This window comes from Limosilactobacillus difficilis (assembly GCF_947387495.1).
GTDB lineage: Bacteria > Bacillota > Bacilli > Lactobacillales > Lactobacillaceae > Limosilactobacillus > Limosilactobacillus difficilis.
The window spans coordinates 1-44,560 of record NZ_CANDNU010000013.1 but is presented as its reverse complement, the minus strand read 5'-3'; the positions used below and the strand labels follow the sequence as shown (position 1 = coordinate 44,560).

The following is a 44,560-nucleotide window of genomic DNA, read 5'->3' as shown; positions in this document are numbered from 1 at the left end:
AAGCTTAGTGTTTATGCTAATTTTAGTCATAAAAAAATACCCCCAAAGTCGATTTCCAACTTTGGGGGTACGCATCATATTCCATCATCAATTTATTTTAGAATATTCATTTTGCCACGTTAAGACCGGAATATTGTTTAAAAATATGTTAGCGCTTATTTTTAGTGTCATAATAGTTATATATTATTGGAATATTGAGGTGCTAAAAGAATGAATGAAGTCAAAAACAACAAACGAATCATTAGCCACCTGGAAAGACTGGCTGTTCCTGTCGTCCGCCGGCTCCACGACCTGGGTTTGCATAACGGGGTAAAAGTGCGTGTTGTCCGGCAGTTTCCCCTCCACGGACCTGTCGTGATCGAGTATCAGCGACAACGCATCGGACTGCGTTACCCCCTTTTCGCTTCGATTACGGTAAGCGATCATGAATAAGACCGTCGCTTTTATTGGCAATCCCAACACTGGCAAAACCACTATCTTTAACGCTATCAGCGACCAGTATGCCTACGTCGGCAATTGGACAGGTGTAACCGTCGAAAAAAAAGTCGGACACTTAAAAGGATCTGCAACCCAACTGGTCGACCTGCCCGGCATCTACTCTTTGAGTCCACTGACCAAAGACGAAGCCGTCGTCACCAACTATCTTCTCAACAATCAACCAGATCTGGTTCTCAACGTCATCAATGCCAACCAGCTCCAGCGTAATCTATTATTGACAATCGAATTGATCGAACGCGGCTGCCCAATGATTGTTGATCTTAACATGATTGATGATCTACACCGTAGCGGCTACGATGTCGACACAGAAAAATTGGCTCGCTTGCTGGGTTGCCAGGTAATCACCACTAACGCCCGTAACCACGAAGGGGTCAAAAAACTTCGTAACGAAATCACTGCTGATTCTTTCAAATGGCAAGCCTTGCAGCTCGCCTACCCCGAAGAAGTAGGCGCCACCATCACTAAAGTTCAAGCCGAATTAGTCAAACATTCGGGATTGGATGCTGGCTTTGCCCGTTGGCTGACTATCGAAGCCTTCAACCAAAACTCAGCGGTCCGTCATTTTGCTCGTAAGCAAGGTTTTACTTCTCTGATTACAATGAGCAAGGTAGCCGACAAGGAACACTTTAGCAAAAAAATCTACGAAACACGACTTCAGTTTATTCAGCAGATTTTGCGGGAGTGCCTCATCGTCAACTTATCAAAGCAACGACCGTCATTAACTGCCAAAATCGACCGAGTCGCAACTCAGCCATTTTTGGGTCTTCTAGTCTTTGTTGGCATTTTCTGGCTGATTTTCAAAATTAGCTTTGACTGGGTCGGCACCCCCTTGTCCGATCTACTCGACTCGTGGATTTCGGGGCCTTTTTCAACAACCGTCAGTCACTTTTTGACATCCATCGGGGCCCTTCCTGTTCTGCGTTCCTTAATCGTCAACGGGATCATCACCGGGGTCGGTGGCGTGCTGGTCTTCATCCCGCAAATCTTCGTTCTCTTCGCTTGCATCACGATTCTGGAGGATTCGGGCTACATGGCCCGGGCCGCCCTGGTAACTGACCGTTTGATGGAGTCAATCGGCTTGAGTGGTCAGTCATTTATCCCTTTAATCATTGGCTTTGGTTGCAACGTCACTGGAATCATGGCTGCCCGCACCATTCAACAGCCAAAGGAACGATTGGTAACGACTTTAATCGAACCATTTATGTCCTGTTCCGCCCGTTTGCCAATCTATAGCCTTTTTGTAGCTGCTTTCTTCCCGCACCATCAGGCGATCATCGTTCTATCATTATATTTCTTGGGAATTGTCGTCGCTCTCCTGGTCGCCAAGCTATACCAGCTTATCTTTGACCTGCGCCATGAATCCTTGCTTGCCATTGAGCTGCCAGAATATCATCTGCCACGTCTTGAAATCATCCTGCACGGTACCTGGGATAAGGGCAAGGGATTCGTCCACAAGGCCGGGACGGTGATCTTTGCCGGGACCGTCCTGATTTGGTTCCTAACAAATTTTTCAAGCCACGGCTTCACAACCCACGCGGATGCTAGTTTTGCGGCCACCATTGGTCATGCACTGTTGCCGCTCTTCCACCCACTTGGTGTCACCACTTGGCAACCGGTCAGCGCCTTAATCATCGGTGTCCTGGCCAAAGAAGTGATCACTTCGAGCATGATGGTGATGTTTCATACTTCCAGTCAGGCCTCCCTCATTGCCTCGATCGGCCACTTCTTCAACCCAATTGCGGCTTACGCCTTGTTAGTCTTCATTCTTCTTTACACGCCTTGTTTTGCCACCATCGGAACAATCAAGGCCGAAACTGGTTCCTACAAATGGCCGGCAATTTCTGTAGCCTCCAGTTTAGTGATCGCCTACTTGGTGGCCACGCTGATTTTTCAACTTGCTAGTTTAGTGATTTGAGGTGTTCCTCATGAAATTATTTATTAATCTCGTCATCGTCATTTTCATTGTCGCCCTGGCTGTCTGGCAGCTGGTCAAAAGTCTTAGACGCGCAAAAAAAGGCAAGTGTGCCGCTTGCGACTATCACTGCCCGATCAAACAACAGATGACAACCAGAAAAATGCGAACAATCAAACATTAGTCGCCTTTTTAGGCTGTACAAATTTTTAAATTATAGTATGCTAGAAGTTATGAGGTGATCGTCACAATAAACCGTTCGACCACTCAATCTTATTTCCACTGAGGAGGTTTTACGATGCTCCAAACAATTAACTTGAAGAAGGGCATGGTATTTAAGCAAGGCACCAAGTTATTCCAAGTGATGGAGATCAACCACCACAAGCCTGGTAAAGGCAATACCTTGATGCAGATGCGGATCAAGAACGTGCGCAACGGTGCGATCGTTCAAACGACAATGCGGCCATCTGAAAAGGTTGAAGACGTTACTATCGACAAGAAGGATGCTCAATTCCTTTACAACGAAGAAGACAATTACGTTTTCATGGATCTCGAAACTTATGACCAGTACAACATCGACAAGGCCCAAATTGCTTCCGATGTTCCTTACCTCGTTCCAAACATGAACTTGACTTTGGAATTTGTTGGTTCTGAATTGGTTGGCGTTGAACTGCCAGCAACGGTAACTCTGAAAGTTGCCAAGACTGAACCAATGATCAAGGGAGCTACCATCGACGGCGGTGGCAAACCTGCTACCATGGAAGGCGGTCTGGTTGTTAACGTCCCAGCCTTTGTTAAGAATGGTGACGAGATCATTGTTAACACCACTGATGGTTCATACAAGTCACGTGCTTAATCCAAACTAAATCTACAAAAAAAGCTTGTCGGTTTAATCGCCGGCAAGCTTTTTTTGCGTTATTTACGTATTAGAAGATATTATTAGCTTTCAGTTTAGTCCTCACTATCGCGAACAGCCTTCAAGGATGAACCAAAGATCTGTTCAATCGTTACTGGATCACGGTGGTCAAAGAACTGACTCTCCTTCTTGTCCAGACTATTCATAAGTTTCATCTCATCTGCGCTGAGCTCAAAGTCGAAGACATCGATGTTTTCAACCATCCGGTTCTGGTGAACTGACTTCGGAATAACCGTGATACCGCGTTGCAACAGCCAGCGAAGAATTACTTGGCCGTTGCTCTTGTCGTGAGCCGCAGCAATCTTAGCAATCGTCTCATCAGTGAAGATGTGGTGCTTACCTTCAGCAAAGGGTGCCCAAGCCTCAACCCGAACGCCTTCGTCTTGGTTAAACTTTACTTCCTGACTCTGTTGGTACCACGGGTTGACTTCAATTTGGTTGACGGCAGGTTTGACTGGCATTGTCAATTCCAAATTCTTCAGCTGGTCAGCGTAGAAATTTGAAACCCCGATTGCCCGAATCTTACCTGCTTTCTGCGCCTCTTCCAGAGCCCGCCATGCGCCCAGCGTGTCGCCATAAGGTTGGTGCAACAGGTAGAGGTCCATATAGTCAAGGCCTAATTTCTGCAGCGAAGCGTCAATTCCCGCTTTGGCTCGCTTGTAAGAAAAGTCAGAAACCCAGAGCTTGGAAGTAACGAAGATTTGGTCACGCGGCACGCTGCTCTTCTTAATCGCCTGACCCACGGCTTCTTCATTTTGGTAAGCAGCAGCCGTATCGATCAGACGGTAGCCAGTGTTAAGCGCATCTGTTACGGCTTGTTCAGCCTGGCTCAAGTCCGGCACTTGGAAAACACCAAAGCCCAGCGTTGGCATCTCAACTCCGTTGTTCAATTTAACTGTTGGTACATTAATATCTGACATATTCAATCTCCCTTTCTTGTCATAGATCATTAGCTGATGACTATATAGTAAGGCCAACAAAGCCAAAAGAAAATTACAAAAACAACATAGCAGGATACGTTCGAAGTATACTAATTGCTATACAACCGAGCTATGACAAAGCAGTCAAGATCGGCATTTCAACTCAATTTTCCCAGCATTTATAATGTAAGCAAAGGAGTAACTAACATGAAATATGATACGCTCGGCACAACTGACATCAAGGTATCGAAGCTCTGTGTCGGTTGCATGAGTTTCGGCCAAGCCGGGACAATGCACGACTGGACCCTCGATTCTGCTGACACAGAAAAAGTCGTCAAACACGCCCTGGATTTAGGGAGTAACTTTTTTGATACCGCCAATGTCTATTCCAAAGGCACCAGTGAGGAGTACCTCGGCAAGGCCCTCAAGAAAAACGTTAGTCGGGACAAGGTCGTCATCGCTTCCAAGGTTTACTTCAATCCCGGCCGGCTCTCCAAAACGGCAATCCACCGCGAAATCGACGGTACTCTCAAACGTTTGGGGACCGACTACCTCGACTTATACATTATCCATCGTTTCGATTACGACACCCCGATCGAAGAAACAATGAAAGCACTAAATGATCTGGTCAAAACCGGCAAGGTCCGGGCTATTGGGGCTTCGGCAATGTACGGCTACCAACTCTATAACATGCAATTAGCTGCGCGGGATCACGGTTGGGCCCAATTCCAAACAATGGAAAACCACTACAACCTGCTCTACCGTGAAGACGAACGGGAACTAATCCCGATCTGCAAACAAATGCACATGTCCTTAATGCCATATAGTCCCCTAGCAGGCGGTCATCTAACTCGGCCAAGCTGGAATGCGGAAACGCTTCACAGCAAGACTGACCGTGTTATCAAAGGTAAGTACGACGGGATGGAGAAGTATGATATCCACATCATCGAACATCTGCATAAAATCGCTGAAAAGTACGAGGTGCCGATGTCAGAAGTGGCCATTGCCTGGCAGTGGCACAAGGGTGTCACCGCACCGATCATTGGAGCCACCAAGGCCCACCACTTTGACTCCGCTGTCAACGCCCTCAAGCTCAAACTCAGCGACGAAGACATTGCCTACCTGGAAGAACCATACGTACCACATCCCATTATCGGGGCAATTGATCATAACCCCGCAGCGGGAGTAACTCTTCTCGATAAAAAATAACTAGCATAAAAAGATTGCCAGTAGTGAAACATCTCTCACCGCTGGCAATCTTTTTTAATTGAATTTCCGTTTATTAATGACGCCGACGCCGTAATTTCCGCAGTTTTTTGTATTTACGCTGCTGATTCTTCTTGATACTTCGCGACATCCGGTTCATCGCCATCTGGCCCATCTTACCGCCAGGCATCTGGCCGCCAAACATATTGGACAGACCACCCATGTTGCCGTTGGACACCTGTTTCATCATTTTACGCATTTGATTGAACTGCTTGATCATCCGATTGACTTCAACGATCGGTCGACCGGATCCAGCAGCAATCCGCCGGCGCCGACTAGGACTCATTAAGTCTGGGTTGGCCCGCTCCTCCTTGGTCATCGACATCACAATGGCCTTCAAATGATCCATTTCCTTCGGTGGCATGTTGACGTTCTTCAAGGCCGGATTATTGGCCATTCCCGGAATCATCTTCATGATGTTTTCAAGAGAGCCCATTTTGTGAAGCTGGTCCAATTGCTCAACGAAATCGTTGTAGTCAAAGGTGTTAGACCGCATCTTATCCATCGTTTCCTGGGCTTGTTCTTCATCATAGTTCTTCTGGGCCTTCTCGATCAGGGTCATCATGTCACCCATTCCGAGAATCCGGGAAGCCATTCGATCAGGATGAAAGACGTCCAGATCGGTCATCTTTTCCCCTTCACCGACGAACTTGATTGGCTTGCCAGTGACGGAACGAATCGACATAGCTGCCCCGCCCCGGGTATCACCATCCAGTTTGGTGAGGACGACCCCGGTGATATCAAGCTTGTCATCAAAGCCCTGAGCCGTGTTAACAGCGTTTTGCCCCGTCATGGCGTCGACCACCAGCAGAATTTCGTCCGGATGGGCTACTTCCTTGATATTGGCCAATTCATCCATCAACTTTTCATCGATTTGCAACCGTCCGGCCGTATCGATGATCACATAGTCGTTGTGTTGTTCTTTGGCCTGGGCCAAACCATCCTCAACGATCTTGACCGGATTGACATCAGTCCCTTCATCAAAGACCGGAACATCAATAGAAGCAGCAACCTGCTTTAATTGAGTAATAGCCGCGGGCCGGTAAACATCAGCCGCAATGAACAGTGGACGCGCTTTTTGTTCATCCTTCAATCGCAGGGCTAGTTTGCCGGCTGTTGTCGTTTTCCCGGCACCTTGCAAACCGACCATCATGATAATCGTCGGGATGTGTTTAGCCTTGTTCAACGGCACGGCCTCTTCACCCATCAGTTTCGTCAATTGCTCATTAACAATCTTGACGATTTGCTGGGCAGGATTGAGCCCCTTAAGGACTTCCGCCCCGGCCGCTTCCTGGCGAACCGTTTTCACGAATTTCTTAACAACGCCGAAGTTAACATCCGCTTCAAGCAATGCCAAGCGAATTTCGCGCATCGTGTCACGTAGATCGGTCTCCGTGACTTTTGGTTTGCGGCGCAGTTTTTCCATCGCCTTCTGGAGACGTTCAGTTAATCCTTCAAATGCCATTATTGCCAACTCCTGATTTAAGATTCACACTAAAAATTGCTTAATCGATTATATCACAGCCAAACACTTGCTCTGCCGGTTCATTCTGCTTCCAAGTGGTCTAATTGACCGATGAGCCGCTGCAGTTTGGTATCGCCCGCATAGTGCTGCTGAGCGTAACGGCTGAGCTGATCAAGCTTATCGTTGCGGAGATCGAATTCCAATGCCAGGTGGAGCTTGGCTTCATAAGCCATTAATATTTTTTCAGTGCGTCGAATATTATCGTAAACGGCCTGCCGGCTCACCTGAAAATTTTCCGCAATCTCGCCAAGTGAATAATCATCACCATAATACAGCTGCATGTATTCTTGCTGTTTTTTAGTCAAAAGTGGGGAGTAGAACTCCAATAAGTCATTGATTCGCTCATTTTTTTCAAGTTCCATCCCAACGACCTCCTACTTTGTTGTGACCAAACCCTTGAACAGTCCGTAAACAAACTCTTCGGCATTAAACGGCTGCAAGTCGTCAACCTTTTCGCCCAAACCAACATACTTAACTGGCAAATGGAGTTCATTTCTGATAGCCAAAACAATCCCTCCGCGGGCAGTTCCGTCCAACTTCGTGAGGATAATCCCGGTGACATCAGTATTCTGCTTGAAGAGCTTGGCCTGACTCAAGGCATTCTGCCCCGTCGTTGCGTCCACCACCAGCAAGACTTCGTGCGGTGCAGCAGGAATTTCCCGCGTAAGAACCCGCTTCATCTTAGCCAATTCCTTCATCAAATTGATCTTATTTTGAAGTCGACCAGCCGTGTCCACTAACAAGATATCGTAGTTTTCCGACTGAGCCTTCTTAACTGCATCATAAACGACGGCCGCCGGATCGCCATTTTCTGGGCCGGTGACAATATCGACTCCGTCTCGCTTAGCCCAAACATCCAGTTGTTCGGTTGCCCCGGCCCGGAAAGTATCGGCAGCGGCTAGGATGACTTTTTTGCCTTGATGCTTGTACATAGCCGCCATTTTTCCGATCGTCGTTGTCTTACCGGCACCATTAACCCCGACAAACATAATGACGGTCGGTCCTTCTTTAGCAAAATTGATAGCAGCGTTTTCGCCCTTGCCGGCTGCTTCGTACAAGTCCACCATCTTTTCAATGATAACGTTTGAAACGTCCTGCTTGGTCTTAGCGTTTTGCAACTTGACTTCATCGCGCAATTCATCCGACAGCTTGGTTGTCATGTCAACGCCGACATCCGACTCAATCAACAAATCCTCTAAATCGTCAAAAAAGTCTTCATCGACGTGACGGAAGTTAGCCAAGAAGCGATTCAGTCGCGCCCCAAAACCATGCCGCGATTTGGCAAGACCGTTATCGTATTTCTTCTCAACGGTCTGGTGGTCGGTGCCAGCGGTATCGGCTTCCTTTTCCGCCGCAACCGGCTGCTGATCACTATTGTTGACCAGTGAGCGTATCTCATTGCTAGCCACCGATTCGCTGGAATTGGCGACCGAAGATGATCCAGCAACAGATTCAGTTGCGGAAGTCAACAGGCTATCACTAGATGAAACTGACATAGACGTCGTAGACTGGCTTAGACTGTGGCTAACCGATTCTTGTGTGCTGGATACAGCCTGGCGTAGGCTGAGTGAATGGCTAGTTGACGGACTACTGCTGATTGAACCAGTCAAAGATTCGCTAATCGCACTGAGCGACTCGCTTTTGGTTTGGTTTGGTTGGATTTGCTCCTTTTTTTTGTGACGACGAAAAATATCAAATAATCCCATTGTTTCATTCCTTCCTTACTCGGCGTCGTTGGTTTCTGCAGCGGAAAGGGCGTCGGCAACGTCAACGGAAACCATTTTGGAAACACCGGATTCTTGCATCGTAACCCCGTATAAAACATCGGCATTCATCATCGTACCTTTCCGGTGCGTAATGACAATGAACTGAGGGCCCTCATTTCCGAAACGTTCCAAGTAGTGGGCAAAACGATCAACATTGACCGCATCCAGGGCCGCCTCGGGTTCGTCCAAAATCGCAAACGGTACCGGCCGCACTTTCAAAATAGCAAAGAGCAGGGCGATCGCCGTCAATGCTTGCTCACCACCGGACAGCAATGATAACTGTTGGTTACGTTTGCCTGGCGGCTGGGCGACAATGTCCACCCCCGTCTCCAGCAAGTCGTTCGGTTCTGTCAGAACCAGCTTAGCCCGACCGCCGGCAAAAATATCGGTAAAGGTTTGGGCAAAAGCCACTGAAACTTGTTGGAAAGTCGCAAGGAAACGATCCTTGACCTGGGAATCAATGTTGTTCATCGTTTGCTGCAATTGATCCTTGGCGTTCAGCAAATCCTGCCGCTGGCTGGTCAAAAAGTCGTACCGTTCTTTGACTTGATGGTACTGATCAATTGCCCCAACATTAACCGTACCTAATTCACTGAGCCCGCGCCGCAATAATTTCAATTTCGTGGCGACGGTCTGGTCGTCAGCATCGGAAATCTTGGTCCGAGCTTCGGCAAGCGTCATTTGGTAATGATCGCTGAGTCGGTTAAGTCCATTATCAATAAGCGCTGCTAGCTTAGCGTGTTGGCCGTTCAAGCGACTCAAATCATCGCTACTTGCACTTTGCAAAGCTCGCAAGCGACTCAAACTCTGATTAGCTCTATCAATTTGGCTGGCAATTTGTTCTAAACGCGCATCGTTTGCCTGTTGATTTTGCCGCGCTGCCTGAAGTTCTTTTTGGCAATGCGCAAGACTGGCCGCGGAAGTTTCCTGATCATCGTCATTAGAACGATCTGCATCCTGTAACTGCGTCTGCTCTTCTTGATTCTTTTGGCAGGCCAGCTGGTTTTGGGCCAGTGACGACTGTAAGGCCTTCAGATCACGCTGTGATTGGGCCGCTCGCTCACGTGCCACTGCCAGCCATTGTTCCTGCTGATGAATCTGGTCCCCATTATGCGACAGACTAGCATTCAATTCTTCTTGATGCTGCTGTTCGCCAGCAACCTGTTTCTTGACTCCTTCCAGCTGTGCTTCAATAGCCGCTAGCTGTTTCTTCATTCTCTTTTGTTCTTGCAGATACTGGCTGTGGTCCTCTTCCTGATTGGCACTTTCGTATTGCATCGCATTAAGCTGACGCTTCAGGGCCTTTAACTGATTGGCAGTTACTTTCAGGTTGGTCTGTCCATCATTGTACCGCTTTTGCAAAGCGACAATCTGATCTCCTAATTGACTGACCTGCAGCTGAAGTGTTTGCCGCTGATCATCCAGTTTCTTCACAGCTTTTTCGGCTTGCTCAGCCTGTTGACGTGTCTGGGCGAGAGCCTGATTCAGCTCTGCTGCCTGCCGTTTTTGCGATAAGAGACCGACCCGTCGTTGCCGATTCGCTCCCCCGGTCATTGATCCACTAGCGTTGATGACTTGACCGTCCAAAGTAACTACTCGAGCCTGGTGATGAGCTGCCCGACCAATGCTTGCCGCATGATCGAGGTTGTCAGCAATCACGGTCGTCGCCAGCAGATGATCGATTACTACTTTAATCTCTGGGGAATAATCAATCAACTGACTAGCCATACCGATAAAGCCGGGCAGCTGACTGATTGCACCAGGCTGATATGTCCGGTGACGGCTCAAAGTGTCCAGTGGAAGCAAGGTTGCCCGACCGGCCCGGTGCAGCACAAGGAAATGAATAATATCCTTGGCGGTTTGCTGATCACGGACAACCAATTGTTGTAGCTGACTGCCAAGTGCTGTTTCGACAGCGGTCGTCAACTTGGCAGGCACCGTGATCAACTCGCTCACGGAGCCTAGTAGATTAGGAAATGTCCGGCGCTCTTTCAGCACTGCCGCAACCCCATAATAATAACCAGCATAATCGGCCCGCATTGATTGATAAGTCTTAATCCGTTTCTCAGCTGCATTGACTTCCCCGAGGAGCTGATACCAGTGTCGTTGAGATTCTTCATAGTTTTGCTGAAGCTGCTGCAATTGTTGCTGCCGTTTTGTTAGCTCTTGCTGCTTAGTTGCCAGTTGTTGACTTTCAGCCTTGACAGTTTGTTCAATTTCCTGACTGTGCTGCTGCAACAACGCCTGACGTTGCCGGCTAGCCTGCAGCTGAGTGTTATTGGCGGACGCCTGTCGAGACGAACGGTCGTGACTTTGTTTCGCAAATAAAATTTTGTTGTGCACTTCAGCCGATTGTTGCATCAGGTCAATTTGCTGATTGCGCAGCTGCTCGATCTTCGCCTTAACCTGGTCGACCTGTGAAGCGGAGCCTTGCGAACGCAAGTCCTCTAAAGTGGCACGGTGCTCCTTAATAGCCGCTTGCTGTTGGTGAAGGCTGGTCTGCCGCTGGTCAATTTGTGCCGCCACCTCTTGACCCTGCTTCCTTAGTTGTTGCAGCTGTTCTTGAAGTTGACTATAGCGCTTTTGACGTTCTTCGTGATGAATTTGAGCTAACGACTGTTGGTTGTTAAGCTTGGCAATCATCTGAGTTGCATTCAAAATCTGACTGGCAAAGCGGTCTTTTTGCTGGGACCAGCGGCGTTGTTGAGCCTGAAGCTGCTTTAATTTCTCTGCAGAAGTAGCAATCTTCTCCTTGTAATCTTGATCCTGGGCTTTAACTCGACTCAGTTGGGTGCCCAGTTTGTTAAGTCCTGCCTGCTGATGATCAATCTGACGGACCGTTTGCGTCCGGTCATAGAGATCAAACTGCTCTTTTTGCTCGAGATAATCCTGCGCAATTCCAGCTGCCTCTTCGAGAGGGTCGAGCTGCTCCTTGAGCTCAGCCACAATATCATTAACCCGGTTTAGGTTTTCGTCGGTCTCGGCCAAGCGTTTCTGTGCCGTGGTCTTGTTATGCTTATATTTGGCGACCCCGGCCACGCTTTCAATAATCTGCCGCCGATCCGTCGGCTTACCGTTAAAAATAGCAGCAATCCGCCCTTGAGAGATTACCGAAAATGACTCCCGGCCAAGTCCAGAATCGATAAAGAGATCATTGATGTCTCGTAGACGCACCGGCGAACCGTTGATTAGGTATTCGCTGTCACCATTGCGGTACAGTTTACGCGTCACTTCCACCTCGGAATAATCAGTCTGCAAGTAGTGGTCAGTATTATCAAACTTAACCGATACCATTGCCCGATTGAGAGGTTTGCGATCGGCGGAGCCGCTGAAAATCACGTCCGCCATCTTGTCACCACGCAGATTTTTTGCCGACTGCTCCCCTAGAACCCAGCGGATTGCCTCGATGAGGTTGCTTTTCCCACTGCCGTTGGGGCCGACAATACCAGTGATCCCTGGCTCGAATTTGATAGTGGTTTTGTCCGCAAATGATTTAAAACCGTTCAGCTCTAACGACAATAATTGCATAATTAACTAAAATTCGCCCCTAATTTTTTTGACGTAGACGATCCAACGCTGCCTTGGCTGCAGCCATTTCGGCATGCTTTTTTGAGCTTCCTTGGCCCTCACCGATTTCCTGGCCGTTCGCAGTAACATTGACTTTAAAGACTGGCTTATTTTCTGAGCCACGCTCCGCTAGCAAATGATATTCGATGTCGACGTCGCCATGTCGTTGCAGAAATTCCTGCAAACTGGTCTTGGAGTCAACTGCGTGGTCAAACCACCCCATGTCCAACTTCGGGAAAATAACTCGGTGAATGAATTTTTCAACTGCATCTCGGCCCTGATCAAGGTAAAGGGCCCCGATAAAGGACTCAAAAATGTCACAAAGCAGTCCTGGACGTTTGCGAGCTCCGGCCTTTTCTTCGCCTTTGCCAAGACGGATATATTGATCAAAGTGACATTCCTTGGCAAACTTTGAAAAACTGTCCTCACACACCATCGCTGCCCGTAAACGGGTCAATTTTCCCTGGGGAAGCTGTGGGTAACGCTGGTAGATGTACTCGGAAACAAATAATTGCAACACCGCATCCCCTAAAAATTCAATCCGCTCGTAAAATTTCAAACCTTGATGAGGGTGTTCGTTGACGTAGGAAGCCTGGGTAAAGGCCTCTGCCAATAAATCCCGGTTATTAAACTGAATCCCGAATTCATCAGCTAAATAGTGTGAAAGTGCAGTGATATCATCCAATCGAAATACCTCCCTTGCCGAAAAAGGACCACGGGTAAAATCAGCCGTGGTCCATCTGCTATTAGTTCTCGTTCTGGTGAGCGGCAATGTAATCAACCACTTCGCCGATGGTGCTAAGCTTTTCAGCTTCCTCATCTTCAATTTGTTGGCCAAAGGTGTCTTCCAATTCCAACATAAACTCGACGAAGTCAATTGAATCGGCGTTCAAATCAGTTCGTAAGTTCAAATCTTCAGTAATTTTTGCCCGATCAACATCGAAATGATCGGCCACAATGGATGAGACCTTATCGAAAATTTCCTTTTTTTCCATTTTATTGAACCTCACATTTGATTAAACAATACAATGCCTATTTTATTAGTTTTATCTTGGATTGTCTACGGTTTTTAACTGCTTTTGTTGACCGAAAAACTCCACCGTCTGTTCAATCATCTTCGTTTCAATCATCCGGTGAATTTGGCCAATCGTACTAGCCACTGCAACAGCATCAGAGGCACCGTGAGTTTTGACAACCGGGGCTTTCAGGCCCAGCAGGACCGCACCCCCATAGGTGGAAGAGTTCATTGAGTGACCAATCTGATGCAAAACCGGGCGCAACAAAAGGTAGGCTAACTTAGCACGGAGACCACCATTTTCAATACCATGACGAATTAGGTTCATCAGCACCTTGGCCGTGCCTTCAGTAGCCTTGAGCGCTGCGTTAGCCGTCCAGCCATCACTGACCAATACATCCACTTTGCCGTTCAAGAGATCGCCACTCTCAACGTTACCGACAAAGTTCAAATCGGCTTCGTTATGCAGGTCCTGCCAGACAGCCTTGTGGAGAGTGTCTCCCTTATCTTCTTCCGCACCATTATTCAAAAGCCCAATCCGGGGGTTCTTGACGTTAAACATCCGTTCAGCATAAAAACGACCCAGATAAGCAAAGTCAACTAAGTTTTTCTCCTTACTCTCGGCATTTGCCCCAGAATCCAAATAAACCATTTGCTTGCTGGTCGCGTCAGGGTTGGCAACTGGCAAGACACTGGTCAAACCTGGGCGACTGATCCCTTTAATCCGGCCAACAATAAAAATTCCCGCCGCCAAAACAGCTCCGGTATTACCAGCCGAAAAGAAAGCATCCGCCTCTCCATCCTTGACAGCTTGCGCTGCTCGGACAATCGATGAGTCTTTCTTATGACGAATTGCCTTCACCGGTTCTTCACCCATCAAAATCTCTTGGGTTGTCTTAATCACTTTAAGACGCGTCGAGTCCTTGATCAAAGGTTGTACTCTTGCCGGGTCCCCATAGAGGTCAAATTCGATATCAGAATATTGATCTCGGGCCTTTTCAACCCCCTCAATGATCGCCTCGGGTGCGTTATCGCCACCCATTGCATCAACAGCAATTTTCATAGTCTTCCTCCTTCGTTAATCGAAATGCGTTTCGAGCTGATGCCGTCGTAAATACAGCACCAGTGGTTGATTTTCATCACGCTGATCCCAGCCGGGCGTCCGCAGAAGATCTTCCGCATCCGCTCGTGCCAACTGCAAGATCTTCAAATCGCCGACCGGATCACCAATCTTAAAATCCGGAATTCCCGATTGTTTGTTGCCCAAAACATTGCCGGAACCACGCAGTTCAAGATCCCGTTGGGCAACTTCAAAGCCATCAGTGGTGGCGACCATCGTACTCATCCGTTCGGCACCCTCATCATTCTTGGGATCAGCAATTAAGATACAGTAGCTTTGCCGATCACCACGGCCAACCCGGCCCCGCAATTGATGTAACTGGGCCAAGCCAAAGCGATCTGCATCGTAGATCATCATAATGGTGGCATTCGGGTTGTCGACCCCAACTTCAATCACCGTCGTTGCCACCAGCACTTGAATATCCCCATCTTGAAACTGCTTCATCACCCGTTGTTTCTCATCATCATCGAGTCGTCCGTGTAATAGTCCAACAGTGTACTGCTTGGCAAAATATTTAGCAAGTTTCTCGTGCAGTTTTTCAGCATTTTTAACATCCAGCGATTCTGACTCTTCAATCAAGGGGCTCACCACGTAAGCCTGCGCACCGGCAGCCAATTGTTCTTCCAAAAATTGCAAAGCAGTTGGCTCCTGATTATTGCGCAGCCACCTCGTAATGATCGGCTTGCGGCCGGCTGGTAACTGGTCAATTACAGATACGTCCATTTCACCATAAGTCGTAATCGCCAGGGTCCGTGGGATCGGAGTGGCGGTCATTGCCAATACATCTGGCCGGTTACCCTTTTCCCGCAGAAGCTGACGTTGGTGAACCCCAAAACGGTGTTGCTCATCAATCACTGCAAGACCAAGGTTAGCATACTCAATCGAATCCGAAATCAAGGCATGGGTACCGATAATCAAATTAATCGAACCATCTTTGATCCCAGCAGCCAATTGTCGATGCTGTTTTGGTTTAAGCGAGCCCGTCAGCAACCCGATATACACCGGAGTGCCAGTAAAGATCTTGGCTAACTTGGCCGCATGTTGAGCCGCCAAAATTTCCGTAGGCGCCATCAGTGCTGCCTGGTAGCCCGCGTTAATTGTAGCGTAAATAGCAATTGCTGCCACGATCGTTTTGCCAGACCCGACGTCCCCCTGAAGAAGCCGATTCATTTCAAAAGGACGGCGGAGGTCACGGCAGATCTCGTTGACAACTCGTTTTTGTGCTTTGGTCAGTTCAAAGGAAATCGTTTTGATAAAAGCCTTTAATTCGTCGTTATGATACAGGATGCGATTACCCGCAACTTGTTCGTTAGCTAATTTTGTTGCCTGGAGGCGTAACTGAAAGAGGAAAAATTCCTCATACGTTCCCGTCCGTCGCGCTGCCTTTAAAGTACTAGTGTCATGGGGAAAATGCAATTCACGAATCATGTCGCGCCGCTCCATCAACTGATAGCGCCGGCGCAATTTGATCGGCAAAAGGGTAGCAATCACGTCCTGGTACTGCTGAAAAGCCACTTTAACTAGCTTCCGCAAGGCACTTTGGCGAACATGTTTATTAGCAGGGTAAATCGCTCCTAATTCATCATTGCCCTCAGCGGCTTTCGTCACTAGCTTCGTTCCCAAAATCTGCTGGCGAGCCGCCTCCCATTTACCGAGGATGGTCACCTCATCGTTAAGTGCCACCTGTTTTTTTAGGTAGGGCTGGTTGAAAAATGACACCATCACGACATTGCGGTCGACCAGCACCCGAAAACTCAAGCGGTTGCGCCGGTAACCGAAGCGAGACAAAATCGGCTCAGACATCACTGTGCCTGCCACCGTTACCTTTTGCTTGTCTTTGGCCGTTGTCAAATCAGTCGGAGCAAAATCATCATAACGGGCTGGGTAGTATGTTAACAGATCGCCCACCGTCTGAATGTCCAGGGTTGCGAGATTAGCTGCCATTTTAGGCCCGACGCCTTTCAATTTGGTGACAGGATCTTGTAAACTCTTCATCGCTTCACCTTCCCAGCAACTACATTAATAGGCTCCAAAGCCTGGCACAGACCAGACATTGGAGCCCCATTCAAGTTAAGTCAATCAAATTCAAAAATTGCTATTCAACTGAGATCAAGTAAGGGTAAACTGGTTGGTCGCCTTCATAAATCTGAACATCCAATTCATCATCGAAGCCCAAAACGGCATCCTGAATCTTTTTTGCTTGATCTTCACTGCCATCCGCCCCATAAATGATGGTGACCACTTCACTGTCTTCGTCCAGCATCCCCTGAACCATCTTAACCGCTGCAGTGGTCAAGTCTGGGTCGGTATTGGTGATCTCGCCATCAACGATCCCCATATAATCGTCCTTCTTGATAGTCCGACCATGAATCGTCGTATCACGAACCGCCACAGTCACTTCACCACTCTTGACGTTAGCACAGTTAGCTTCCATCGCATCATGATTCTTTTGCAAATCACTCTCTTGGTTGTAATCCAGGAGCGCGGTCAATCCCTGCGAAATCGACTTAGAGTGAACAACTTTTGTCGGAATCTCGGCGACTTCAGCAGCTTGATCCGCCGCCATAAAGATATTGCCATTATTTGGCAAAACCAAGGCCTGCTTAGCGCCGCTCTTGTTAATAGCGTCAGCAATGTCTTGAATCGACGGATTCATTGTCTGACCGCCATTGATCACGTGAGTCACACCCATGCTCTTAAAGAGTTTGGCAACCCCATCACCAGCACAAACAGCAATAACCGCTGTGGTCGGAGCTTCTTTTTGAGCCTTTGCAGCAACCTCTTTAACCGGCGTGCTCTCTTCCTCGTCGTGCTCCATGATCTGTTCCTGCTGCCAACGCATATTATCAACCTTAACGGTTTGCAGGTCACCAAATTCTTGTCCCCATGACAAAACCTTGCCAGGGTGCTCCGTGTGAACGTGAACCTTCACCACTTCATCATCATTAATGACCAGTAGGCTGTCCCCGAGCTTCGCCAGATAGTTGTAGAAGGTATCGTAATCAAACTTACGGTCAACCTGTTTGCCTCGACCAAGGCGCACCATTATTTGCGTGCAGTAACCATACTTGATGTCATCTGGATTTAACTTGCCCTGAGCGCTCTGGTGATGCTTGGCATTGATCATCTCGTCAATCTGGGCATTATCCGGCATTGACGAGTCATCAATTTGCTTCCCCATCAGTGCATCATAAAAGCCCTGCAGGACGAAGACCAGACCTTGGCCCCCGGAGTCAACGACGCCGACTTCTTTTAAAACGGCTAACAAATCAGGGGTGGACTTAAGTGCTTTCTCGGCCGCATCCAAAATGATTTTTAATTCAGCTTCAACATCCGTTCCCGGGTGCTCCTTAATATCGTTCAGGCCCGCTTGGGCTGATTCACGGACAACCGTTAAAATCGTCCCTTCTGTCGGCTTCATCACGGCCTTATATGCCGTTTGGGCACCGGCAGCGTATGCATGTACGAATTCGGCACTCGTTAACGTCTGTTTACCTTTAACGTCCTTGGCAAAACCGCGAAAAATCTGTGAAAGGATAACACCGGAATTGCCACGTGCTCCCATCAGCAGTCCCTTCGCCAAAGCGGCCGCTAAGTCGCCGACTGCGCTGCTCGTTTCATCACGTTCGTATTTTGCGCCACTGGACATTGACATCGACATATTGGTGCCGGTATCTCCGTCTGGCACGGGAAAGACGTTTAACGAGTTGATAAACTTCGCCTGTTGATTGAGTTTTGCTGATGCCGCCTGCACCATCTTCCCAAATTCCAGGTTGGTTATTTCCTTTACTGCCAATTCAAATGCCTCCCGCGAAAACTAATCACTAACAACCTTGACACCTTGGACCAGCACATTTACAGAACTAGCTGAAATTCCGAGCATTGATTCAAGGTTGTACTTTACCTTCTGTTGAACACTTTTGCAAACTTCGGAAATTTTAGTTCCGTAGCTGACAATAATGTTGACATCCACTGAAATGCCGTTATCTAACTGACGAACGACAACTCCCTTACTGTAGTTTTCACGGCGCAGGATTTGGTTAAAACCGTCCCGAACGGGATTGCGGCTCGCCATCCCAACGACACCGTAATTATCCGTTGCAGCGCCGCCAACAACTGTTGAAATGACATCGTTGGCAATATCAATTGTTCCAGCGTGCGTCTTAATCTTTACCGCCATCGTAACGGCCTCCTTATTTCATGATTGCGCAATCAGTTGCTGTTATTTTAACATAGCACCCGCTAAAAATAAAAAACCGTCCGCCAAAGCTGCGAACGGTCTAAGTTATAAACCCGAACTAAGCACGGGTAACCTTGCCTGACTTCAGGGTACGTGCAGAAACGTAAACCTTCTTTGGCTTACCGTTTACCAAGATGGTAACCTTTTGCAAGTTTGGTTTCCAGCTCCGCCGGTTGGCGTTCAAAGCGTGTGAACGCTTGTTGCCGAACCGGGTATGCTTACCAGTGAAGTAATCCTTAGCCATGGTTTCCCCTCCTCTGCTTTCATTTTTCGCCACGCATTTGCGCTTTAACTCACTTAAATAATTTACCATAGCCCCTTCATAATTGCAACAATTAGTTTCAAGTATTTTTGCTTGACAGCTAATTTAGGGCTGACCGGAATGGTCGCCGGGCACGTCCCGAGACTGAACTACCGCGACGATTCCATCACCTAAAGAGAAGTGGTTAACCTCCCCCACAAACTCATTGCTGGCCCAAGCAACCGGAACCTGACTGTCCCAGTGCTGAACCAAGCGAGTATATTTTTCATCGATGAGGGTTAGATCATGCACGGGAGTCAAATTGACGAAGGCCAAATACTTCATCGCTGGCAGCTTTTTGATGCTGTACTTGCCAGGAGTGTAATAACGGACCACGTTGCCACGATCGACAATCTGCAACCGACTCAATAGCTGATCAAAAGGTGCCACGAGCGGCAAAAACAGGTTGTTGAGGAAATGATCGATGCGGCCCCCGGTAGCCCCCCACAAATTAACCTGTTGAAAGTCGTAATGGTCAAGAACCGTTTTCAGGCCAAGCTGGGTATCGGTATAATCTTTGGGTTCAGGCGGAAAGGTTCGAACGCGCCCGACCGCCTCAACTACCGCCCGTTCCTCAGCCTTGGTGCTGGAATCAAAGTCACCCAATGCGTAAGCAGGCACCATCCCCATCTTCACTAGGCGAACCGCTCCTTTATCAACAGCCACCCACGGCTCCTGACGGTGAGCAAGTACTAAATCCCAGGGGATCAGTCCTTCGGGGCCCCCGACCATCAAATTTACGACCGCTGCTTTGTGAAGTTTTTGTCCTTGACTTTCCATCTGCGACCTCCCGACAAAAAGTCCCCAGCACCATGAAGCGTACCGGGGGCAATTAAATCAATCTCTTTGATTACTTCGTTGCGTTTTTGATAGCGTTTAAGCGTGCAACCGGGTCGTCCGAGCCAAAGACATAAGAACCGGCAACCGCTACCGTTGCGCCAGCCTTATAGCAGTCAACAACCGTCTTGTCGTTGATACCGCCATCAACTTCGATATCGTAATGGTAACCCTTTTGCTTCTTGATGTCATTCAGTTGAGCAATCTTTGAAACCGTTTCTGGCAAGAACTTTTGCCCACCAAAACCGGGGTTAACAGTCATGACCAGAACCTGATCAACCATGTGCAAGACCGGTTCGACCATGCAAACGGGTGTCCCTGGATTTAAAACAACTTCTGGTTTCATCCCGTGGTTGCGGATCAGTTGCATTGCCCGGTGAATGTGCTTGGTTGCTTCAACTTGAATTCCGAGAATGTCAGAACCAGCATCAGCAAACATTGGAATCAGATGCTCAGGATTTTGCACCATCAAGTGGACATCAACAACCATGTTGGTCACGTCGTTAACGGCCTTGGCAAAACCCGGGCCGTAAGAAATGTTTGGTACAAAAGTCCCGTCCATTACGTCAACATGGACGTATTCAGCCCCGGCTTTTTCAACCTTTTCGATATCACGCTGCAAGTTCATGTAATCTGCACTCAAAATTGATGGTGCGACTTTAATCATTAATGATCTCTCCGTTTCTCATAAATTGGTTTGCGACTGGCAACTAAGTCCTGAAACTGGAGATAGTTGTCATAACGCGACTTCATAATTATACCATCACTGACGGCTGCTTTCACTGCGCAACCTGGTTCCTTGAGATGCAGGCAGCCGCGAAAACGACATTGTGGCGCCAGCTTGGCCATTTCCGGAAATAATTGGGGCAATTCCTCTTTTGTGATAGACAAGTCTTCATAAGAGGAAAAGCCGGGTGTGTCAGCGATAAGGGCCTGACCCACCTGCAACAAGCTAACCTTGCGGGTCGTGTGGCGGCCCCGTTTTAACGCTGTCGAAATCTCTCCCGTCGCTAACTGTAACTGCGGTGCCAGGTGATTTAAGAGTGTCGACTTGCCGGCCCCGGTCTGCCCCATCATTGTGACAATGTGGCCATCTAGCTGTGCCTGCAGCCGCGCTAATTGTTCCTTAGCGAAAGGATCTCGATCACAAAAGATTTGGTAACCGGCCCGGGAATATCCCCGAACCACCTCCTGCAGTGCCTGCCACTGCTCGTCCGTCGTTAAATCAGTCTTGGAAAAAAATAGGCATGGTCGAATTCCTTGTTTTTCCAAAGCGACCAGCTGCCGATCCAACAAGTTGGTAGACATCGTCGGTTGCACTGCCGCCGTAACAACGACAGCCATATCAACGTTTGCAACAGGTGGCCGTTTTAGTTCATTGACGCGTGGGAGAACTTTCAGTAGGTAGCCATGTTGAAGGTCTTCACTACTAAACTCAACCCGGTCGCCGACAATCGGTTTAATCTTACGGGCACGAAAATTGCCACGTGCCCGGGTTCGATAAATCTGGTTACCGCTCAAAATATCATAAAACCCACTCAGTGATTGTTGAATTAATCCTTTCACATAGTCCTCCTAGCCGGTAATGTTGGTTGCACTCATAATCGTTCGCCCATTTCGAATAACCCGGTACGAACCCATCTGCCCTTTCTTGAGAGTAAACGGCACGTTAATCGTTGTTTCCTGATTAATCGTAATGTCCTGATATTCCATCGTCAGGTTGTGATTGGCATCCGCAATGTAGACTTGCACCCGATTCTCCCGTTTTCCTTCATTCCCATCAAAAGGAATATTGATCTGGATAGTAGTTGTTTTCGTTTGGGCGCCAGATGAGGCCACACCGACGGTTAAAGTATCACCCGAAACGAGCTTAGAGCCTGCTTTTGGTCGCTGATCGACGACGTGGTTGGTAGCCATCGTTTTAGAGTGCTTTTCCGTCGTTGTCAGCTGCAAGCCATATTTGTTGGCAAAATCCTGTACATCGCGGACATCACGGTTGCGAAAATCGGGAATCGTGATCTGTTTCTTGCCTGCGCTGACAGTCAGGGTCACCTGATGTTTTTGGGGTGAAATCACTGCATCTTTACTGTAATTTTGCGAAATAACGGCTCCTTGGTCGACGCTATCAGAATATTCCTTTTTAACATGGACGGTAAATCCTTTTGACTCAAGACTCTGGCTAGCCGTCTCAACCGGCTGACCAACGTAGCTTGGCATTTTAAAGGATTTAACACCACTACTAATAACGAGGTTCACTGCCTGATTGCGTTTTACATGGCCATCCGGATGGTTGGTACGGATGACATGATTCGCCGCCACATCACGACTAAAGGCGGTTTTGACAGTACCAACCTTGATATGATCCTTAGCCAAACGCTTACGGGCCGCATGCTCAGTCATCCCATTGACATTGGGAAAAGCGATCTGTTGGTTGTTGTACCAAACTGTTCCCCCGCCGATCAAGACGACCAAAGCTGCGATACCACCTAAAATAGCTTTTTGATAATGATGCCACCAAGAACCCTTCTTGGTCTGTGACTCTTCCTGCTCATCATCATTATGGGCTTGCTGGTGCTTTTCTCGCAATTTTCGCATGTCCAAAACCTTAGTTTCTCCATCATCTTCGTGATGCAGACAAAAGACCGGTTCATTTTTGCGGGCTGGATCGAGTGATGTCCTGAGATCATCAGCCATTGCCTTAGCGGACTGATAACGATCCTCAGGGCGTTTAGCCGTTGCGTGGAGCACCACATTTTCCAACGGCTGAGGAATCGACGGAAATTGAGAACGCACCGATGGAACATTGTCACGAGAATGTTTCAACGCAATGGAAACGGCATTCTCCCCTTCAAAAGGCACCTTACCCGTCAACAACTCATAGAGAATGATCCCTAAAGAATAAATGTCGGAAAGCGATGTCGCCATGCTACCACGGGCTTGCTCTGGCGATAAGTAATGAACTGATCCCAGTAACGTATTGGTTTGTGTTAAAGAATTTTCTGACGTTGCTGTTGCAATGCCAAAATCAGTGATCTTAATATTTTTGTTGTCATCGATTAAGATGTTTTGCGGCTTCAAATCACGGTGAATAATACCATGGTTGTGGGCAACTTCTACCGCTGAAAGCACCTGCTCCATGATGTCAATCACTTGAGGAAGTGGAATCGGGAAATACTGGTTAATGTACGCTTTGAGGTCCATTCCATCAACATATTCCATTACCATGTATTGCATTCCCTGATCGATGCCAACGTCATAGACGCCTACAATATGCGGATCACTCAGCTGAGTGGTTGCCATTGCTTCCCGTTCAAATCGATGACGGGTCTTCGGATCGTCGCGAAGGTCAACCCGCAAGAGTTTCACAGACACATTCCGATCAAGGACAAGATCCCGGGCAAGGTAAACATTTGCCATTCCGCCTTCACCAAGTGGCCGGATAATTTTGTACCGGTTACTAAGCTTATATCCAGGCTTCATTTTATAACCTCTCCTGGTCTTTCTGACTAATTAATACGGTGATATTGTCAGGACCGCCAGCTTTATTCGCCATCTTAACTAGTTGACTGCACTTTTTATCAAGCGGCTTGCTAGAGTTTAAAACCTTGGTCAACTGGTTATTATCTACCAAGTTGCTGAGGCCATCCGTGCACAGCAAAAGCTGGTCACCTTCGTTAAAAGGAAAACAGTTGACATCGGCTTCGGCCTTGGTCGAAATTCCAATTGCCCGGGTAATAATGTTTTTTTGCGGCGAACGAGCAGCTTCTTGCTCTGTCAAATCACCATTTTTAACTAATTCATTGACGAGGGAATGGTCGATGGTAATTTGAGTCAACAAACCATCATGCATGATATAACCTCGACTGTCACCAATGTTAGCGACAACCATCGAATGATCATAAAAGATAGCCGCCACGAGGGTGGTGCCCATTCCCTGATATGAACTTTTTTGTTTTGATTTTTTTAAAACTTGATTGTTAATTGATTGTACCTGTGCGGCAAGCCATGACGTTGCTTCATCGTCATTGCTCGGCGGGTTTTTGATAAAATCACGACCAAGGCTTTTAATCGTCATCTCCGCCGCCAAGTCGCCACGTTGGTTGCCACCAATACCATCAGCAACAACTGCTAACTGTGGGCCTTGTTCACTTATAAATTTAGCCACCCGGTCTTGATTCTGCGACCGTTGACGGCCAATGTTAGTCTGGAAAGCAGTTTTCATTGTCTCCCGAAATTTCCCTTCTAGCGGATCCGACGCAAACTGCTGATAAAGAAACCATCGGTCCCCTCATCGCTTGGCAAAATTGTCAATGTTGCAGCTGCTCGGTCGTCTTTCACTCCCCGCACCGAACGAGTTTTGATCAGTTGAAAATCCGGATGAGTCTCTAAAAAGGCCTCAACCGTTCCCTCATTTTCTCGCTTCAACAGCGTACAGGTACTATATGTCATTATACCGCCCTTTTTCAGCTTTGAAGCAACAGCATTCAGAATTGCCAGCTGAATTTGGTGGAGATGGCGGCTGTCAGCCAAAGTTTTGGCGTAACGGATTTCTGGTTTACGCCGTAGGAGACCGATCCCGCTGCACGGTGCATCAACCAAGATAGCATCAAAACTCTCGTCGGCAAAATGCGTTCCCACCTGCCGGCTATCCATTTGACGGGCAACTACCCGGTCAGCCACGCCGAGCCGCTGGGCATTTGTTCGGATCAAGTTAATTTTATTTTGGTGTAGATCCAGTGCCGTCACCACACCGCCTTTTGACGCTTGCAGTCTTTCTGCAATCTGTGTAGTTTTACCCCCTGGCGCTGCACAGGCGTCCAAGACTTTCATCCCCGGCAAAAGCTTCATGCTCTCAACCGCAAGCTGGGCACTCTCGTCTTGGATCGTGACCAAACCATCTTGAAAGGCATGACTTTGCAGCAATGGTCCCTGAGTGATGACCAAGCCAAAAGCAGCTAAGGGGCTGGGATGAGCCGTAACCCCGTCCTCTTTCAAAGATGTAATTGCTCCCTTTACCGTCGTCCGTGCCATGTTAACCCGAACTGAAATGTGAGCAGGCTGATTGAATGCAGTTAGCATTTGACTGGCAGTTTCCTTGTCATAATCTTGAATCAAATTGTCCACCAGCCAGCGTGGAACACTGCTGGCCACCGACAAACGTTCAACTGGATCTTGAATGGTAGCAACCGTTTTCGGGCCTTGCCGTAAGAAAGCATGCAAAATTCCGGTGACTAGTCGACGGGTCCCGGCATTGCCCTTCAATTTTGCAATTTGAATCGATTCATCAGTCACGGCATAAGCGGGAATCCGGTCCAAATATCGATACTGGTAGAGTGCCGACCACAAAAGGACACGAACCCAGGAAGCCAGCCTCTTATGACCAATAAAATCCTGAAGCCAGTAATCAAGGGTTAGCTGGTGCTGCAAAACCCCATAGACAATTTTCGTGAGCAGATGACGATCCGCAACACTTAAATGGGCCCTTTGCAGAACCTGATTCAGCTGCAGATTTGAATAGGCCTGCTGACTAATCACCCGGTCCAAAACCTCGACCGCCAAAAAGCGCGGGCTTTCTTTAATTTTTGTCATCAGTTACCGCCTGAAATCCTTCTTTTAGATTCTGGTGACCATTTAAGTAGGGAGTGATGGCCATCTTCTGCTTGCCCGCCGGTTTAAGTTCATTGACCTGGTAGGTCGTTCCCCGGCCAGCCGCTAAAACTAAACGGTGTTTGCCAGCTTCGACGACCTGGCCCGCCGGCAAATCGGTCGTCTGTTCCAGCGGGGTCACGTCATAGACTTTCGTTCGCACCCCATCGATGATCATATTGCCGATTGGAAAGGGCCGCAGTCCCCGCACCTTATTGTCAATTTCAGAAGCGGTGAGATGATAGTCGATCCGCTCCTGCTCACTACTGATGTTCGGGGCAAAGGTGACCTTTGCTGGGTCCTGCTTAACTGGCTTAATTTGCCCTGCTAGCAGACGTGGCAGAGTCTGCAGTAACAGGTCACGACCAAGGATGCTCAGCTTGTCAAACATGGTTCCGGCATCATCATCCTCAGTAATGGGAAGGGCCTGCTGGGCAAGAATATCACCGGCATCCATCTTTTTAACCATGTACATGATCGTCACACCAGTTTCATGCTCGCCGTTGATAATTGCATACTGAATCGGGGCACCACCGCGATATTTTGGCAGCAGTGAGCCGTGAACATTGATAGCAGCCACCCGAGCAGCAGCTAAAAGTTTACTCGGCAAAAATTGGCCAAAGGCAGCCGTAATGATCAAGTCTGGAGCAAGGTCAATCACCCGTTGCATCTCCTGGCTGTGATTGATCTTTTCTGGTTGCAAAACTTCGATGCCAGCTTTGACAGCCTCTTCTTTAACCGGTGATTGCCGTAAGAGGTGTTTGCGGCCAACCCGCCGATCTGGTTGAGTCACCACTGCTTTTACCTCATAGTTGGGATTTTTTACTAAAGCAGCCAAAATCGGGACCGCAAACTGGGGGGTCCCCATAAATACGATTGAAGTCATACTCATTCTCCTTACATGAAATATTGTGGATCGGGATCAATAGTAATTTGCACATCCCGAAAACCCTTCTGCTGGGTGTTGTTTAAAATCTGGGTTAACAATTGATGCAGAATTGGGTCTTTTTTATACTTAATAACAATTTGGTAGTAATAACGCCGCTTCATCCGAGCAATTGGTCGAGGCGAAGGTCCCAGAACCACAGTCGATGGTGCTAGATTAGTGTGCAGCTGCTGAGCGATCTGGTTAATGGCCCGCAGTGCAACACTTTGCTCGGCGTGACTCGCCATCAGTTTGACCGCGTAGTAATAAGGCGGGTAGCCAGCCCGGTAGCGAAGATTCATCTCCGTCGCGAAGAATTTTTCGTAGTTATGCTGCTGGGCCAAGGTAATGGCGTAGTTGGTCGGGTTGAAGGTTTGAATTACAACGTGGCCAGGTTTTTGCGCCCGTCCTGCCCGGCCGCTCACCTGGGCAAGAAGGTCAAAGGTGTGTTCACTAGCACGGAAGTCCGGCAAATCCAGGCCGGTATCAGCGTTCAGCACCCCTACCAGGGTCACGTTCGGAAAATCTAATCCCTTTGCGATCATCTGCGTTCCCAGCAAAATATCAGCTTTTTGTTCACCGAACTCTTTTAAAAGGCGCTCATGCATCCCCTTTCGCCGGGTTGTATCGACATCCATGCGAATGACCCGGGCAGCTGGCAACAGCTGAGCCAGCTCTGTTGCAACCTTCTCAGTTCCCGTACCGTAGTAGCGAATCTTACGGCTGTGGCACTGGGGGCAGACTTGTGGAATGGGCTCTTCGTGACCACAGTAGTGGCAACGCATCGTATGACTAGCCATGTGTAAGGTCAATGAAATATCACAGTTGGGACACTTCAAAACAAAGCCGCAGTGGCGACACATCACAAAGGAAGAAAAGCCACGCCGGTTCAGCATGAGAATGCTTTGTTCTCTTTTTTGGAGCCGATCCGCCAGCAAAGCCAAGAGGCGGGGCGAAAAATTGGTCTCCCCTTCTCTTGAAACAACCGGCCGCATATCGACGATCTCAGTTGACGGCAGGGGATGATGGTTAACCCGCTGCTTCATCCGCAATAGATGGTAGAGACCAACGTGGGCCCGACTCCGGCTTTCCAAACTTGGCGTGGCCGAGCCGAGAACCAGCACCGCATGATTATAGTGGCTTCGCCATTCAGCCACCCGCCGCGCTTGATAACGGGGACTGTCTTCCTGCTTATAGTTCGGTTCATGCTCCTCGTCAATGATAATAAGGCCCAAGTTCTTTAAGGGCGCAAAAATTGCTGACCGCGCCCCAACAACGACCTGGGCTGCACCATTCATAATCCGGCGCCACTCATCATAGCGCTCTCCCTGGGAGAGGGAACTATGAAGAATCGCCACCTTAGCACCAAAACGCCCTCGCAATTGGCGAACCATCTGAGGCGTCAATGAAATTTCGGGAACGAGCATCAATGCCGTTTTGTGAATGTCCAAAGCAGCCGCAATGGCCTGCAGATAGACTTCAGTTTTACCACTGCCGGTAACCCCTTCAAGCAAAAAGGGCTTCGAATGACCACCGCTACGAATTGCCTGGCTGATTGCCCCAAAGGCCACCCGCTGCTCTTGATTCAGCTTTAATGGCCTGGTCAGCTGCTGCGGAATTGGCCCACCCGGTTGTCGGTATTCCTCGATCGGCACCTTCTTGAGCCAGCCCCGCTTTTCGCCGAGGCGAAAAGTGGCAGCGGAGAGGCCAGAAGCCTTAATCGCATCCTTTTGTTCAACGAGTTGCCCATTTAAATTTTGGAGATAAGACAGGAGCCGATTCTGGGCATGCGCGTTTTTAGCAATTGCCTGCCGCTCATCCTCGTAGCGGCCAAAATCAAGCAGCGGCTTAATCCCCGCCACGTATTTCTTGCGGGCTCGGTCTTCAACCTGGTAGTCAAAAACAACTTTCTTTTGTTTTTTTAGCTTAGTCACCCGCTGAACCAGCTCTGGTTGATCAGCAATTGTCGCAAAATCAATTTCGTCAAGGTTATGAAATATTTCTGCAGCATCCTGTTCACCAATCTCATCGACGATCCTAACCAAGCGCTTATTCTTTCCCTTAAGAGCTGCTGGCAGCATCGCATACAGGCAACTGATCCAAAAAGAATAGGTATCATCAGCTAACCATTTGGAGAGGGCCAGCATCTCTTGGTTGACGACAGGTTCTGGATCCATCAGTGCAGTCAGTGGACGAAGCTGCCCGTCATAATGACTTGGTTGATCCATTGCCACAATAAACCCCTGTACTTGGCGGTGGCCCTTCCCAAAAGGAACCACCACCCGCATCCCAATTTGAACGGTTTGTGCCCACTTCACCGGAATTTCATAACTGTAGGGGTGGTTCGTCTGCATCGTTGGCACATCGACAACAACTTGTGCAACTTTAGCCATTTACCATCCTTCCTTAATCTTATTAATAATCAAGGCCATCAGCTGATTAGCAACGGCCTGCTTGCTTTGTTTCGGCCAATTCAGCGGATCCGCATCCCGTTGCAAAATAGTCACCTGGTTGTCATCACTAGCAAAACCAATGCCAGCCTTTGACACATCGTTTGCTACAATCATGTCAGCATTCTTTTGTTCAAGTTTGCGCTGGGCGTTTTGCAATAAGTCATCCGTTTCGGCTGCAAAACCAATCACCAGTTGCCGTTTTTTCATCTTACCGGCCATCTTCAAGATATCCTCGGTCGGGACTAAGTCAAACTGATAATCTTGTCGTCCCTTTTGCTTTTTCACTTTATGAGAAGCGCTGTGCCGGGGTTTAAAATCAGCAACGGCTGCTGCCATAATCAGGACGTCCGCAGTCGCAAAACTATTTTGAACCGCCCTTGCCATTTCCTCTGTCGTTTGGACCCGAACTAAATGACAATGAACGCTTTTGGGAAGGCTAACACTGACGTTGCCAGCAATGAGTGTCACTTTTGCACCATATGATAGTGCCGCACGAGCAATAGCAACCCCCATCTTACCTGACGAACGATTGCCAATAAAGCGCACCGGATCTAGCGGTTCTTGAGTCCCACCAACAGTGATAACGAAGTTTGTGTCGGCCAATTCGCCATGATGGAGCAACTGCTCTGCTTTTTCCTGAATTTGTTCCACTACGGCGGGCACTTCCGGCAAACGTCCCTTGCCTGAATAGCCTTCCGCCAATAGCCCCTCAGCTGGTTCAATCACTGCCACTCCGTCATCAACGAGTTGCCGCAGGTTGCGTTGGGTGCTGGGATTAGCCAACATATGGTTATTCATCGCTGGGAAAACCATTTTGGGTGCTGCTGTCGCTAGCAAAGTCGTGCTTGCCGGATCGTCAGCCAAGCCATTGGCCATTTTGGCAATGAAATCCGCCGAAGCAGGCACCACGACGGCAAGTTGGGTCCAGTCAGCCAGTTCGATGTGTGGAACCTGGCCGTTTCGGGATGGCTGCCATAGATCTGTCATTACTGGGTGCTTAGTAAGCGATGCTAACGTCGCCGCCCCAACTAACTGCTGGGCTGATTTTGTTTCGATCACCCGGACATCGTGACCGCGGTGCTGAAGTGCTCGTACTACTTCCACAGCCTTATAAGCTGCAATGCTTCCCGTTATATAAACTGCAATCCTTGCCATTTCGATGCCCCCTGTGTTGAAGTTGCTTCGATTATATCATGCCAGCCCGACAACAAAAAAAGCGAGCTGTCTTTCAACCATGAATGACAGCTCGCCATTGTTATGTTATCGCGACTAGTCCTGTAAGTCCTCAGTCTGCTTAGGATCAATCGTTACCTTGCCAGCAACGATTTCTTCCAAGGCTTTGCCCACGGGTTTAACCGAGTCATAGTGGTCCAGGACACCCGGATCACCACTTTCTAATTCGTGAGCCCGCTTGCTAGCCAGCATCACGAGCGAGTAACGTGAATCAACCCGCTTCAGTAAATCGTCAACAGACGGAAAAAGAATCATTTTACTTATCTCCTAACATTTCGAGGTAGTCTGGCATCACGCGCGGAACCCGTAGCCGTTCACAACGAATGATGTCCTTGATTTTCTCAACCGCGTTTGGTACTTGGTCGTTTACGACCGCGTAATCATAATTTTGCATCATTCGAATTTCACCGAAAGCTTTGTGGATTCGCTTATTAATTACGTCCATACTATCCGTGCCCCGGTGAATCAGCCGTTGCTTGAGTTCCATCAGATCAGGCGGCGTCAAGAAAATAAAGACACCGTCGGGACACTTAGAGCGAACCTGCATCGCCCCATTTACTTCGATTTCGAGAAAGACATCGTGTCCAGAATCCAGGGTATCATTAATATATTTTAATGGCGTGCCATAGTAGTTGTCAACATACTTAGCATACTCCAGCATCTCACCATTTTGAATGTGTTGTTCAAATTCTTCCTTACTAACAAAAAAGTAATCGACACCATTCTTTTCACCGGGACGTGGCTTGCGAGTTGTCATCGAAACAGAATACTGAAAGTCATTACCAGGCTGATCAAAGATAGCCTTCCGAACGGTCCCCTTTCCTACGCCAGAAGGCCCTGATAATACAATTAACATCCCACGTTTCGTCATCACTTGATACTCCTTATCAGAAATGTATTAGTTGTATTGTGCAATATAATCCAAGGAAATTCAAGCCCCTTTTTTATAATTTAATTTATCAGAGCTCGTGCTTGCATTTCAAAACATATGTTCGTATACTATTAATTGCAAACAAACGTTCGGGAGCGATTATCATGCAAAATCAACCAACATCAACTAAACAAACCGGATCTAATAGTTTCTATCAAGCAATCAGTCGTTTTTTCCGAGCAGATCCCCAACAGCACCGGCTCTTAAAACGGCAGCCCAAATGGCAGCGACAGCTCTTTATCAAACGAGCCAGTGAGAATTCTTTTCAAATTTTTATCCAGTTACTACCGGTTAGTAAAGAAGGTCAAATTACCAATATCACTGGCACGGTACATCGATTAGGACCGGACCATTACCTTCTTCACCATCATAATGTTACCTACTTCTTCAGTTTGAAGCAGGTACAATATATTGCCAATGTCAGTTAATTTAAATCCCAAGCTGCAAAGGCCTGGCGGATCCAATGCCGCCAGGCCCTTTTAGTTTTGTTGACCCATCTTCAGCAATTCACTGGCGTGCTCGCGGGTCAACTTCGTAATCTTTTCTCCTGACAACATACGGGCCAGTTCACTAACTCGCGCCTCATGTCCTAGTCGCGTCACTGACGTTAGGGTGCGCTGACCATGTACCGCTTTCTTAATCAAAAGGTGATGTTGGGCTACTGCGGCTACCTGGGGTAAGTGGGTAATACATAAAACTTGGGAATGCTGGGCAATTCCTTTGATCTTATCAGCAATCGCTTGGGCTACTCGGCCACTAACACCAGTGTCAACTTCATCAAAGATAATGCTAGTTACTCCCTCATTGACGGCGAAAATCGTCTTCAAAGCGAGCATCACTCGTGACAGTTCTCCTCCCGAAACGATTTTCACTAGCGGTGCCATCCCTTCTCCCGGGTTAGTTTGGATATAGAATTCCACCTCGTCACTACCTTCGGGACCAAAATCGTGTACTGGAGCAAAATGCACTTTAAACTGGGCCTTGCCCATATAAAGGGACTTCAGCTGTTGATGAACCGCATCCTCCAAGTCATGTGCTGCTGACTGCCGCGACCGGGTCAGTTGCTCAGCTAAGCTTGTTAAACGCTTGGTAATCGCACTTAGTTCCTCACTAAGATCATCTGCCGAATCAGCAGCGGCCTCCATCCCAGCTAATTCTTGCTTGATTTTATCATAGTATTTCAGCACCGCAGGAATATCATCACCATACTTGTGCTCTAAGCTGCCGATGGTCGTCAGCCGAGCATCAATTGCGTTAAGCCGATCACCATCAAATTCCAGCATATCCAACTGATGGCCCGCGTTATCAGCCAAATCCTGCAGTGAGTAATACGCATCCGATAAAGATCGATCCATTTCTGCATAATCATCCCCAAAGCTAGCGACACCGGATAATGTGTCCATCACAGTCGCTAGCTGGTCGAGGACCGCGGGAGATTCATCGTTGCCGTTCAACGCCTCCGTTACTGTTTGGAGGGCCGTATTGATTTGTTGAAAGTGAGCTAATTGCTCCCGTTCTTTTTTAAGCTGTGCTTCCTCGTCTGTCTGCAGATTCGCTTCACCAATTTCCTTAACCTGATAGCGAAGCATATCTAGGCGCTGCGCCCACTGTTGTTCGTTTTTCTGACGTTTCTCAATTGCCCGTTTAAGTTTGATGTACTGGCTATATTGTTCTTGATACTGGCGACGTAACGTTAAAAGTTTTGCCCCTGCAAACTGGTCTAGCATCCCCAAGTGTTTTTCCGGCTGCAAAAGTTGTTGGTGTTCATTTTGTCCCTGAATATCAACCAAGTTAGCACCAACCTGTTTCAGGATTGTGGTATTGACCAATAAGCCGTTAATCCGAATGGTGTTCCGCCCATTCCGGTTAATCTGCCGATTGATGATTAAAACGTCGTCATCATGGTTAATTCCCAAACGATCCAACAAGGCCAAATAGTCATCGTCATGGGGAATTGTAAACTGCCCTTGCAATGACAACTTGTCGGCACCGTGCCGAATGTACTCCTGTGAACCGCGGCTGCCAGCTAATAAACCGACCGCATCAATAATGATCGACTTGCCGGCCCCAGTTTCACCGGTCAAAACCGTCATATTGTCAGAAAAAGTGAGCGTTTGGTGCTCAATAATTGCTAAATTATCAATTGTCAATTCTTGTAGCAATTCAGTCGCCCTCCGCTATTGTTGGTCCCGCAACTTCTGATAGAGGGTCTTGGCATCTTCTGGTGAATTACAAATTATCAAAACGTTACTGTCATCGCCCAATGCAATAAAAACTTCACTCATGTTGAGTTGCTGCAGCAGCTGTGACATCAATGGCCCTCGCCCCGGGTTCATCACCATAGCAATGAAACGATCATTGAGTTTTAACTTCCGGACATCATTAGTCATCATCGTTTGCAAACGCTGGCTCAGGTTCGGCTGCTTTCGTGCTGGCAAACTGTAACGATAACCACCATCAGTGCTTGGCACCTTGATCAGCTGCAGTTCTTTAATGTCACGGGAAACCGTCGCCTGTGTGACGTCGATTCCTTCCGCTTTCAGCAAGCGGACCATGTCATCTTGCCGTTCAACATCTTGTTGACTAATCAATTCACGAATTTTCTGCTGACGTTCACTTTTGTTCAAGCGGATCACCCCTTCTTATTTAATTCTTCGTCGGCCGCTGCCAATGTCTTGTCAATATCAATATCGGGGGCCAACACACCTTCTTTTGAACTGAGTTTTAGGTGTGCCAAGAATTCAATGTTGCCCTGTCCCCCTTTGATCGGTGAAAAATCAAGACCGAGAACGTCAAAATGATTTTCTTTGGCAAAGTTTAAAACGGTTGCTAGCACATCCCGATGAACCTCATGGCTGTGAACAATCCCGCGCTTGCCAACTTTATCTCGACCGGCTTCAAATTGGGGTTTAATCAACGATACTACCTCACCGCCAATCGGTAAAATCTGGGCTAATGGTGGCAAGATTAAACGTAAAGAAATAAAGGAAACGTCAATAGAAGCAAAAGTTGGCTGTCCCTGATCGAAATCATCCAGCTTGCTGTAACGGAAATTCGTCTGTTCCATCACAACCACCCGCGGATCTTCGCGTAGTTGCCATACTAGTTGGTTCGTCCCAACGTCAAGGGCGTAGACTAAGCGGGCCCCGTTTTGGAGCATCACATCGGTAAAGCCGCCCGTTGAAGAGCCAATGTCCAGACAAGTCTTGCTATCTACATTAATATTAAAAACTTTCAAAGCCTTGGCCAGCTTAAGCCCACCACGGCTAACGTAGGGCATCTTATGTCCCTTCATGCGCAGCGTTGTTGTGACCGGAATTTTCACCCCGGGTTTATCCAAGCGCTCATTGTTCTCACCAAGGATTTCGCCGGCCATCACCGCCCGCTTAGCCTGTTCACGGGACTCGAATAAGCCCTGCTTGACCAACAAGACGTCCACTCGTTCCTTCTCCATGATTCTTCACCACCTACGCTTTAAAATAAGCCAAAAATTCATCATAACCATCAAATGACCGCTGGGATACTGCTGCCAACTTGCTTTGGTCATGTCGCGCTGCCGTGAGAGCCTTTTCCAGCTGCTGTTTTGCACCTGCCAGGCCCAACAGGGACGGGTAGGTATTCTTATTTTCACCAGCATCCTTCTGCGTTGCTTTGCCCAACTGTTCTGGAGTCGACGTCAAATCTAAGATATCATCATAAATTTGAAAAGCGAGACCGTAATTGGCGCCAAATGAAGATAGAGCGGCCATCACGGGTTCACTTTGGTTGGTGATAATTCCGCCGGCTTCGACCGCATAACGTAAGAGTGCCCCGGTTTTTTGGCGATGCAGATAGCGTAATTCGGCTAAGGAAAGTTTGCGGCCAGTATAGTGAATGTCACGAGCCTGACCCGCAACCATACCGGCAGGGCCGGCAGCTTCTGCCAAAGCCTGCACCAGCCGCAGGCGAATCACTACCGGCAGACCATTTTCACTCAGCCACTGAAAGGCAAGGGTCAGCAACCCATCTCCGGCAAGTGTTGCCATCCCTGCCCCGAAGCGGACATGGTTGGTGGCTTTGCCCCGCCGGAGCGGGTCGTCGTCCATCGCCGGCAGATCGTCGTGAATCAATGAGTAGGTATGTAGCAGTTCAAGGGCACAAGCGGCCTTTAAAACTGACTGAGTAATCGGAGCACCGAGCATTTCGGTGGTTGTCAGAGTCAATGCCGGCCGCAACCGTTTGCCACCCGCCATCAATGAATAAGTCATAGAAGCGCTCAGGGTTTCTTGGTCAACGTCAGCGCGCACGTGGTGTTCTAAATAGTCATTGATTAAATCCTGGTACTGCGCAACTTTTTTTGTCATCATGACCACCTTAAATGTCCTTTAGATCTGAATCATAACCCTGGTTGCTGCCTGCGTTGGTCGGATCATCGCCGGCTTTTTCGTATGGCTGCTCATTGCCGCTTTCGTCCATGACTTTGGCGAGGGTATTCTGCGCACTCGTCAACTTCTTTTGCAGCTTATTGGCCAGGGTCATTCCCTCCTTAAACTGTTTAAGGGCCTCTTCTAGCGGAACATTTCCTTGCTCCAGCTGATTGACAATCTGATCCAGTTCTTGCATCTGCTCTTCAAAACTTGCTTTTTTTCTAGTTGTTGTCATTATTCTGTTCCTCCGCCTGCGTTTCTGTAATCTGTGCATCAGCGCTTCCGTCATGGAAGTGCAATTGAACCGTGTCCCCGTTGTTTAACTGGCCCACTGAAGAAATCACGTGCTGATCACGGCTGACGTAGCTATAGCCCCGCGTCATCACCTTCAACGGGCTCAAGCTATCCAACTGCCGAATCAAGGTTACAAGTGACTGACCATCCGCTTGAACCTTGTCCTTAGTGATCTGCTGAAGCTTCATCGTTATCTCTTTTAGCTGGTGCTGGCTTTCATTCAGCCGCTGTGCTGGTGAATAGTGCAATAGCGTCATTCGCCGCTGGTTTAAAATTTGACTCCGTTGGTGCAGTTGATGTTGAAATGCCGCCGTCATCCTGGTTGTCAGGTTGGACAAATTTTGCTCATATCCTTGGTAAAGGCGCTCGGGACTTTGGAAGATATAAGACTGGGTTAGTTCGTTCAAATGCTGCTGAGACAATTTCAGTTGACTATTGACGGCCTGAACCAACCGGTTTTTGGCCGTGGACAGCTGGCTAATTAAATCCGTCAAAACCGGCGTCGTCACTTCAGCAGCCGCAGTCGGGGTAGCAACCCGACGGTCAGCCACCAGGTCAGCAATTGTCGTGTCAGTTTCGTGGCCAACTGAGGAAACTACCGGCACCTGGCTAGCGGCAATGGCTCGGGCAACACTCTCTTCGTTAAAAGGCCAGAGGTCTTCCAGTGACCCCCCACCACGTCCGATAATCAGGTCATCAAAATCGCCGATCCGGTTAACCGCCTCGATCTGTTTGACCAGCTGGGGAGCTGCATCGTCGCCCTGAACAGCTGACGGAAAGAGAATGATCTGCACTTTTGGATCACGGCGCCGGGCCGTCGTAATAATGTCTCGAATAACGGCCCCGGATGGGCTAGTGATGACGGCAATCCGCCGGGGCACCAACGGCAAAGGCTTTTTGGGCAGGTCGAAAAGTCCCTCCCCTCGCAGCTTTTGAACCATCTGCTTAAAGCGCAGGTAAAGCGCCCCGAGTCCATCTGGTTCCATCGTTTCAGCAATTAACTGGTAGTTACCCCGTGGCTCGTAGACGTCGACCCGGCCAGTAATCAAAACCTTCATCCCATCCTTGGGCTGAAATTGTACCTTCCGAAACTGGGGAGCAAACATTGCCACGCCGATGACAGCCTGCTCGTCCTTAATCGAAAAGTACTGATGACCACGCCGTAAATGAAAATTATAGAGTTGTCCGGTTACATACACTCGCTTTAGGTAAGGGTCAACCGTAAATTTGCGTTTAATATAGTCAGTTAATTCACTGACACTGAGATATTCACTACTCTTCACCATTGATCTTCCACTCCGCCAAATCTACTGATTGAGAAAGCATCGAAGCGACGGTCATCGGACCGACCCCACCCGGGACCGGTGTAATCAATCTTGCCAGCGGCCGGACTGCATCAAAATCAACGTCGCCGACCAGCTTACCTTTAGCATTTCGGTTAATTCCAACGTCAATTACAACGGCACCCGGTTTGACATCTTCCGCACCAATCATCTGGGGGTGACCAGCTGCCACCACCAAAATGTCGGCCGAACGGGTCAGATCAGAGAGGTGTTGGGTGTGGCGGCCCGCAATCGTCACTGTCGCGTTTGCGTTAATCATTAGTGCCTGCAGCGGTCGGCCAACCAAAATACTGCGGCCGACGATGACAACGTTTTTGCCTGGCAAGTCAACGTTGTAGTGTTCCAGCATCTTCATAATTCCCCGTGGGGTGCAAGCAACCGGATAGTTACCAGCTTGCTTGTTGTATAGCTTACCAACGTTGACCGGGTGGAAACCATCAACGTCTTTTCGCGGGTCAATGGCGTTGATCAGATGAGTTTGATCAAGATGATCTGGCAACGGCGCCTGAACAAGGATGGCATTGATCGTGTCATCACGGTTGAACTGTTCAATCGTCTTCAGAAGCTCTTCTTCAGTCGCGTTTTCCGGGAATTGAGCAATCATGAATTTAATGCCCATTTTTTCGGCATTTCGCCGCTTCGTACGAGAATAAATTCGGCTAGCTGGGTCATTGCCGACCAGAATATCCGCAATCCCCGGTTGAACCCCCCGCTGCGCTAACCGTTTGATCCGCTGACTGGTTTGGGCATTGACTTGCTTTGCCAGCTCACGCCCGTCAATTATTTCCGCCATGCAACTGCCTCCTCAAAAAATCTATGCATCTCATATTCTAACATAGGAGCTTTTGCTTTCAGATCTGGAAAGCACAAAAAAACCGGCACCCTGATAAGATGTCGGCTTAGATAATGGTTAGTTCTTATGTTGCTTGACGAAGTTTCCCAAAACACCATTAATAAATTTCCGGGATTTTTCGTCTGAAAAAGTTCGTGCCAATTCTAAGGCTTCGTTAATAGCAACCGCAGTTGGCAACGACTGCTCGTATTGTAATTCGTACAGTCCCAGCCGCAAAATGACCAGATCCGCCTTCACTAAACGCTCAATCGTCCAACCAGAAGCTAGCAGTCCGCTAATTTGCTGATCCAGAGTATCCTTGTGCTCAAGTACCCCATTGACTAACTGTCCGAGGTAAGCAGGTGCCTGCTGGCCTTCTTTTAGGTGCAGCAGATTTTGATAGATCGTGTCGCGGTCAGCATCCGGCGTTGACTCTAATGCAAACAATGTTTGAAAGGCAGTTTCCCTAATTTTGTGTCGCGTAGTTTCCAATCTTAGTCTTCCTCATTCTCTTCTTCGTTTGCGTGAAGGCCAAAAATATCATTTTGGTCCACTTTATTTTCTTTTTCAACCGGAATAATGCCCTGCACGTGGACATTGACCTCGCGTGGTTTCAGGTTCGTCATCAGTTGAAGTTGTTGCTTAACCTTATCCTGAATTTCAGCGGCGATTTTTGGTACCGAAACACCATAAGCAACGTAAACGTCGACATCAATCGTAATGGCGTCGTCAGCGCTAAAAAGTTTGACACCCTTCCGCTCAGATGAATGATGGCCTAACAGTTGGCCAACACCATTAGAGAAGGAACCATGCATCTTGACGACCCCTTTGATTTCGCTCGCGGCGATCCCGGCGATAATTTCTAGAACCCGCGGGGACATCTCGATCTTGCCTAATGACTGATCCTCATTACTTAAGACAATATTTGTATCTCTTGCCATTGTCAGCCCTCCTGCTTCTCTTCTATATCTCTTTTATTTTGCACTATCTATCTTTAAAATGCAATTATCCACCTGAATTAGTCGATGATTTGGAGTTCGGTGGGCGCTGTCGTCAGAACTTGTGCTCCCTGGTGGGTGATTACGATATCATCTTCAATCCGCACCCCGCCAAGTCCGGGCAAATAAATTCCGGGTTCTACCGTAATGACCTGATTGTTGGCAAACCGCACATCATCACGACCGGGACTGTATGAGCTTGGCAGCTCATGAATTGCAAGACCAATCCCGTGACCCATCCCATGCTGAAAATTATCAGCAAAACCGGCCTCATCGATTAGCTGTCGTCCAACGACATCGAGTTGGTCGCCACGGACCCCCGGGCGAGCTGCCTTAATCACTTCCTGACGGGCAGCATTGACGATCGCATAGATATCCTTTAATTGCGGGTCGGGTTTTCCGAGAGCAAAAGTTCGTGTCATATCGGCAGTGTAACCCTGATAAAAATAACCAAAGTCTAACGTTACCATGTCGCCTTCCTGCATTTGCCGATCCGACACCGTAGCGTGCGGCTCAGCTGAATTGGGGCCACTAGCGACGATCGTATCAAAAGAAGCCTTTTGCGCACCATGATCCTTCATCCAAAAGTCGAGCCGGTTAGCCAATTCACGTTCGCTCATACCTGCATGGGCCGTTTGCAAAACGTACTGAAAGCCTGCACTTTGCAATGCTGCCGCTTGACGAATTTTTTCAACTTCGGCCGCATCTTTGATAGCCCGCATCGACTCCACCAAATTCGTCTGAGGCACGATGTCGGCAGCCATCAAGTCGTCCAGCTGGTCGTAATCAGCGAAACTGATTGAATCCTCAAAGCCGACCACCTTGATCTTCATCCCTTGGCAAATTTTATCAACCGCTCCAAAGTAATCCGCGGAAATCGTTGCAATTACTTCATCAGAATCAAAGGCGGCCAAAGCAGTTTGGTAGCGGGCATCGCTGATGATGATCGCGTAATTATCAGTGACCAAGAGGACCCCATCCCCTTGCAGCAAATGAAAACCTGTTAAGTAATAAATGTTTTCTTCGTTGGTGATGAGCATCGCGTCCAGGTAGAGCTTTGCAAATTTTTTCCGTAGCCGTTCTATTCGTGTCATCTTATACCTCCACCGACTAATTTAGCAAAAAGCAAAAAAGGCCGCGACACAATGTCACAGCCTTTTGTTAGTTAATTCGCTAATTGCTATTCAGCAACCGGAACAACTGAAACCTGACGCTTGTCGCGACCAAGACGTTCGAACTTAACAACGCCGTCGATCTTAGCAAACAGGGTGTCGTCATTACCACGGCCCACGTTTGCACCTGGGTGAATGTGAGTTCCGCGTTGACGGTAAATAATTGAACCAGCAGTAACGGTTGAGCCATCAGCTGCCTTGGTGCCTAAACGACGACCAGCAGTCTTACGGCCGTTTGAAGTTGAACCGCCACCTTTGTGGTGTGAGAAGAATTGTAAATCCATAACCATTGTGTTCACCTCCACATGATGTTTCATTCTTTAATTTTGACTTGTAGGTACTGCCCATACTGTTCTTGAATATCCAACAGACCATTCAACAGCGTCTGGCAAATCACCTGTGAATCACTTCCAGCATCGATTGAAGTGATTTTTAGAAAACCACCATCTTTGCTGTTAGCAGTCTGCGTCGGTGCGTGATGTGCGACTTCCGTCAAAGCATTCACGCATGCTAGAGTCAATGAAGAAACTCCCGCACAAACCAGATCATAACCCTCGTCAACAGAGTCGGCGTGCCCAGTCAACTGAAATGACCGGTAGGCGTGATCAGGCCCAACTTGAAAGATTGCCTTAATCATGACTAAGCGTTGATCTTGTCAATCGTAACCTTGGTGTATGGTTGACGATGACCTTGCTTAGTATGGGTGTGCTTCTTTGGCTTGTACTTGAAGGTAACAACCTTCTTTTCCTTGCCTTGCTTGTCAACCTTGCCTTCAACAGAAGCGCCGTCAACTAATGGCTTGCCGATCTTAACATCGTCACCACCAACAAAGACAACTTGGTCAAAAGTTACCTTGTCACCAGCCTTGGCGTCAAGCTTTTCAACGTAGATGGCCTTGCCTTCTTCTACCTTGTATTGCTTACCACCAGTAACAATAATTGCGTACATCTTCTTGTGCACCTCCTTGGTATCTAAGACTCGCCGAACGAGTAGCAATTGCTTTGAACTCGTTTGTCGTGCGGTTGTAGTTGTCGGTTCACAAATACAACGCTCTTATGTTAGCAGGGATTCAGATCCTCGTCAAGAATGATTGTTGATTTTCTTGGTATTAAAGTACTTGCTAACCGCCAAATGAAGGTCATTATGACTCAGGAGCTGCTCTAAATCATCAGTCATTTCAACGGCATTTTCCTTCATTCCTTTGGCAACCCAGCAGCTGAACAATCCCAAAACACCATGAATAATGAAAGCCTGCTGCATCTCTAGTTTTACCGACTGCTCTGTATCATTCTCATCAGCCTGCTTAGTAAAGGCAGCAACGTTTTGGTAGAGACGCTTCTTGAGGACGCTGAACAAGTAGTCCTTATGCCGATCGTCAAAAAGCACCGAAGCCTCAGCTGGGTGCCGATGCAGGTATAAAAAAGCTGCTTCAACGCCGAAAGTTTGGAGACGCAGTAATTTTCTCCCCAAAATCACATTGTCGTTCACAGAGACGGCCCGGAAGAAGTCATCCAGCACTTGGGTAAGCGTGATGGACACAAAATCTTTTTTATCACGGTAATGCAGATAGAAAGTACCCCGCGTAACGTTTGCCCGGGAAGTGATGTGCTGGACACTAATCGATCCGACTGGCATCGACTGCATCAGCTCAACCAAAGCTCGCCGTAATCGCCGTTGTGTCTTCACAACCCGTGGGTCAATACGTCGATCTGTCATCAAATAAATCCTCCCCAATATATAATTTCCCCTAAGTGTTCATAATTATATAAATACTTATATGACCGGTCAAGAGGTGACCACTAAGGAAATTATTACAATATTCTCACTGCCAGTATTGACTTTGCGACGATAAAATCGCTATACTAAAAAACGTTTGGGGCGGTAGCTCAGCTGGATAGAGCATTCGCCTTCTAAGCGAACGGTCGAGGGTTCGAACCCCTCCCGCCTCATTTAGGCTCATTCCAAAAGGACATATCAGCGTTTCGACGTCTAAAAGCACTCATTTTAAGAGTGCTTTTTTTATTTACGGTAATTTTTTCACTCACTTTTTATTTTCCCGTATTGCGTACTATTGATTTTCTAAGATGGGGGTTGTAGTCTCTTGTTTTGTTTTCAACCTTAGCCGCTTGTTGTGCCTTCTCAAGGTCATGAGCTTGTTTCTCGTTCTTATTCATCTTGGCGTACTTTACAGCTTCAGCCTTAGCATCGTCGATCTCTTGCTGTTTACCCTTTAATGCACGATCAAGCCGTTTCTGAATCATTTCATCAACTTGGTCTTGCGTAAACGTCTTTTCCTGCTTAGCTGGTTCCTTTGCTTCAGGCTGTGACGTTTGCTCTGCTGACTGATCGTTGCTGCTTCCTTCTGGTGCACCATTAGTGGGAGCAGCAGCGGTATCAGAAAAGAATTGCAAGTCCATCATGAAAACACCTCAGTTTATAGACTCGGTGGTCTGTAGTATCCGGGTTGTTCTTTAAGAACTGCAAGCGAGTAAAAAGTCCAAATAATTTAAGTATGAAAAAAGGGAAGCCCTGACGTACAAGGTTTCCCTAAGAAAATAGGTTAATTGAGAAAACAAAAAGCACTCAGATTATTTACCTGAATGCTTTTTTACCCATTACCAAAGCAAAAATGTGTTTGCTCCGGCAAACTCTTTGTGATTTTTAATAAGCGATTAGTTAGCATTTCAAAAGAGAACACGTATTTTAGTGTGTCTTGAAATCCATCAACCTTCAGTTTGCCTGTATTTGTATTGAGCTCTGCAGTGGCAGTTTCAATATCCGATCTTAATTTAAACCGGCGTACATTGCCATCTATTTTAATGACATCTACAACTAAGAAGCCCATGCTCTCACCTCTTTTTAGCTTTCAGCAGAGCGGCAGCATAGTTATATGTTTTATTTGTTTTAATGTGGGCTGTTTCATAGTCCATTCCATCATCCATATATTGTGCTTCCAATGCTTCATGTTGCAACATAATTATATCATAATCTGTTGGGTCGCCTTCATTAAGCCGTTGGAAGCTTTGCGCCATATCATAGTCAGGATAAAAATGCTGGATAGAAGTTCCTGCACCATTGTCTAAACTATATTTCGAATCCAATACATGTCTCAAAGCACTAATAACAACAGATTCAGGTAATTGACTGCTCTGCTGCATATTTTGTATCAATGAAGAACGCTTCGAATTACGTAATTCCGTGTAATACATTCTTGCATGTCGATAGCGTTTCGACATATCAGGATCATTTGTGTTATTTAAGGCTCCTGCAGCAGATAATCGTCTTCTTTCATTGGAATCATCGACCCATGTTTCAGAGATGGAACACCGGCAATTGGGGTGAGTGTCGTCTGGAATCTTTGGGGCCTTGCTAATCTTGTAAATACCAGGGCCATATCCATTATTAGCATGAGCTATTCGAGAACATATGGCACATGCTTTTGGCTCCGCAAACCATTGCACAAAGTTGTAACCATTCTTCTTGATGGAAATAGTTGTTCCAGTCAGGTTTCAAATCAATACCAAACTGATTCCGCAAAGAGTTGATCACGTTGTTTTGGATTGAACCAGACGAAGCGCCAGCAAGAATGTATTGTGGGTGCAATTTGCCTCGCTTTTTAGCCATATTTGCCGTTCGCCGCAACTCATATAGAAAGGTAAGTTGTCGATGAATATCTTGCCAGAACGAATGGCACCAGTCAAGATCATCATCTTAGAGTCACCGGACAAATAGCTGTGCAGAACTTCTTGCTGTTTAGCTGTCAGCAGATCGTTCATGCTCATGACTCTTCTCATCCTTTCTTGCTACAGTTTCAAGCATCTTATCAAGCAGCACTTCAACATCAGCGCCGTTGTCTTCCATCGACTTAGCACGTGCCTCGGCAACTCGTGCATCGGCATTGGTTTTGCGCAGTTGAGCTTTTTGCCAGTTCATCGGTCAATGGGTAGCGCTTGAGAATCTCTTTCCAAGCATTCAATCTCGTTTTAAGATCAGCGGGGACTAATGTCTTTTCCCATTGACCAGTCAACAGATTAATTGACGCTTGGGTTTTCATCGTCTTACCACGAGCAATAGCAGTAATAGCTTGATCAGCAATCTTGTGCGACTCAATATCTGCTAGTTTTTCCGACATATATGCTTTTAATGTAGTATTTTGTAGTAGTTTACTAGCATTGGTGTGAGCATATCTGTCTGAATAACCAGCCTTAATGGCGGCTTGTATGGCATTACCAGAAATAATGTATTCATCGGCAAACTGCTTCTGTTTTTGCGTTAATTTCATGGCATCTCACCACACCACCTTTCCAAAAACACGTACTAAATCAGTGCAAACATTAAATTATCGGTGCAAAGTCCGTAGAAATTACCTGAGAATTTACAATTCAAGTGCAACATAAATTAAAAAAATAACCCATAACGGGTAGAATTAGTTTAATAACCAAAT

Annotated in this window: 47 protein-coding genes, 1 tRNA gene and 1 other annotated feature; of the genes, 6 read left to right on the top strand and 42 right to left on the bottom strand. The window is 47.7% G+C overall.

Features of this window, described 5'->3' with window-relative positions:
- Positions 1-210 precede the first annotated feature (210 nt).
- The 3 genes from QOR82_RS04145 to efp all read left to right on the top strand — a co-directional run bounded on the left by QOR82_RS04145 (position 211) and on the right by efp (position 3,266).
- A complete protein-coding gene (locus tag QOR82_RS04145; protein WP_283583508.1) occupies positions 211-432 on the top strand; it encodes a FeoA family protein in 222 nt (73 codons plus the stop codon).
- Complete coding sequence (feoB, locus tag QOR82_RS04140) at positions 425-2,413, top strand: ferrous iron transport protein B (protein ID WP_283583507.1); 1,989 nt, start codon at positions 425-427, stop codon at positions 2,411-2,413. The genes QOR82_RS04145 and feoB overlap by 8 nt, the downstream gene beginning before the upstream one ends.
- A gap of 295 nt (positions 2,414-2,708) precedes the next feature.
- Entirely contained in the window at positions 2,709-3,266 is a 558-nt protein-coding gene (gene efp / locus QOR82_RS04135; RefSeq protein WP_283583506.1) for an elongation factor P, read from the top strand.
- A gap of 95 nt (positions 3,267-3,361) precedes the next feature.
- Here efp and QOR82_RS04130 read toward each other — a convergent pair whose 3' ends face one another.
- Positions 3,362-4,246: an aldo/keto reductase gene (locus QOR82_RS04130; RefSeq protein ID WP_283583505.1), complete on the bottom strand. Its 885-nt coding sequence runs from the start codon at positions 4,244-4,246 to the stop codon at positions 3,362-3,364.
- Positions 4,247-4,453: 207 nt separating this feature from the next.
- Between QOR82_RS04130 and QOR82_RS04125 the strand changes: the two genes are divergently transcribed.
- The gene (locus tag QOR82_RS04125; RefSeq protein WP_283583504.1) at positions 4,454-5,455 is read left to right on the top strand and encodes an aldo/keto reductase; all 1,002 of its coding nucleotides are present in this window, start codon (positions 4,454-4,456) and stop codon (positions 5,453-5,455) included.
- A 73-nt stretch (positions 5,456-5,528) separates the two neighbouring features.
- Here QOR82_RS04125 and ffh read toward each other — a convergent pair whose 3' ends face one another.
- From ffh to gmk, 22 genes are all read right to left on the bottom strand, one after another.
- A complete protein-coding gene (ffh, locus tag QOR82_RS04120) occupies positions 5,529-6,977 on the bottom strand; it encodes a signal recognition particle protein (protein ID WP_283583503.1) in 1,449 nt (482 codons plus the stop codon).
- Between the two features lie 80 nt (positions 6,978-7,057).
- Entirely contained in the window at positions 7,058-7,399 is a 342-nt protein-coding gene (locus tag QOR82_RS04115; protein WP_283583502.1) for a putative DNA-binding protein, read from the bottom strand.
- Between the two features lie 12 nt (positions 7,400-7,411).
- Positions 7,412-8,743 (bottom strand): signal recognition particle-docking protein FtsY, encoded by a 1,332-nt coding sequence (gene ftsY / locus QOR82_RS04110; RefSeq protein WP_283583501.1) that lies wholly within the window; start codon positions 8,741-8,743, stop codon positions 7,412-7,414.
- Between the two features lie 15 nt (positions 8,744-8,758).
- A complete protein-coding gene (gene smc, locus QOR82_RS04105; RefSeq protein WP_283583500.1) occupies positions 8,759-12,331 on the bottom strand; it encodes a chromosome segregation protein SMC in 3,573 nt (1,190 codons plus the stop codon).
- A 19-nt stretch (positions 12,332-12,350) separates the two neighbouring features.
- Entirely contained in the window at positions 12,351-13,046 is a 696-nt protein-coding gene (rnc, locus tag QOR82_RS04100; protein ID WP_283583511.1) for a ribonuclease III, read from the bottom strand.
- Positions 13,047-13,116: 70 nt separating this feature from the next.
- Entirely contained in the window at positions 13,117-13,365 is a 249-nt protein-coding gene (acpP, locus tag QOR82_RS04095; RefSeq protein WP_283583499.1) for an acyl carrier protein, read from the bottom strand.
- A gap of 51 nt (positions 13,366-13,416) precedes the next feature.
- Complete coding sequence (plsX, locus tag QOR82_RS04090; protein WP_283583498.1) at positions 13,417-14,448, bottom strand: phosphate acyltransferase PlsX; 1,032 nt, start codon at positions 14,446-14,448, stop codon at positions 13,417-13,419.
- A gap of 15 nt (positions 14,449-14,463) precedes the next feature.
- Positions 14,464-16,500, bottom strand: a complete 2,037-nt coding sequence (gene recG / locus QOR82_RS04085; RefSeq protein WP_283583497.1) for an ATP-dependent DNA helicase RecG — start codon at positions 16,498-16,500, stop codon at positions 14,464-14,466.
- 100 nt (positions 16,501-16,600) lie between these two features.
- Positions 16,601-18,301 (bottom strand): DAK2 domain-containing protein, encoded by a 1,701-nt coding sequence (locus tag QOR82_RS04080; protein ID WP_283583496.1) that lies wholly within the window; start codon positions 18,299-18,301, stop codon positions 16,601-16,603.
- Between the two features lie 21 nt (positions 18,302-18,322).
- Positions 18,323-18,685 carry an Asp23/Gls24 family envelope stress response protein gene (locus QOR82_RS04075; RefSeq protein ID WP_283583495.1) on the bottom strand — a complete coding sequence of 121 codons (363 nt, stop codon included), beginning with the start codon at positions 18,683-18,685 and terminating at the stop codon, positions 18,323-18,325.
- Positions 18,686-18,803: 118 nt separating this feature from the next.
- Positions 18,804-18,989, bottom strand: coding sequence for a 50S ribosomal protein L28 (rpmB, locus tag QOR82_RS04070; protein WP_283583494.1), 186 nt, complete (start codon positions 18,987-18,989; stop codon positions 18,804-18,806).
- Positions 18,990-19,112: 123 nt separating this feature from the next.
- Positions 19,113-19,826, bottom strand: coding sequence for a thiamine diphosphokinase (locus QOR82_RS04065; RefSeq protein WP_283583493.1), 714 nt, complete (start codon positions 19,824-19,826; stop codon positions 19,113-19,115).
- 70 nt (positions 19,827-19,896) lie between these two features.
- Positions 19,897-20,550, bottom strand: coding sequence for a ribulose-phosphate 3-epimerase (gene rpe / locus QOR82_RS04060; RefSeq protein ID WP_283583492.1), 654 nt, complete (start codon positions 20,548-20,550; stop codon positions 19,897-19,899).
- Positions 20,550-21,449, bottom strand: coding sequence for a ribosome small subunit-dependent GTPase A (gene rsgA / locus QOR82_RS04055; RefSeq protein WP_283583491.1), 900 nt, complete (start codon positions 21,447-21,449; stop codon positions 20,550-20,552). The genes rpe and rsgA overlap by 1 nt, the downstream gene beginning before the upstream one ends.
- Positions 21,450-21,458: 9 nt before the next feature.
- Positions 21,459-23,363 carry a Stk1 family PASTA domain-containing Ser/Thr kinase gene (gene pknB / locus QOR82_RS04050; protein WP_283583490.1) on the bottom strand — a complete coding sequence of 635 codons (1,905 nt, stop codon included), beginning with the start codon at positions 23,361-23,363 and terminating at the stop codon, positions 21,459-21,461.
- A 1-nt stretch (position 23,364) separates the two neighbouring features.
- Positions 23,365-24,105, bottom strand: coding sequence for a Stp1/IreP family PP2C-type Ser/Thr phosphatase (locus QOR82_RS04045; RefSeq protein WP_283583489.1), 741 nt, complete (start codon positions 24,103-24,105; stop codon positions 23,365-23,367).
- A gap of 20 nt (positions 24,106-24,125) precedes the next feature.
- Positions 24,126-25,472 (bottom strand): 16S rRNA (cytosine(967)-C(5))-methyltransferase RsmB, encoded by a 1,347-nt coding sequence (rsmB, locus tag QOR82_RS04040; RefSeq protein ID WP_283583488.1) that lies wholly within the window; start codon positions 25,470-25,472, stop codon positions 24,126-24,128.
- Positions 25,459-26,415 (bottom strand): methionyl-tRNA formyltransferase, encoded by a 957-nt coding sequence (gene fmt, locus QOR82_RS04035; protein WP_283583487.1) that lies wholly within the window; start codon positions 26,413-26,415, stop codon positions 25,459-25,461. Before fmt ends, rsmB begins: the two co-directional genes overlap by 14 nt.
- 11 nt (positions 26,416-26,426) lie before the next feature.
- The gene (gene priA, locus QOR82_RS04030) at positions 26,427-28,847 is read right to left on the bottom strand and encodes a primosomal protein N' (RefSeq protein WP_283583486.1); all 2,421 of its coding nucleotides are present in this window, start codon (positions 28,845-28,847) and stop codon (positions 26,427-26,429) included.
- Positions 28,848-30,062, bottom strand: a complete 1,215-nt coding sequence (gene coaBC, locus QOR82_RS04025) for a bifunctional phosphopantothenoylcysteine decarboxylase/phosphopantothenate--cysteine ligase CoaBC (protein WP_283583485.1) — start codon at positions 30,060-30,062, stop codon at positions 28,848-28,850. It lies immediately after the preceding gene.
- 114 nt (positions 30,063-30,176) lie between these two features.
- Positions 30,177-30,395 carry a DNA-directed RNA polymerase subunit omega gene (gene rpoZ, locus QOR82_RS04020; protein ID WP_283583484.1) on the bottom strand — a complete coding sequence of 73 codons (219 nt, stop codon included), beginning with the start codon at positions 30,393-30,395 and terminating at the stop codon, positions 30,177-30,179.
- Between the two features lies 1 nt (position 30,396).
- Entirely contained in the window at positions 30,397-31,011 is a 615-nt protein-coding gene (gene gmk, locus QOR82_RS04015) for a guanylate kinase (protein WP_283583510.1), read from the bottom strand.
- A gap of 164 nt (positions 31,012-31,175) precedes the next feature.
- On the opposite strand from gmk, the gene QOR82_RS04010 reads away from it, so the two are divergent.
- Positions 31,176-31,499 (top strand): hypothetical protein, encoded by a 324-nt coding sequence (locus tag QOR82_RS04010; protein WP_283583483.1) that lies wholly within the window; start codon positions 31,176-31,178, stop codon positions 31,497-31,499.
- Positions 31,500-31,550: 51 nt separating this feature from the next.
- Here the strand turns inward: QOR82_RS04010 and recN are convergent, their stop codons facing one another.
- From recN to QOR82_RS03940, 14 genes are all read right to left on the bottom strand, one after another.
- Entirely contained in the window at positions 31,551-33,233 is a 1,683-nt protein-coding gene (gene recN, locus QOR82_RS04005; RefSeq protein ID WP_283583482.1) for a DNA repair protein RecN, read from the bottom strand.
- A gap of 15 nt (positions 33,234-33,248) precedes the next feature.
- Positions 33,249-33,698: an arginine repressor gene (locus QOR82_RS04000; RefSeq protein WP_283583481.1), complete on the bottom strand. Its 450-nt coding sequence runs from the start codon at positions 33,696-33,698 to the stop codon at positions 33,249-33,251.
- A 5-nt stretch (positions 33,699-33,703) separates the two neighbouring features.
- Positions 33,704-34,525 carry a TlyA family RNA methyltransferase gene (locus QOR82_RS03995; RefSeq protein WP_283583480.1) on the bottom strand — a complete coding sequence of 274 codons (822 nt, stop codon included), beginning with the start codon at positions 34,523-34,525 and terminating at the stop codon, positions 33,704-33,706.
- Positions 34,526-34,538: 13 nt separating this feature from the next.
- Positions 34,539-35,414 (bottom strand): polyprenyl synthetase family protein, encoded by an 876-nt coding sequence (locus QOR82_RS03990; RefSeq protein ID WP_283583509.1) that lies wholly within the window; start codon positions 35,412-35,414, stop codon positions 34,539-34,541.
- Between the two features lie 10 nt (positions 35,415-35,424).
- Entirely contained in the window at positions 35,425-35,712 is a 288-nt protein-coding gene (locus tag QOR82_RS03985; RefSeq protein WP_283583479.1) for an exodeoxyribonuclease VII small subunit, read from the bottom strand.
- Positions 35,699-37,057 (bottom strand): exodeoxyribonuclease VII large subunit, encoded by a 1,359-nt coding sequence (gene xseA, locus QOR82_RS03980; RefSeq protein ID WP_283583478.1) that lies wholly within the window; start codon positions 37,055-37,057, stop codon positions 35,699-35,701. Before xseA ends, QOR82_RS03985 begins: the two co-directional genes overlap by 14 nt.
- Positions 37,044-37,907 (bottom strand): bifunctional 5,10-methylenetetrahydrofolate dehydrogenase/5,10-methenyltetrahydrofolate cyclohydrolase, encoded by an 864-nt coding sequence (locus QOR82_RS03975; protein WP_283583477.1) that lies wholly within the window; start codon positions 37,905-37,907, stop codon positions 37,044-37,046. The genes xseA and QOR82_RS03975 overlap by 14 nt, the downstream gene beginning before the upstream one ends.
- 117 nt (positions 37,908-38,024) lie before the next feature.
- Positions 38,025-38,438 carry a transcription antitermination factor NusB gene (gene nusB / locus QOR82_RS03970; protein ID WP_283583476.1) on the bottom strand — a complete coding sequence of 138 codons (414 nt, stop codon included), beginning with the start codon at positions 38,436-38,438 and terminating at the stop codon, positions 38,025-38,027.
- Positions 38,439-38,440: 2 nt separating this feature from the next.
- Entirely contained in the window at positions 38,441-38,887 is a 447-nt protein-coding gene (locus tag QOR82_RS03965) for an Asp23/Gls24 family envelope stress response protein (RefSeq protein ID WP_283583475.1), read from the bottom strand.
- A 77-nt stretch (positions 38,888-38,964) separates the two neighbouring features.
- Positions 38,965-40,038, bottom strand: coding sequence for a M24 family metallopeptidase (locus QOR82_RS03960; RefSeq protein ID WP_283583474.1), 1,074 nt, complete (start codon positions 40,036-40,038; stop codon positions 38,965-38,967).
- 86 nt (positions 40,039-40,124) lie between these two features.
- On the bottom strand, positions 40,125-40,406 hold the full coding sequence (gene rpmA / locus QOR82_RS03955) for a 50S ribosomal protein L27 (RefSeq protein WP_283583473.1): 282 nt from the start codon (positions 40,404-40,406) through the stop codon (positions 40,125-40,127).
- A gap of 23 nt (positions 40,407-40,429) precedes the next feature.
- Positions 40,430-40,753, bottom strand: coding sequence for a ribosomal-processing cysteine protease Prp (locus QOR82_RS03950; RefSeq protein WP_283583472.1), 324 nt, complete (start codon positions 40,751-40,753; stop codon positions 40,430-40,432).
- 2 nt (positions 40,754-40,755) lie between these two features.
- Positions 40,756-41,064: a 50S ribosomal protein L21 gene (gene rplU / locus QOR82_RS03945; RefSeq protein ID WP_283583471.1), complete on the bottom strand. Its 309-nt coding sequence runs from the start codon at positions 41,062-41,064 to the stop codon at positions 40,756-40,758.
- Between the two features lie 16 nt (positions 41,065-41,080).
- Positions 41,081-41,150 (bottom strand) — a sequence feature (ribosomal protein L21 leader region).
- Positions 41,151-41,196: 46 nt separating this feature from the next.
- Complete coding sequence (locus QOR82_RS03940) at positions 41,197-41,832, bottom strand: TetR/AcrR family transcriptional regulator (protein WP_283583470.1); 636 nt, start codon at positions 41,830-41,832, stop codon at positions 41,197-41,199.
- A gap of 159 nt (positions 41,833-41,991) precedes the next feature.
- Between QOR82_RS03940 and QOR82_RS03935 the strand changes: the two genes are divergently transcribed.
- A tRNA-Arg gene (locus QOR82_RS03935) sits at positions 41,992-42,065 on the top strand.
- 99 nt (positions 42,066-42,164) lie between these two features.
- On the opposite strand, the gene QOR82_RS03930 is transcribed toward QOR82_RS03935, so the two are convergent.
- The 5 genes from QOR82_RS03930 to QOR82_RS03910 all read right to left on the bottom strand — a co-directional run bounded on the left by QOR82_RS03930 (position 42,165) and on the right by QOR82_RS03910 (position 44,398).
- Positions 42,165-42,536, bottom strand: a complete 372-nt coding sequence (locus QOR82_RS03930; RefSeq protein WP_283583469.1) for a capsid assembly scaffolding protein Gp46 family protein — start codon at positions 42,534-42,536, stop codon at positions 42,165-42,167.
- 188 nt (positions 42,537-42,724) lie between these two features.
- A complete protein-coding gene (locus tag QOR82_RS03925) occupies positions 42,725-42,961 on the bottom strand; it encodes a hypothetical protein (protein ID WP_283583468.1) in 237 nt (78 codons plus the stop codon).
- 4 nt (positions 42,962-42,965) lie between these two features.
- Complete coding sequence (locus tag QOR82_RS03920) at positions 42,966-43,577, bottom strand: hypothetical protein (protein ID WP_283583467.1); 612 nt, start codon at positions 43,575-43,577, stop codon at positions 42,966-42,968.
- Between the two features lie 84 nt (positions 43,578-43,661).
- Positions 43,662-43,898 (bottom strand): hypothetical protein, encoded by a 237-nt coding sequence (locus QOR82_RS03915; protein WP_283583466.1) that lies wholly within the window; start codon positions 43,896-43,898, stop codon positions 43,662-43,664.
- Positions 43,899-43,981: 83 nt separating this feature from the next.
- The gene (locus QOR82_RS03910) at positions 43,982-44,398 is read right to left on the bottom strand and encodes a terminase small subunit (RefSeq protein WP_283583465.1); all 417 of its coding nucleotides are present in this window, start codon (positions 44,396-44,398) and stop codon (positions 43,982-43,984) included.
- Between the last annotated feature and the right edge of the window lie 162 nt (positions 44,399-44,560).

Excerpts from the sequence above, each read along its gene's own strand:
- QOR82_RS03975 (WP_283583477.1), bottom strand. The coding sequence starts at position 37,907 with ATGGCGGAAATAATTGACGGGCGTGAGCTGGCAAAGCAAGTCAATGCC.
- QOR82_RS04130 (WP_283583505.1), bottom strand. The coding sequence starts at position 4,246 with ATGTCAGATATTAATGTACCAACAGTTAAATTGAACAACGGAGTTGAG.
- QOR82_RS03940 (WP_283583470.1), bottom strand. The coding sequence starts at position 41,832 with ATGACAGATCGACGTATTGACCCACGGGTTGTGAAGACACAACGGCGA.
- ffh (WP_283583503.1), bottom strand. The coding sequence starts at position 6,977 with ATGGCATTTGAAGGATTAACTGAACGTCTCCAGAAGGCGATGGAAAAA.
- rpmA (WP_283583473.1), bottom strand. The coding sequence starts at position 40,406 with ATGGTTATGGATTTACAATTCTTCTCACACCACAAAGGTGGCGGTTCA.
- rpe (WP_283583492.1), bottom strand. The coding sequence starts at position 20,550 with ATGATTAAAGTCGCACCATCAATTTTGAGTGCAGATTACATGAACTTG.
- priA (WP_283583486.1), bottom strand. The coding sequence starts at position 28,847 with ATGGCTAAAGTTGCACAAGTTGTTGTCGATGTGCCAACGATGCAGACG.
- acpP (WP_283583499.1), bottom strand. The coding sequence starts at position 13,365 with ATGGAAAAAAAGGAAATTTTCGATAAGGTCTCATCCATTGTGGCCGAT.
- coaBC (WP_283583485.1), bottom strand. The coding sequence starts at position 30,062 with ATGGCAAGGATTGCAGTTTATATAACGGGAAGCATTGCAGCTTATAAG.
- ftsY (WP_283583501.1), bottom strand. The coding sequence starts at position 8,743 with ATGGGATTATTTGATATTTTTCGTCGTCACAAAAAAAAGGAGCAAATC.
- QOR82_RS04045 (WP_283583489.1), bottom strand. The coding sequence starts at position 24,105 with ATGAAAACTGCTTTCCAGACTAACATTGGCCGTCAACGGTCGCAGAAT.
- pknB (WP_283583490.1), bottom strand. The coding sequence starts at position 23,363 with ATGAAGCCTGGATATAAGCTTAGTAACCGGTACAAAATTATCCGGCCA.
- QOR82_RS03990 (WP_283583509.1), bottom strand. The coding sequence starts at position 35,414 with ATGACAAAAAAAGTTGCGCAGTACCAGGATTTAATCAATGACTATTTA.
- feoB (WP_283583507.1), top strand. The coding sequence starts at position 425 with ATGAATAAGACCGTCGCTTTTATTGGCAATCCCAACACTGGCAAAACC.
- QOR82_RS03925 (WP_283583468.1), bottom strand. The coding sequence starts at position 42,961 with ATGGGCTTCTTAGTTGTAGATGTCATTAAAATAGATGGCAATGTACGC.
- QOR82_RS04065 (WP_283583493.1), bottom strand. The coding sequence starts at position 19,826 with ATGGAAAGTCAAGGACAAAAACTTCACAAAGCAGCGGTCGTAAATTTG.
- rsmB (WP_283583488.1), bottom strand. The coding sequence starts at position 25,472 with ATGACAAAAATTAAAGAAAGCCCGCGCTTTTTGGCGGTCGAGGTTTTG.
- gmk (WP_283583510.1), bottom strand. The coding sequence starts at position 31,011 with ATGACGAAACGTGGGATGTTAATTGTATTATCAGGGCCTTCTGGCGTA.
- fmt (WP_283583487.1), bottom strand. The coding sequence starts at position 26,415 with ATGACTTCAATCGTATTTATGGGGACCCCCCAGTTTGCGGTCCCGATT.
- rpoZ (WP_283583484.1), bottom strand. The coding sequence starts at position 30,395 with ATGATTCTTTTTCCGTCTGTTGACGATTTACTGAAGCGGGTTGATTCA.
- QOR82_RS03910 (WP_283583465.1), bottom strand. The coding sequence starts at position 44,398 with ATGAAATTAACGCAAAAACAGAAGCAGTTTGCCGATGAATACATTATT.
- efp (WP_283583506.1), top strand. The coding sequence starts at position 2,709 with ATGCTCCAAACAATTAACTTGAAGAAGGGCATGGTATTTAAGCAAGGC.
- QOR82_RS03965 (WP_283583475.1), bottom strand. The coding sequence starts at position 38,887 with ATGGCAAGAGATACAAATATTGTCTTAAGTAATGAGGATCAGTCATTA.
- QOR82_RS04010 (WP_283583483.1), top strand. The coding sequence starts at position 31,176 with ATGCAAAATCAACCAACATCAACTAAACAAACCGGATCTAATAGTTTC.
- QOR82_RS04115 (WP_283583502.1), bottom strand. The coding sequence starts at position 7,399 with ATGGAACTTGAAAAAAATGAGCGAATCAATGACTTATTGGAGTTCTAC.
- QOR82_RS03950 (WP_283583472.1), bottom strand. The coding sequence starts at position 40,753 with ATGATTAAGGCAATCTTTCAAGTTGGGCCTGATCACGCCTACCGGTCA.
- QOR82_RS04145 (WP_283583508.1), top strand. The coding sequence starts at position 211 with ATGAATGAAGTCAAAAACAACAAACGAATCATTAGCCACCTGGAAAGA.
- plsX (WP_283583498.1), bottom strand. The coding sequence starts at position 14,448 with ATGAAAATTGCTGTTGATGCAATGGGTGGCGATAACGCACCCGAGGCG.
- QOR82_RS03985 (WP_283583479.1), bottom strand. The coding sequence starts at position 35,712 with ATGACAACAACTAGAAAAAAAGCAAGTTTTGAAGAGCAGATGCAAGAA.
- recG (WP_283583497.1), bottom strand. The coding sequence starts at position 16,500 with ATGAAGAGTTTACAAGATCCTGTCACCAAATTGAAAGGCGTCGGGCCT.
- QOR82_RS03960 (WP_283583474.1), bottom strand. The coding sequence starts at position 40,038 with ATGACACGAATAGAACGGCTACGGAAAAAATTTGCAAAGCTCTACCTG.
- QOR82_RS04125 (WP_283583504.1), top strand. The coding sequence starts at position 4,454 with ATGAAATATGATACGCTCGGCACAACTGACATCAAGGTATCGAAGCTC.
- QOR82_RS03930 (WP_283583469.1), bottom strand. The coding sequence starts at position 42,536 with ATGATGGACTTGCAATTCTTTTCTGATACCGCTGCTGCTCCCACTAAT.
- QOR82_RS03995 (WP_283583480.1), bottom strand. The coding sequence starts at position 34,525 with ATGGAGAAGGAACGAGTGGACGTCTTGTTGGTCAAGCAGGGCTTATTC.
- smc (WP_283583500.1), bottom strand. The coding sequence starts at position 12,331 with ATGCAATTATTGTCGTTAGAGCTGAACGGTTTTAAATCATTTGCGGAC.
- QOR82_RS03915 (WP_283583466.1), bottom strand. The coding sequence starts at position 43,898 with ATGAGCATGAACGATCTGCTGACAGCTAAACAGCAAGAAGTTCTGCAC.
- xseA (WP_283583478.1), bottom strand. The coding sequence starts at position 37,057 with ATGGTGAAGAGTAGTGAATATCTCAGTGTCAGTGAATTAACTGACTAT.
- rpmB (WP_283583494.1), bottom strand. The coding sequence starts at position 18,989 with ATGGCTAAGGATTACTTCACTGGTAAGCATACCCGGTTCGGCAACAAG.
- rplU (WP_283583471.1), bottom strand. The coding sequence starts at position 41,064 with ATGTACGCAATTATTGTTACTGGTGGTAAGCAATACAAGGTAGAAGAA.
- QOR82_RS04075 (WP_283583495.1), bottom strand. The coding sequence starts at position 18,685 with ATGGCGGTAAAGATTAAGACGCACGCTGGAACAATTGATATTGCCAAC.